Source organism: Streptomyces sp. NPDC004609, assembly GCF_042873655.1.
GTDB lineage: Bacteria > Actinomycetota > Actinomycetes > Streptomycetales > Streptomycetaceae > Streptomyces.
Genome location: NZ_JBIALS010000006.1, coordinates 194,018 through 250,344 on the forward strand (window position 1 = coordinate 194,018; position 56,327 = coordinate 250,344).

The 56,327-nt window shown below is 70.4% G+C and carries 52 protein-coding genes and 1 pseudogene (2 of these 53 running past the window's edge); 14 read left to right on the forward strand and 39 right to left on the reverse strand.

Translation table 11 applies throughout. The features are described from left to right. The 14 genes in view from nuoN to ACFYT4_RS08555 are tightly spaced (at most 16 nt apart) and all read right to left on the reverse strand, a layout consistent with a single transcriptional unit that may run on beyond the window. Positions 1-224 carry the beginning of an NADH-quinone oxidoreductase subunit NuoN gene (gene nuoN, locus ACFYT4_RS08490; protein WP_389266577.1) on the reverse strand. It extends 1,426 nt beyond the left edge of the window, so only the first 224 of its 1,650 coding nucleotides appear in the window; its start codon is at positions 222-224; the stop codon falls past the left edge of the window. Beyond that, on the reverse strand, positions 221-1,792 hold the full coding sequence (locus ACFYT4_RS08495) for an NADH-quinone oxidoreductase subunit M (protein WP_389266579.1): 1,572 nt from the start codon (positions 1,790-1,792) through the stop codon (positions 221-223). Before ACFYT4_RS08495 ends, nuoN begins: the two co-directional genes overlap by 4 nt. Positions 1,793-1,797: 5 nt before the next feature. Continuing rightward, the gene (nuoL, locus tag ACFYT4_RS08500) at positions 1,798-3,693 is read right to left on the reverse strand and encodes an NADH-quinone oxidoreductase subunit L (protein WP_389266580.1); all 1,896 of its coding nucleotides are present in this window, start codon (positions 3,691-3,693) and stop codon (positions 1,798-1,800) included. Between the two features lie 11 nt (positions 3,694-3,704). Then, a complete protein-coding gene (gene nuoK / locus ACFYT4_RS08505) occupies positions 3,705-4,004 on the reverse strand; it encodes an NADH-quinone oxidoreductase subunit NuoK (protein ID WP_389266582.1) in 300 nt (99 codons plus the stop codon). After that, the gene (locus tag ACFYT4_RS08510; protein ID WP_389266583.1) at positions 4,001-4,876 is read right to left on the reverse strand and encodes an NADH-quinone oxidoreductase subunit J; all 876 of its coding nucleotides are present in this window, start codon (positions 4,874-4,876) and stop codon (positions 4,001-4,003) included. Before ACFYT4_RS08510 ends, nuoK begins: the two co-directional genes overlap by 4 nt. Then, positions 4,873-5,466, reverse strand: coding sequence for an NADH-quinone oxidoreductase subunit NuoI (nuoI, locus tag ACFYT4_RS08515; RefSeq protein WP_389266585.1), 594 nt, complete (start codon positions 5,464-5,466; stop codon positions 4,873-4,875). The genes ACFYT4_RS08510 and nuoI overlap by 4 nt, the downstream gene beginning before the upstream one ends. Then, positions 5,459-6,868 carry an NADH-quinone oxidoreductase subunit NuoH gene (gene nuoH / locus ACFYT4_RS08520; RefSeq protein ID WP_389266586.1) on the reverse strand — a complete coding sequence of 470 codons (1,410 nt, stop codon included), beginning with the start codon at positions 6,866-6,868 and terminating at the stop codon, positions 5,459-5,461. The genes nuoI and nuoH overlap by 8 nt, the downstream gene beginning before the upstream one ends. Beyond that, on the reverse strand, positions 6,865-9,372 hold the full coding sequence (locus tag ACFYT4_RS08525; protein WP_389266588.1) for an NADH-quinone oxidoreductase subunit G: 2,508 nt from the start codon (positions 9,370-9,372) through the stop codon (positions 6,865-6,867). The genes nuoH and ACFYT4_RS08525 overlap by 4 nt, the downstream gene beginning before the upstream one ends. After that, a complete protein-coding gene (nuoF, locus tag ACFYT4_RS08530) occupies positions 9,369-10,745 on the reverse strand; it encodes an NADH-quinone oxidoreductase subunit NuoF (RefSeq protein WP_389266590.1) in 1,377 nt (458 codons plus the stop codon). The genes ACFYT4_RS08525 and nuoF overlap by 4 nt, the downstream gene beginning before the upstream one ends. Beyond that, positions 10,745-11,608 (reverse strand): NADH-quinone oxidoreductase subunit NuoE, encoded by an 864-nt coding sequence (gene nuoE / locus ACFYT4_RS08535; protein WP_389266591.1) that lies wholly within the window; start codon positions 11,606-11,608, stop codon positions 10,745-10,747. The genes nuoF and nuoE overlap by 1 nt, the downstream gene beginning before the upstream one ends. After that, on the reverse strand, positions 11,605-12,981 hold the full coding sequence (locus tag ACFYT4_RS08540) for an NADH-quinone oxidoreductase subunit D (RefSeq protein WP_389266593.1): 1,377 nt from the start codon (positions 12,979-12,981) through the stop codon (positions 11,605-11,607). The genes nuoE and ACFYT4_RS08540 overlap by 4 nt, the downstream gene beginning before the upstream one ends. After that, positions 12,978-13,706 carry an NADH-quinone oxidoreductase subunit C gene (locus ACFYT4_RS08545; protein ID WP_389266594.1) on the reverse strand — a complete coding sequence of 243 codons (729 nt, stop codon included), beginning with the start codon at positions 13,704-13,706 and terminating at the stop codon, positions 12,978-12,980. The genes ACFYT4_RS08540 and ACFYT4_RS08545 overlap by 4 nt, the downstream gene beginning before the upstream one ends. Beyond that, the gene (locus ACFYT4_RS08550; RefSeq protein WP_003998928.1) at positions 13,703-14,257 is read right to left on the reverse strand and encodes an NADH-quinone oxidoreductase subunit B family protein; all 555 of its coding nucleotides are present in this window, start codon (positions 14,255-14,257) and stop codon (positions 13,703-13,705) included. The genes ACFYT4_RS08545 and ACFYT4_RS08550 overlap by 4 nt, the downstream gene beginning before the upstream one ends. 16 nt (positions 14,258-14,273) lie before the next feature. After that, positions 14,274-14,633, reverse strand: a complete 360-nt coding sequence (locus ACFYT4_RS08555; RefSeq protein ID WP_003956195.1) for an NADH-quinone oxidoreductase subunit A — start codon at positions 14,631-14,633, stop codon at positions 14,274-14,276. 1,579 nt (positions 14,634-16,212) lie between these two features. On the opposite strand from ACFYT4_RS08555, the gene ACFYT4_RS08560 reads away from it, so the two are divergent. Then, entirely contained in the window at positions 16,213-17,034 is an 822-nt protein-coding gene (locus ACFYT4_RS08560; protein ID WP_389266597.1) for a C40 family peptidase, read from the forward strand. Between the two features lie 140 nt (positions 17,035-17,174). Here the strand turns inward: ACFYT4_RS08560 and ACFYT4_RS08565 are convergent, their stop codons facing one another. Then, positions 17,175-17,477 carry a hypothetical protein gene (locus tag ACFYT4_RS08565; protein ID WP_389266598.1) on the reverse strand — a complete coding sequence of 101 codons (303 nt, stop codon included), beginning with the start codon at positions 17,475-17,477 and terminating at the stop codon, positions 17,175-17,177. Between the two features lie 467 nt (positions 17,478-17,944). Between ACFYT4_RS08565 and ACFYT4_RS08570 the strand changes: the two genes are divergently transcribed. Then, a complete protein-coding gene (locus ACFYT4_RS08570) occupies positions 17,945-18,988 on the forward strand; it encodes an SGNH/GDSL hydrolase family protein (RefSeq protein WP_389266599.1) in 1,044 nt (347 codons plus the stop codon). Between the two features lie 85 nt (positions 18,989-19,073). On the opposite strand, the gene ACFYT4_RS08575 is transcribed toward ACFYT4_RS08570, so the two are convergent. Then, positions 19,074-20,093 (reverse strand): hypothetical protein, encoded by a 1,020-nt coding sequence (locus tag ACFYT4_RS08575; RefSeq protein ID WP_389266600.1) that lies wholly within the window; start codon positions 20,091-20,093, stop codon positions 19,074-19,076. Positions 20,094-20,383: 290 nt separating this feature from the next. Between ACFYT4_RS08575 and ACFYT4_RS08580 the strand changes: the two genes are divergently transcribed. Continuing rightward, on the forward strand, positions 20,384-21,025 hold the full coding sequence (locus ACFYT4_RS08580; protein WP_389266602.1) for a DUF5753 domain-containing protein: 642 nt from the start codon (positions 20,384-20,386) through the stop codon (positions 21,023-21,025). 88 nt (positions 21,026-21,113) lie between these two features. Here the strand turns inward: ACFYT4_RS08580 and ACFYT4_RS08585 are convergent, their stop codons facing one another. Beyond that, on the reverse strand, positions 21,114-21,710 hold the full coding sequence (locus ACFYT4_RS08585) for a hypothetical protein (protein ID WP_389266603.1): 597 nt from the start codon (positions 21,708-21,710) through the stop codon (positions 21,114-21,116). A 158-nt stretch (positions 21,711-21,868) separates the two neighbouring features. On the opposite strand from ACFYT4_RS08585, the gene ACFYT4_RS08590 reads away from it, so the two are divergent. Continuing rightward, entirely contained in the window at positions 21,869-22,318 is a 450-nt protein-coding gene (locus tag ACFYT4_RS08590) for a DNA-binding protein (protein WP_389266605.1), read from the forward strand. A gap of 64 nt (positions 22,319-22,382) precedes the next feature. Here the strand turns inward: ACFYT4_RS08590 and ACFYT4_RS08595 are convergent. Next, positions 22,383-23,678: pseudogene (locus tag ACFYT4_RS08595) on the reverse strand (geranylgeranyl reductase family protein); the annotation flags it as partial. A gap of 93 nt (positions 23,679-23,771) precedes the next feature. On the opposite strand from ACFYT4_RS08595, the gene ACFYT4_RS08600 reads away from it, so the two are divergent. Then, complete coding sequence (locus ACFYT4_RS08600; RefSeq protein WP_389266607.1) at positions 23,772-24,338, forward strand: GNAT family N-acetyltransferase; 567 nt, start codon at positions 23,772-23,774, stop codon at positions 24,336-24,338. Between the two features lie 294 nt (positions 24,339-24,632). Here ACFYT4_RS08600 and ACFYT4_RS08605 read toward each other — a convergent pair whose 3' ends face one another. The 5 genes from ACFYT4_RS08605 to ACFYT4_RS08625 form a co-directional block, all read right to left on the reverse strand. Then, a complete protein-coding gene (locus tag ACFYT4_RS08605; protein WP_389266609.1) occupies positions 24,633-25,328 on the reverse strand; it encodes a demethylmenaquinone methyltransferase in 696 nt (231 codons plus the stop codon). 57 nt (positions 25,329-25,385) lie between these two features. Next, entirely contained in the window at positions 25,386-26,027 is a 642-nt protein-coding gene (locus ACFYT4_RS08610; RefSeq protein ID WP_389266611.1) for a hypothetical protein, read from the reverse strand. A 106-nt stretch (positions 26,028-26,133) separates the two neighbouring features. Beyond that, a complete protein-coding gene (mqnC, locus tag ACFYT4_RS08615) occupies positions 26,134-27,333 on the reverse strand; it encodes a cyclic dehypoxanthinyl futalosine synthase (protein ID WP_389266612.1) in 1,200 nt (399 codons plus the stop codon). 194 nt (positions 27,334-27,527) lie between these two features. After that, a complete protein-coding gene (locus ACFYT4_RS08620; protein ID WP_389266614.1) occupies positions 27,528-29,282 on the reverse strand; it encodes a protein kinase in 1,755 nt (584 codons plus the stop codon). 71 nt (positions 29,283-29,353) lie between these two features. Beyond that, entirely contained in the window at positions 29,354-30,235 is an 882-nt protein-coding gene (locus tag ACFYT4_RS08625) for a menaquinone biosynthetic enzyme MqnA/MqnD family protein (RefSeq protein WP_389266790.1), read from the reverse strand. Positions 30,236-30,638: 403 nt separating this feature from the next. On the opposite strand from ACFYT4_RS08625, the gene ACFYT4_RS08630 reads away from it, so the two are divergent. Then, on the forward strand, positions 30,639-30,842 hold the full coding sequence (locus tag ACFYT4_RS08630) for a cold-shock protein (protein WP_003967102.1): 204 nt from the start codon (positions 30,639-30,641) through the stop codon (positions 30,840-30,842). A 297-nt stretch (positions 30,843-31,139) separates the two neighbouring features. Here ACFYT4_RS08630 and ACFYT4_RS08635 read toward each other — a convergent pair whose 3' ends face one another. Beyond that, a complete protein-coding gene (locus ACFYT4_RS08635) occupies positions 31,140-32,465 on the reverse strand; it encodes a M1 family metallopeptidase (RefSeq protein ID WP_389266616.1) in 1,326 nt (441 codons plus the stop codon). 192 nt (positions 32,466-32,657) lie between these two features. Beyond that, complete coding sequence (locus ACFYT4_RS08640) at positions 32,658-36,827, reverse strand: Pls/PosA family non-ribosomal peptide synthetase (RefSeq protein WP_389266618.1); 4,170 nt, start codon at positions 36,825-36,827, stop codon at positions 32,658-32,660. 819 nt (positions 36,828-37,646) lie between these two features. On the opposite strand from ACFYT4_RS08640, the gene ACFYT4_RS08645 reads away from it, so the two are divergent. After that, positions 37,647-38,177, forward strand: a complete 531-nt coding sequence (locus ACFYT4_RS08645) for a GNAT family N-acetyltransferase (protein ID WP_389266620.1) — start codon at positions 37,647-37,649, stop codon at positions 38,175-38,177. 210 nt (positions 38,178-38,387) lie between these two features. Here ACFYT4_RS08645 and ACFYT4_RS08650 read toward each other — a convergent pair whose 3' ends face one another. The 7 genes from ACFYT4_RS08650 to ACFYT4_RS08680 all read right to left on the reverse strand — a co-directional run bounded on the left by ACFYT4_RS08650 (position 38,388) and on the right by ACFYT4_RS08680 (position 45,073). Next, positions 38,388-39,044, reverse strand: coding sequence for a TetR/AcrR family transcriptional regulator (locus ACFYT4_RS08650; protein ID WP_389266622.1), 657 nt, complete (start codon positions 39,042-39,044; stop codon positions 38,388-38,390). A gap of 170 nt (positions 39,045-39,214) precedes the next feature. Then, positions 39,215-40,549 carry a dicarboxylate/amino acid:cation symporter gene (locus ACFYT4_RS08655; RefSeq protein WP_389266624.1) on the reverse strand — a complete coding sequence of 445 codons (1,335 nt, stop codon included), beginning with the start codon at positions 40,547-40,549 and terminating at the stop codon, positions 39,215-39,217. A 958-nt stretch (positions 40,550-41,507) separates the two neighbouring features. After that, positions 41,508-41,810, reverse strand: coding sequence for a DUF4229 domain-containing protein (locus ACFYT4_RS08660; RefSeq protein WP_389266627.1), 303 nt, complete (start codon positions 41,808-41,810; stop codon positions 41,508-41,510). 94 nt (positions 41,811-41,904) lie between these two features. Beyond that, positions 41,905-42,429 carry a GNAT family N-acetyltransferase gene (locus tag ACFYT4_RS08665; protein ID WP_389266629.1) on the reverse strand — a complete coding sequence of 175 codons (525 nt, stop codon included), beginning with the start codon at positions 42,427-42,429 and terminating at the stop codon, positions 41,905-41,907. Further along, positions 42,429-43,592, reverse strand: a complete 1,164-nt coding sequence (gene mqnE, locus ACFYT4_RS08670; protein WP_389266630.1) for an aminofutalosine synthase MqnE — start codon at positions 43,590-43,592, stop codon at positions 42,429-42,431. The genes ACFYT4_RS08665 and mqnE overlap by 1 nt, the downstream gene beginning before the upstream one ends. An 87-nt stretch (positions 43,593-43,679) precedes the next feature. Continuing rightward, positions 43,680-44,135 carry an Lrp/AsnC family transcriptional regulator gene (locus ACFYT4_RS08675; RefSeq protein WP_389266792.1) on the reverse strand — a complete coding sequence of 152 codons (456 nt, stop codon included), beginning with the start codon at positions 44,133-44,135 and terminating at the stop codon, positions 43,680-43,682. A 263-nt stretch (positions 44,136-44,398) separates the two neighbouring features. Then, entirely contained in the window at positions 44,399-45,073 is a 675-nt protein-coding gene (locus ACFYT4_RS08680; RefSeq protein ID WP_389266632.1) for a UbiX family flavin prenyltransferase, read from the reverse strand. Positions 45,074-45,189: 116 nt separating this feature from the next. On the opposite strand from ACFYT4_RS08680, the gene ACFYT4_RS08685 reads away from it, so the two are divergent. Then, on the forward strand, positions 45,190-45,807 hold the full coding sequence (locus ACFYT4_RS08685) for a rhomboid family intramembrane serine protease (RefSeq protein WP_389266634.1): 618 nt from the start codon (positions 45,190-45,192) through the stop codon (positions 45,805-45,807). 104 nt (positions 45,808-45,911) lie between these two features. Here ACFYT4_RS08685 and ACFYT4_RS08690 read toward each other — a convergent pair whose 3' ends face one another. From ACFYT4_RS08690 to ACFYT4_RS08705, 4 genes are all read right to left on the reverse strand, one after another. Further along, entirely contained in the window at positions 45,912-46,163 is a 252-nt protein-coding gene (locus ACFYT4_RS08690) for a type II toxin-antitoxin system RelE/ParE family toxin (RefSeq protein WP_389266635.1), read from the reverse strand. Next, positions 46,160-46,432: a type II toxin-antitoxin system Phd/YefM family antitoxin gene (locus ACFYT4_RS08695; protein WP_389266637.1), complete on the reverse strand. Its 273-nt coding sequence runs from the start codon at positions 46,430-46,432 to the stop codon at positions 46,160-46,162. Before ACFYT4_RS08695 ends, ACFYT4_RS08690 begins: the two co-directional genes overlap by 4 nt. 67 nt (positions 46,433-46,499) lie before the next feature. Continuing rightward, positions 46,500-47,420: a menaquinone biosynthesis prenyltransferase MqnP gene (gene mqnP / locus ACFYT4_RS08700; RefSeq protein ID WP_389266640.1), complete on the reverse strand. Its 921-nt coding sequence runs from the start codon at positions 47,418-47,420 to the stop codon at positions 46,500-46,502. A 109-nt stretch (positions 47,421-47,529) separates the two neighbouring features. After that, positions 47,530-48,981, reverse strand: a complete 1,452-nt coding sequence (locus tag ACFYT4_RS08705) for a menaquinone biosynthesis decarboxylase (RefSeq protein ID WP_389266643.1) — start codon at positions 48,979-48,981, stop codon at positions 47,530-47,532. A gap of 90 nt (positions 48,982-49,071) precedes the next feature. On the opposite strand from ACFYT4_RS08705, the gene ACFYT4_RS08710 reads away from it, so the two are divergent. Continuing rightward, on the forward strand, positions 49,072-49,449 hold the full coding sequence (locus ACFYT4_RS08710; protein ID WP_389266645.1) for a PLD nuclease N-terminal domain-containing protein: 378 nt from the start codon (positions 49,072-49,074) through the stop codon (positions 49,447-49,449). Positions 49,450-49,454: 5 nt separating this feature from the next. Continuing rightward, a complete protein-coding gene (locus tag ACFYT4_RS08715) occupies positions 49,455-50,426 on the forward strand; it encodes a LysR family transcriptional regulator (protein WP_389266647.1) in 972 nt (323 codons plus the stop codon). Here ACFYT4_RS08715 and ACFYT4_RS08720 read toward each other — a convergent pair. Further along, complete coding sequence (locus tag ACFYT4_RS08720; protein WP_389266649.1) at positions 50,423-51,358, reverse strand: DMT family transporter; 936 nt, start codon at positions 51,356-51,358, stop codon at positions 50,423-50,425. The genes ACFYT4_RS08715 and ACFYT4_RS08720 overlap by 4 nt on opposite strands. A 445-nt stretch (positions 51,359-51,803) precedes the next feature. Between ACFYT4_RS08720 and ACFYT4_RS08725 the strand changes: the two genes are divergently transcribed. The 3 genes from ACFYT4_RS08725 to ACFYT4_RS08735 all read left to right on the forward strand — a co-directional run bounded on the left by ACFYT4_RS08725 (position 51,804) and on the right by ACFYT4_RS08735 (position 53,753). Continuing rightward, positions 51,804-52,088, forward strand: coding sequence for a hypothetical protein (locus tag ACFYT4_RS08725; RefSeq protein WP_389266651.1), 285 nt, complete (start codon positions 51,804-51,806; stop codon positions 52,086-52,088). A gap of 436 nt (positions 52,089-52,524) precedes the next feature. Beyond that, the gene (locus tag ACFYT4_RS08730) at positions 52,525-53,085 is read left to right on the forward strand and encodes a hypothetical protein (RefSeq protein WP_389266653.1); all 561 of its coding nucleotides are present in this window, start codon (positions 52,525-52,527) and stop codon (positions 53,083-53,085) included. A 125-nt stretch (positions 53,086-53,210) separates the two neighbouring features. Next, positions 53,211-53,753: a tetratricopeptide repeat protein gene (locus ACFYT4_RS08735; protein WP_389266655.1), complete on the forward strand. Its 543-nt coding sequence runs from the start codon at positions 53,211-53,213 to the stop codon at positions 53,751-53,753. Positions 53,754-53,988: 235 nt separating this feature from the next. Here ACFYT4_RS08735 and ACFYT4_RS08740 read toward each other — a convergent pair whose 3' ends face one another. Continuing rightward, positions 53,989-54,810: an SDR family NAD(P)-dependent oxidoreductase gene (locus ACFYT4_RS08740; RefSeq protein ID WP_389266657.1), complete on the reverse strand. Its 822-nt coding sequence runs from the start codon at positions 54,808-54,810 to the stop codon at positions 53,989-53,991. Between the two features lie 116 nt (positions 54,811-54,926). Between ACFYT4_RS08740 and ACFYT4_RS08745 the strand changes: the two genes are divergently transcribed. Then, positions 54,927-55,526, forward strand: a complete 600-nt coding sequence (locus ACFYT4_RS08745) for a TetR/AcrR family transcriptional regulator (RefSeq protein ID WP_389266659.1) — start codon at positions 54,927-54,929, stop codon at positions 55,524-55,526. Positions 55,527-55,691: 165 nt separating this feature from the next. On the opposite strand, the gene tgmC is transcribed toward ACFYT4_RS08745, so the two are convergent. Beyond that, positions 55,692-56,327: the 3' portion of an ATP-grasp peptide maturase system methyltransferase gene (gene tgmC, locus ACFYT4_RS08750; RefSeq protein WP_389266661.1), read on the reverse strand. 522 nt of this gene lie beyond the right edge of the window; 636 of the gene's 1,158 nt are visible here — the last part of the coding sequence; its start codon lies off the right edge, out of view; it ends in the stop codon at positions 55,692-55,694.

Sequence of the window (56,327 nt, forward strand, 5' to 3'; positions counted from 1 at the left end):
ACGACGGTGGCGAACGCGGCGACGAGCGCGAGCGTGGCCAGGAACACCTGGGCGTAATACCGGGCCCTGCGCGGGAGGAACGCCTCCAGCAGCAGGCCCACCACGGCCGCGCCCACGACGATCAGGATCGGTGCGAGCTGGCCGTACTCGATGTCGGGGGCCTTGATCCGGGAGACCGGATCGGCCGCCGTTGTCCACAGGCTGTGGACAGCTGTAGCGCTCACTTGGCCGCCTCCACCTCGGGCCGGGGGTCCTTCTGTTGTACGTCGGACATCGTGTGCTCCACGGCGGGATTGACGATGTCCGTCAGCGGCTTCGGGAAGACGCCGAGGAAGAGCAGCAGCGCGATCAGCGGGGCGATGACCGCCAGCTCACGCGCCTTGAGGTCGGGCATGCCCCGCACCTCGGCCTTGACCGGGCCGGTCATCGTCCGCTGGTAGAGGACGAGGGTGTACAGCGCGGCCAGCACGATGCCGGAGGTCGCGATGATCCCGGCCACCGGATAGCGCGCGAACGTGCCCACCAGGACCAGGAATTCACTGACGAACGGTGCGAGCCCCGGCAGCGAGAGCGTCGCCAGGCCGCCGATGAGGAAGGTGCCCGCGAGAACGGGGGCGACCTTCTGCACTCCGCCGTAGTCCGCGATGAGCCGCGAGCCGCGCCGGGAGATCAGGAAGCCGGCCACCAGCATCAGCGCGGCGGTCGAGATCCCGTGGTTGACCATGTAGAGCGTCGCGCCCGACTGGCCCTGGGAGGTCATCGCGAAGATGCCCAGGACGATGAAGCCGAAGTGCGAGATCGACGCGTAGGCCACCAGGCGCTTGATGTCGCGCTGGCCGACCGCGAGCAGCGCGCCGTACACGATGCTGACCAGGGCGAGCACCACGATCACCGGGGTGGCCCACTTCGACGCCTCCGGGAAGAGCTGGAGGCAGAAGCGCAGCATCGCGAAGGTGCCGACCTTGTCGACGACCGCGGTGATCAGGACGGCGACCGGTGCGGTGGCCTCCCCCATCGCGTTCGGCAGCCAGGTGTGCAGGGGCCACAGCGGCGCCTTGATCGCGAAGGCGAAGAAGAAGCCGAGGAACAGCAGCCGCTCGGTGTTGGTCGCCATGTCGAGCTGGCCGCTCGCGCGGGCCTCGGCGATCTCGGAGAGCGAGAAGCTGCCCGCGACCACATAGAGTCCGATGACGGCGGCCAGCATGATCAGCCCGCCGACCAGGTTGTAGAGGAGGAACTTGACGGCCGCGTACGACCGCTGGGCCGCCGCGTTCTCGTCGCTGCCCGCGTGGGCACGGTCCCCGAAGCCGCCGATGAGGAAGTACATCGGGATGAGCATGGCTTCGAAGAGGATGTAGAAGAGGAAGACGTCGGTGGCCTCGAAGGAGAGGATCACCATCGCCTCGACCATGAGGATCAGCGCGAAGAAGCCCTGAGTGGGCCGCCACCGCGAGTTGCTGTCCTCCAGGGGGTCGGCGTCGTTCCAGCCGGCCATGATGATGAACGGGATGAGCAGCGCGGTCAGCGCGATCAGCACGACCCCGATGCCGTCCACGCCCAGTTCGTACCGGACGCCGAAGTCCTTGATCCAGGAGTGGGACTCGGTGAGCTGGTAGCGGTCACCGCCCGGCTCGAACCGGACGAGCACGATCGCGGCCAGCACCAGGGTGGCGAGCGAGAACAGCAGCGCCAGCCACTTCGCTGCCGTCCTGCGCGCGGCGGGCACGGCGGCGGTGACGATCGCACCGGCCGCCGGGAGGACCGCCGTCGCCGTAAGGAGCGGGAAGGACATAGCAGTTACACCGCCCTCATCAGCAGGGTCGCGGCGATCAGCACCGCCGTACCTCCGAACATCGAGACGGCGTACGAGCGGACGTAGCCGTTCTGCAGTTTGCGCATCCGGCCGGAGAGACCGCCGAAGGTGGCGGCCGTGCCGTTGACCACGCCGTCGACCAGGGTGTGGTCGACATAGACGAGCGAGCGGGTCAGGTGCTCACCGCCGCGGACCAGGACCACATGGTTGAAGTCGTCCTGGAGGAGGTCGCGGCGGGCGGCCCGGGTGAGCAGCGAGCCGCGCGGGGCGGTGACCGGGACGGGCCTGCGCCCGTACATCAGCCAGGCGATGGCGACGCCGATCACCAGGACGACGACGGTCGCGGTGGTGACGGTCATCGCGCTGACGGGCGGGTGCCCGTGCTCGTAACCGGTGACGGGCTTCAGCCAGTTGAGGAAGCGGTCGCCGATGCCGAAGAAGGCTCCGGCGAAGACCGATCCGAACGCCAGGATGATCATGGGGATCGTCATGGACCTCGGGGACTCGTGCGGATGCGGCTCATGGCCCTCCGCGTCCGGCTGCCACCGCTGCTCGCCGAAGAACGTCAGCAGCATCACCCGGGTCATGTAGAACGCGGTGATCGCCGCGCCCAGCAGGGTGACCCCGCCGAGGATCCAGCCCTCGGTGCCGCCCTTGGCGAACGCGGCCTCGATGATCAGGTCCTTGGAGAAGAAGCCGGACAGACCGGGGAAGCCGATGATCGCGAGATAGCCGAGGCCGAAGGTGACGAAGGTGACCGGCATGTACTTCCGCAGGCCGCCGTACCGGCGCATGTCGACCTCGTCGTTCATGCCGTGCATGACCGAGCCGGCGCCGAGGAAGAGCCCGGCCTTGAAGAAGCCGTGGGTCACCAGGTGCATGATCGCGAAGACGTAACCGATCGGGCCGAGCCCGGCCGCCAGGATCATGTAGCCGATCTGCGACATCGTCGAACCGGCCAGTGCCTTCTTGATGTCGTCCTTGGCACAACCGACGATCGCACCGAAGAGCAGCGTGACCGCGCCGACGACCACGACCACCGTCTGCGCGTTCGGAGCGGCGTTGAAGATCTCGCCGGAGCGGACGATCAGATAGACACCGGCGGTCACCATCGTGGCCGCGTGGATCAGGGCCGAGACCGGGGTCGGGCCCTCCATCGCGTCCCCGAGCCAGGACTGCAGCGGCACCTGGGCGGACTTGCCGCAGGCGGCGAGCAGCAGCATCAGGCCGATGGCGGTGAGCTTGCCCTCGCTGGTCTCCCCGGCGGACTCCAGGACCGGCCCGAAGGCGAAGGTCCCGAAGGTGGTGAACATCAGCATGATCGCGATCGACAGGCCGATGTCACCGACGCGGTTGACGAGGAACGCCTTCTTCGCCGCGGTGGCCGCGCTGGGCTTGTGCTGCCAGAAACCGATGAGGAGGTACGAGGCGAGGCCGACGCCCTCCCAGCCGAAGTACAGCAGCAGATAATTGTCGGCGATGACCAGGAGGAGCATCGCCGCGAGGAACAGGTTCAGATAGCCGAAGAAGCGGCGGCGCCGCTCGTCGTGCTCCATGTACCCGATGGAGTAGATGTGGATCAGGGTGCCCACACCGGTGATCAGCAGAACGAAGGTCATCGACAGCTGGTCGAGCTGGAAGGCGATGTCCGCCTGGAAGCCCTCGACGGGAATCCAGCTGAACAGCCTCTGGTGCAGCATGCGGTCGTCGGCGGACTTGCCGAGCATGTCCGCGAACAGCACCACGCCGATCAGGAAGGACGCGGCGGCGAGCACCGTGCCCAGCAGATGGCCGGTGCGGTCGAGCCGCCTCCCGCCGCAGAGCAGCACCGCCGCTCCGAGCAGGGGCGCCCCTACGAGCAGCGCAATCAGGTTCTCCACGATTCAGCCCCTCACAGCTTCATCAGGCTGGCGTCGTCGACCGAGGCCGAGTGGCGGGAACGGAACAGGGACACGATGATCGCGAGCCCGACCACGACTTCCGCGGCGGCGACGACCATCGTGAAGAAGGCGATGATCTGGCCGTCGAGATTGCCGTGCATCCGGGAGAAGGCGACGAACGCGAGATTGCAGGCGTTGAGCATCAGCTCGATGCACATGAAGACGACGATCGTGTTCCGCCGGATCAGGACCCCGGCCGCGCCGATGGTGAACAACAGGGCGGCGAGATAGAGGTAGTTGACCGGATTCACCGTGTGGCCTCCTCTTCGTCCCGGTCCCGGCGGGAGTCGCCGTGGCCCCCCGCGTCGCTGTCGTGGTCACGCCCGAGGCGCTCCTCCGAGCGCCGCTCCAGCGCCTTGAGGTCCTCCATCGCCTGGGTCGACACATCGCGGATCTGGCCGCGCTCGCGCAGCGTCCTGCTGACGGTCAGGTCGGACGGGGTGCCGTCCGGCAGCAGACCGGCGATGTCCACCGCGTTGTGCCGGGCGTAGACACCGGGGGCGGGCAGCGGCGGCAGGTGCTTGCCTTCCCGCACGCGCTCCTCGGCCAGCTCCCGCTGGGTCTTGGCGCGCTCGGTGCGCTCCCGGTGGGTGAGCACCATCGCGCCGACGGCCGCGGTGATCAGCAGCGCGCCGGCGATCTCGAAGGCGAAGACGTACTTGGTGAAGATGAGGGCGGCGAGGCCCTCCACATTGCCGCCGTGGGCGCTGTTGGCCGCGCCCAGCCCGTTGAAGTTCTTCAGTGAGGCGTTGCCGATGCCGGCGATCAGCAGGACGCCGAAGCCGAGACCGCACAGGGCGGCGAGCCAACGCTGGCCCTTCAGCGTCTCTTTGAGCGAGTCGGCGGCGGTGACACCGACCAGCATGACGACGAAGAGGAACAGCATCATGATCGCGCCGGTGTAGACGACGATCTGGACGATGCCGAGGAAGTACGCGCCGTTGGCGAGGTAGAAGACCGCCAGGACGATCATGGTCCCGGCGAGGCAGAGCGCGCTGTGGACGGCCCGCCGCATCAGGATCGTGCCGAACGCCCCGAGCACCGCCACGGTGCCGAGCACCCAGAACTGGAACGCCTCTCCCGTCGAGGTGGTGGTCGCGGCGAGGGCGTCGAGGCCGGTCATGCGTCCACCTCCTCGTCCTTCTCCTCCTTGGAGGCGGCGGCCTGCTGGACCGTGCCGGGCGCGGCCTCGGTGACCAGGCCCCGGTAGTAGTCCGTCTCGTCCATGCCCGGGAAGATCGCGTGCGGCGAGTCGACCATGCCCTCGTCCAGACCGGCGAGCAGCTGCTCCTTGGTGTAGATGAGGTTCTCGCGGGAGCTGTCGGCCAGCTCGAAGTCGTTCGTCATCGTCAGCGCGCGCGTGGGGCACGCCTCGATGCACAGTCCGCACAGGATGCAGCGGGCGTAGTTGATCTGGTAGACCCTGCCGTACCGCTCGCCCGGGGAGTAGCGCTCCTCTTCGGTGTTGTCCGCGCCCTCCACGTAGATCGCGTCGGCGGGGCAGGCCCAGGCGCACAGCTCGCAGCCGACGCACTTCTCCAGGCCGTCGGGGTGGCGGTTGAGCTGATGCCGGCCGTGGAAGCGCGGCGCCGTCACCTTCTGCTGCTCCGGGTACTGCTCGGTCAGCCGCTTCTTGAACATGGCCTTGAAGGTCACGCCGAAGCCGGCGACCGGATTCTGGAACTTGCTCTCTGATTTTTCGGACTCAGACACCGTCAGCCTCCTTTCCGTCACGAGACTGTCCGTCAGCGGGACCGTCACTCACAGTATTGACCCCGCCACTGACAATGAGTTCGCGTTCTCGGCGCGGACGCCTTCGCGGCACGGGCGGCAGCGTCTGTCCGGGCAGCGGCGGCACCGGGTATCCGCCCGCCATCGGGTCGAAGGCCGGGGGCGCGCCCTTGGCCGCCGCGGCCTTCTTCTCCCTGCCGCCGCGGAAGATGTCCGCGACGAAGGAGAGCAGCAGTACGGCGATGATCGCGCCGCCGACGTACAGCAGGATGTCCTGGAAGTCGTAGTTCTCGTTCCGCAGCGCCCGTACGGTCGCCACCAGCATCAGCCAGACCACCGAGACCGGGATGAGGACCTTCCAGCCGAGCTTCATCAGCTGGTCGTAGCGGACCCTGGGCAGGGTGCCGCGCAGCCAGATGAAGAAGAACAGCAGCAGCTGGACCTTGAGGACGAACCAGAGCATCGGCCACCAGCCGTGGTTCGCGCCCTCCCAGAACGTGGAGATCGGGTACGGGGCCCGCCAGCCGCCCAGGAAGAGGGTGACCGAGACGGCGGAGACGGTGACCATGTTGACGTACTCCGCCAGCATGAACATCGCGAACTTGATCGAGCTGTACTCGGTGTTGAAGCCGCCGACGAGGTCGCCCTCGGACTCGGGCATGTCGAACGGCGCCCGGTTGGTCTCGCCGACCATCGTGACGATGTAGATGATGAAGGAGACCGGCAGCAGGATGACGAACCAGCGGTCCGCCTGCGCCTCCACGATCGCCGAGGTCGACATCGACCCGGAGTAGAGGAAGACGGAGGCGAAGGCCGCGCCCATCGCGATCTCGTACGAGATCATCTGCGCGCAGGAGCGCAGTCCGCCGAGCAGGGGGTAGGTCGAGCCGGAGGACCAGCCCGCCAGCACGATGCCGTAGATGCCGACGGAGGCGATCGCGAGGACGTACAGCATCGCGATCGGCAGGTCGGTCAGCTGCATCGTGGTGCGCTGGCCGAAGATCGAGACCTCGTTGCCCGAGGGGCCGAAGGGGATGACCGCGATCGCCATGAAGGCGGGGATCGCCGCGATGATCGGGGCGAGGACGTAGACCACCTTGTCCGCGCGCTTGACGATCACGTCTTCCTTCAGCATGAGCTTCATGCCGTCGGCGAGCGACTGGAGCATGCCCCAGGGCCCGTGCCGGTTGGGGCCGATGCGCAGCTGCATCCAGGCGACGACCTTGCGCTCCCAGACGATGGAGAACAGCACGGTCAGCATCAGGAAGGCGAAGCAGAACACGGCCTTGATGACGATGAGCCACCAGGGGTCGCGCCCGAACATCGAGAGGTCCTCGGCCGCGAGGACCTGGTCCCCCAGCCGGGCCTGTGCCTGGGCGATCATGAGCGCACCTCCGGCGCTTCCGTTGCGGCCTCAGCGGAGGCCGGACCGATACGGACCAGCCGGCCGGGAAGCGCTCCGGTGTCCGAAGCGACGCCGCCGCCGGTCGAGTTCAGCGGCAGCCACACCACCCGGTCGGGCATCTCGGTCACCTGGAGCGGCAGCCGTACCGTGCCCGCGGGGCCCGTGACGGCGAGTTCGTCGCCGTCCTTGACGCCGGTCTCGGCCGCGGTGGCCGCCGACAGCCGGGCGACGGCCGCGTGGCGGGTGCCCGCCAGCGCCGTGTCGCCCTGCTGGAGCAGGCCCTGGTCGAGCAGGAGCCGGTGTCCGGCGAGCACCGCCTCGCCCTCGCCCGCACGGGGCAGGGGCCGCGCCGACTCCATCGGCTCGTCCGCCCGGGATCCGGACCAGGCACCGAGCCGGTCCAGTTCCCCGCGCACCGACTTGAGGTCCGGCAGCCCGAAGGGGATGTCCATCTCGTCCGCGATCATGTGCAGCACCCGCGCGTCCGCCGGGGCGAGCTTGCGCGTCATCTGCTCCGGCTTCAGCGCGGCCTCGAACGGCCTCGCCCTGCCCTCCCAGTTGAGGAAGGTGCCGGACTTCTCGGCGACGGCCGCGACCGGGAAGACGACGTCCGCGCGGTCGGTGACCTCACTGGGCCGCAGCTCCAGGGAGACCAGGAAGCCGACCGCGTCCAGTGCCTCACGCGCGCGTGCCGGGTCGGGAAGGTCCGCGACCTCGACGCCGGCGACGACCAGCGCGCCGAGTTCGCCGGTGGCGGCGGACTCGACGATCTGGCCGGTGTCCCGTCCGTAACGGTGCGGGAGTTCGCGTACGCGCCACACCGCGGCGGTCTCCTCGCGGGCCCGCGGATCGGTGGCCGGGCGTCCGCCGGGCAGCAGCGAGGGGATCGCGCCCGCCTCGACGGCACCGCGTTCACCGGCCCTGCGCGGGATCCACACCAGCTTCGCGCCGGTCGCGGTCGCGGTCCGTACGGCGGCGGTGAGCCCGCCGGGGACCGCCGCGAGCCGCTCACCGACGATGATCACGGCACCGTCGGCGCGCAGGGCCTCGGCGGCCGTGGCACCGTCGCCGTCGAGCCCGACGTTGCCGCTGAGCGCGTCCAGCCACTCCGTCTCGGTGCCGGGCGCGGCGGGGAGCAGGGTGCCGCCCGCCTTCGTCAGACCGCGGGTGGCGTGGGTGGCCAGGGCGTAGGTGCGCTGGCCGTGCTTGCGGTTGGCCTTGCGCAGCCGCAGGAAGACGCCGGGGGCCTCCTCCTCGGACTCGAACCCGACGAGCAGGACCGCCGGCGCCTTCTCCAGGAGTGTGTACGTCAGGCCCGTGCCGTCCAGGTCCCGTCCGCGTCCCGCGACCCTGGCGGCCAGGAAGTCGGCCTCCTCGGAGGAGTGGACCCGGGCGCGGAAGTCGACGTCGTTGGTGTCGAGGGCGACCCGCGCGAACTTGGCGTACGCGTACGCGTCCTCGACGGTGAGCCTGCCGCCCGCCAGGACGGCGGCCCGGCCGCGGGCCGCGCTCAGCCCGTCGGCCGCGGCGGCGAGCGCCTCGGGCCAGCTCGCGGGCTGGAGGACGCCCTCCGCGTCCCGGACGAGCGGCGTGGTCAGCCGGTCCGGACGCTGGGCGTAGCGGAAGCCGAACCGCCCCTTGTCGCAGATCCACTCCTCGTTGACCTCGGGGTCGTCGGCCGCGAGCCGCCGCATGACCTTGCCGCGGCGGTGGTCGGTGCGGGTCGCGCAGCCGCTGGAGCAGTGTTCGCACACACTCGGGGAGGACACCAGGTCGAAGGGCCGGGAGCGGAATCGGTACGCCGCCGAGGTGAGCGCGCCCACCGGGCAGATCTGGATGGTGTTCCCGGAGAAGTACGACTCGAAGGGGTCGCCCTGGCCGGTGCCGACCTGCTGGAGTGCGCCGCGTTCGAGGAGTTCGATCATCGGGTCGCCCGCGACCTGGTTGGAGAAGCGGGTGCAGCGGGCGCAGAGGACACACCGCTCGCGGTCGAGCAGCACCTGGGTGGAGATGGGTACCGGCTTCTCGAACGTCCGCTTCTTGCCCTCGAAGCGCGAGTCGGTGTCCCCGTGGGACATGGCCTGGTTCTGGAGCGGGCACTCGCCGCCCTTGTCGCAGACCGGGCAGTCCAGCGGATGGTTGATCAGCAGCAGCTCCATCACGCCCTTCTGCGCCTTCTCGGCGGCGGGCGAGGTGAGCTGCGACTTGACGACCATGCCGTCGGTGCAGGTGATGGTGCAGGACGCCATCGGCTTGCGCTGGCCCTCGACCTCGACGATGCACTGGCGGCAGGCGCCGACGGGGTCGAGGAGGGGGTGGTCGCAGAACCGCGGGATCTCGATGCCGAGGAGCTCGGCGGCCCGGATGACGAGCGTCCCCTTGGGCACGCTGATCTCGATGCCGTCGATGGTCACCGATACGAGGTCCTCGGGCGGAACAGCCGCCTCCCCGCCCCCGGAGGGAGCGCTGGTGGTCACTGTCATGCGTTCACCTCCGTGGAGTGGGGGCGGCGGTCGGCCCAGAGGGTCGACTTCGCCGGATCGAAGGGGCAGCCGTGGCCGGTCATGTGCTGCTCGTACTCCTCGCGGAAGTACTGGAGCGAGGAGAAGATCGGGGCGGCGGCGCCGTCGCCGAGCGCGCAGAACGACTTGCCGTTGATGTTGTCGGCGATGTCGCCCAGCTTGTCGAGGTCGGACATGACGCCCTTGCCGTCCTCGATGTCGCGCAGCAACTGGACGAGCCAGTACGTCCCTTCGCGGCAGGGCGTGCACTTGCCGCAGGACTCATGGGCGTAGAACTCGGTCCACCGGGTCACGGCCCGCACGACGCAGGTCGTCTCGTCGAAGCACTGGAGCGCCTTCGTGCCGAGCATGGAGCCGGCCGAGGCGACGCCCTCGTAGTCGAGGGGGACGTCGAGGTGCTCGTCGGTCAGCAGCGGGGTGGAGGAGCCGCCGGGCGTCCAGAACTTGAGCCGGTGGCCGGGCCGCATGCCGCCGCTCATGTCGAGCAGCTGGCGCAGGGTGATGCCGAGCGGGCCCTCGTACTGGCCGGGGTTGGCGACATGGCCGCTCAGCGAGTAGAGCGTGAAGCCCGCGGACTTCTCGCTGCCCATCGACTTGAACCAGTCTTTTCCGCGGTTGAGGATCGCGGGAACCGAAGCGATGGATTCGACGTTGTTCACCACAGTGGGGCACGCGTACAGACCGGCGACCGCGGGGAAGGGAGGTCGCAGCCGGGGCTGGCCGCGCCGTCCTTCCAGTGAGTCCAGCAGCGCGGTCTCCTCACCACAGATGTACGCGCCGGCGCCCGCGTGCACGGTGATGTCGAGGTCGAGTCCGCTGCCGAGAACGTTCTTGCCGAGGTATCCCGCTTCGTACGCCTCACGCACTGCCTCGTGCAGTCGCCGCAGTACGGGCACGACCTCACCGCGGAGATAGATGAAGGCGTGATTCGACCGGATCGCGTAGCAGGCGATGATCATCCCCTCGATGAGGGAATGCGGGTTCGCGAACATGAGCGGGATGTCCTTGCAGGTCCCCGGCTCTGATTCGTCGGCGTTGACAACAAGATAGTGAGGCTTGCCGTCTCCCTGCGGGATGAACTGCCACTTCATCCCCGTGGGGAAGCCCGCGCCGCCCCGGCCTCGCAGACCGGATTCCTTGACATAGGCGATCACGTCGTCCGGCGACATGGACAGGGCCTTGCGCAGCCCCTCGTACCCCTCGTGCCGGCGGTACGTCTCCAGGGTCCAGGACCCGGGCTCGTCCCAGAACGCGGAAAGGACCGGAGCGAGCAGCTTCTCGGGATCTCCCCCGGTTCCGGGCCGGGGGTCCCCGTATTCGGTGGACAAGGTCATCACTCCCCCTCCTCGGTGACCGGACCGGACGGGTGCGCCGGGTCGGAGGCCGAAGTCGGCTGCGTGGAAGTCGGCGTCCCGGAGGGACCCGTCGTGGGGTGGTCGGACGACGGCGCGTCCTCGGGGGCCGCACCGCGCGGGGAGACCACCCTGCCGGGCGGCACCCCCTCGCCCTTGGCGAGGCGCAGTCCGATCAGGGAGGCGGGTCCGGCACCGCCGGTGGCCTCGACCGCGCCGGGGCGCTCGTCGGGGAAGCCGGCGAGGATCCGCGAGGTCTCCTTGAAGGTGCACAGGGGCGCGCCGCGGGTCGGCTCCACCCGCAGTCCGGCGCGCAGGTCGTCGACGAGCTGCTTGGCGGACTCGGGCGTCTGGTTGTCGAAGAACTCCCAGTTGACCATCACGACGGGCGCGAAGTCGCAGGCCGCGTTGCACTCGATGTGCTCCAGCGTGACCGCGCCGTCCTCGGTGGTCTCGTTGTTGCCGATCCCGAGGTGCTCCTTCAGCTCCTCGAAGATCGCGTCGCCGCCCATGACCGCGCAGAGCGTGTTGGTGCAGACCCCGACCTGGTAGTCGCCGGAGGGCTTGCGCCGGTACATGCTGTAGAAGGTGGCGACCGCGGTGACCTCGGCGGTCGTCAGATCGAGCATGTCCGCGCAGAACTGCATGCCCGTACGGGAGACATGGCCCTCCTCGGACTGCACGAGGTGCAGCAGCGGCAGCAGTGCCGAGCGCGAGCCGGGGTAGCGCGAGATCAGCTCCTTGGCGTCCGTCTCCAGCCTGGCGCGCACATCGGCCGGGTAGTCGGGAGCGGGGAGCTGGGGCATCCCGAGCTGCACCTGCGGATCGGGTGACTGGGCCGTCATCGGTCGACGCCTCCCATCACGGGGTCGATGGACGCGACGGCGACGATGACGTCGGCGACCTGGCCGCCCTCGCACATCGCCGCCATGGACTGAAGGTTGGTGAAGGACGGATCACGGAAGTGGACCCGGAAGGGGCGGGTGCCGCCGTCGGAGACGACATGGGCGCCCAGTTCACCCTTGGGGGACTCGACGGCCGCGTACACCTGACCCGGCGGCACGCGGAATCCCTCGGTCACCAGCTTGAAGTGGTGGATCAGGGCCTCCATGGAGGTGCCCATGATCTTCTTGATGTGGTCGAGGGAGTTGCCGAGTCCGTCCGGGCCGAGCGCGAGCTGCGCGGGCCAGGCGATCTTCTTGTCCGCGACCATGACCGGGCCGGGCTCCAGCCGCTCGACGCACTGCTCGATGATCCGCAGCGACTGCCGCATCTCCTCCAGGCGGATGAGGAAGCGGCCGTACGAGTCGCAGGTGTCCGCGGTCGGGACGTCGAACTCGTAGTTCTCGTATCCGCAGTACGGATCGGTCTTGCGCAGATCGTGGGCGAGTCCGGCGGAACGCAGGATCGGGCCGGTGGCACCGAGGGCCATGCAGCCGGTCAGATCGAGATAACCGACGTCCTGCATACGGGCCTTGAAGATCGGGTTGCCGGTGGCGAGCTTGTCGTACTCCGGCAGGTTCTTCTTCATGGTCTTCACGAACTCGCGGAGCTGGTCCACGGTGCCCGGCGGCAGATCCTGCGCGAGCCCGCCGGGGCGGATGTACGCGTGGTTCATGCGCAGGCCCGTGACCAGCTCGAACAGGTCCAGGACCAGCTCACGGTCGCGGAAGCCGTAGATCATGATCGTGGTGGCGCCCAGCTCCATACCGCCGGTGGCGATGCACACCAGGTGGGAGGAGATCCGGTTCAGCTCCATCAGCAGCACCCGGATCACCGACGCCCGGTCCGGGATCTGGTCCTCGATGCCGAGGAGCTTCTCCACGCCCAGGCAGTACGCCGCCTCGTTGTAGAACGGCGTGAGGTAGTCCATGCGCGTCACGAAGGTGGTGCCCTGGGTCCAGTTCCGGAATTCGAGGTTCTTCTCGATGCCGGTGTGGAGATAGCCGATGCCGCAGCGGGCCTCGGTGACGGTCTCGCCGTCGATCTCCAGGATCAGCCGGAGCACACCGTGGGTGGAGGGGTGCTGCGGTCCCATATTGACGACGATGCGCTCGTCGTCGGCCTTGGCGGCGGTCTGGACGATCTCGTCCCAGTCGCCGCCGGTGACCGTGTAGACCGGTCCCTCGGTGGTCTCGCGGGGATCCGAGACAGGCGCCCCGGACGGACCCGGTGAGGGGTGGGCGCCGGGAGACGGGTGGGCGTGGGAAGTGCTCACGAGTACGACCTCCGCTGGTCAGGAGCCGGGATCTGGGCGCCCTTGTACTCGACGGCGATGCCGCCGAGCGGATAGTCCTTGCGCTGCGGGAAGCCCTGCCAGTCGTCCGGCATCATGATCCGGGTGAGGGCCGGGTGGCCGTCGAAGATCAGGCCGAAGAAGTCGTACGCCTCGCGCTCGTGCCAGTCGTTGGTGGGGTAGACCGCGACCAGCGAGGGGACGTGCGGATCGCTGTCCGGAGCGGACACCTCGATCCGGATCAACCGTCCGTGCGTGAGCGAGCGCAGATGGTAGACGGCGTGCAGCTCGCGGCCCTTGTCCTGCGGGTAGTGCACCGCGCTCACGCCCGTGCACAGCTCGAAGCGCAGGGCGGGATCGTCGCGCAGGGTGCGGGCGACCTGGAGCAGATGCTCGCGGGCGATGTGGAAGGTCAGCTCGTCCCGGTCGACGATCGTCTTCTCGATCGCGTTCTCGGGGACGAGACCCTGCTCCTCCAGCGCGCCCTCCAGCTCGTCGGCGACCTCGTCGAAGTAGCCGCCGTAGGGACGGGTGGCCTCGCCCGGCAGGCGTACGGAGCGGACGAGGCCGCCGTAGCCGGAGGTGTCACCGCCGTTGTTGGCGCCGAACATGCCGCGCTGGACGCGGATCTCCTCGCCGTGCTCACCACGCTGTCCCGGAAGGTTCTGCTCGCTGAGCTCCTTCTCGGGATTCGGCTGATCACTCACCGGAGCAGCCCCTTCATCTCAATGGTCGGCAGTGCCTTGAGCGCTGCTTCCTCCGCCTCGCGGGCCGCCTCCTCGGCGTTCACGCCGAGCTTCGAGGTCTGGATCTTCTGGTGGAGCTTGAGGATCGCGTCCATCAGCATCTCCGGGCGCGGCGGGCAGCCGGGGAGATAGATGTCGACCGGGACGATGTGATCAACACCCTGCACGATGGCGTAGTTGTTGAACATGCCGCCCGACGAGGCGCAGACCCCCATGGAGATCACCCACTTGGGGTTCGGCATCTGGTCGTAGACCTGCCGCAGCACCGGCGCCATCTTCTGGCTGACCCGGCCCGCGACGATCATCAGGTCGGCCTGGCGCGGCGAACCGCGGAAGACCTCCATGCCGAAGCGGGCCAGGTCGTAGCGGCCCGCGCCCGTCGTCATCATCTCGATGGCGCAGCAGGCCAGACCGAACGTGGCCGGGAAGACGGATGCCTTGCGCACCCAGCCGGCGGCCTGCTCGACCGTGGTCAGCAGGAAACCGCTCGGCAGCTTCTCTTCGAGTCCCATAGGTGCCCCTCAGCCCCTAGTCCCATTCCAGGCCGCCGCGCCGCCATACATAGGCGTAGGCGACGAAGACGGTGAGCACGAAGAGCAGCATCTCCACGAGCCCGAAAAGCCCGAGGGCGTCGAAGCTGACCGCCCAGGGGTAAAGGAAGACGATCTCGATGTCGAAGACGATGAAGAGCATCGCCGTCAGGTAGTACTTGATGGGGAAGCGACCGCCTCCGGCCGGCGTGGGAGTGGGCTCGATGCCGCACTCGTACGCCTCTAGCTTCGCCCGGTTGTACCTCTTGGGGCCGATTAGCGTGGCCATGACCACGGAGAAGATCGCAAACCCTGCCCCGAGGGCGCCGAGTACAAGGATGGGCGCGTAAGCATTCACCCTCCTCGCTCCTTCCAGTCGTCTCTGACCGTTTGGACCGCACCGGGCATTCCGCCAGCCGCCTCGAAGATCGCGTTCATGTGAGGCAGTTCACAAGCCCGACTGCCCCGCATCCTATGCCTGTCAGTCTGTGATCTGCGACACGGGGTCGACCTTCGGCTTTGTGATCTCCACCACCCGTTGATCGATCAAACGCCTTCCCTGGCAGTGATCTTCGTACGGGACGCGCGCAAGGGATCACCGGCCGTGATCTCCCGCCGCGTTTCCCCTGGTCGTGAGGGGTGATCCTCTATCAAAGAGCGACCCTTCGGGGCAAATTGGCACGGGACCGCTTTGGGTGATAGGTGCCATCGCCTCATTCGAGCGGGGCTGGGGCCGACAGATTCGGAGGGCAGCATTCCGGAGCGCCCGGGCGCCAGCGAGGCGCGGGGCACGCGCGGGAGGGAGCGGACGCGTGCGCGGGTTCACGAACTTCTGTCGGCAAATCCGCGGGCGGGTACGGAGGGAGCGGCGCCCGCCCGGCAGCGCCGGAGCCCACCCGGGGTCGCGGCCGGAACCCACCCCCGGGATCACGGCGGGACGATCCCGGGGCAACCCCTGGGGTCGCACCCCGAACACCCTCGGCATCGCCCCGGGTTGCCCCGAGGGCCGCCGCGCACCACCCCGGGGCCCGCCCGGAGTCGCCGGGGCGTCCGGGCACGGGACAGATAGGGGGCCACGCACAGGGACACGTATGGACACAGGCACCGGTGCCGCCCTCTGGTCGGCGTCGGCGGGCGCGGGCTTCGACAGGTGCGGGCGCGGGCTTCGGCGCGGGTTCGGGCGCGCCTGCGGCCTCCGGCCCGTCCGGGTTGCCGGGTGCCGCCGGGGTACTCCCCTTCGTACGCGGCACCGCCATCGCGGTCCTCTTCTACGGGCCGCGACGATCCGCGACCGGCCGGAGACCGGCCGTCACCGCCGAAGGATCGATCGGCTGAACGCGCGGACGCCCAGCCGGTCCGTACATCCCCCGCACCACAGCCCGCACGCGCCCGAGAACGCATCGGGAACTCACCGGGATGCCGGGGACTCGACTGCCGCCGGTGCCGGGAGTCCGCCCGCCACCCCTCCCCCGGCACCCGCCCACCCAAGGACCGCCGGACGGGATCGGCGGGCGCCAGGGGATCGAAGGAGCCGACGCGGGACCACGGCGGCGAGGAGGCTCGGCAGCCGTGCGGCGAAGAGTGCGACCCCGGCTCCACGGGAGACCGAGTGCCGCGCTCTGGCCACTCGGGTCGGGGTCCAGCGGGGTGGTAACGACCGAAACCCCTCCCACCGATGACAGCCCTGTGACCTGCGTCACACCCAACAGCCCCCAATGAAAGCGGGCTTGGCCAACCGAACGCGAGGGTGGTAGGCGCCAGGCAATTCGGACCTTTCAGCGAAAGATCGTGCTCATGAGCGCGATCACAGGTGTCCGTATTGCCCGTTACGGCGTCAATAAAGGTTCACCGAAAGTGGATTGATAGGTTCCGGTCGTAACTGTGGCGCAACCCACGTTTCTTGATGGGAACTATGTACGACTGATAACGGTGTACTCATGTCCCACACCGCTCACATACCCAGCCACCGGAAGCCCCGTCAGCGGAGCGCCTCCACCGTTGCGCTCCGGGCCGGAGTTGCCGGTGGCGTCCTCAGCACCATCGCAGTGGCCGGTGCGGCCGGGCCGGCGAGCGCCGACCCGGTGACCGAGACCATTGAGATGCCCGCGCTCAATGTGGCCGGTCTCTCCGAGGCCGTCGCGCAGTCCGCCCAGACCACTCAGCAGATCGTCCTGGACCAGGAGTTGCAGGCCCAGGAGGACGCCGCCGCCGAGAAGGCGTCGCAGGCGGCCAAGAAGGCCAAGGCCGAGGCGGTCCGCAAGGCGGAGGCGGCCAAGGCCGAGGCGAAGAAGCGGGCCGCGGACAAGGAGCGTGCCTCCCGTACGGCCGAGCGCACCTCGCTCTCGGCGACCGCCACCAGCACCGCGTCGAAGTCCTCCTCTCCCTCTTCCTCCTCCACCCCGTCCGGCTCCGTCGGGACCGTGATCGCCTTCCTCAAGGCGCAGGTCGGCGACGCCTATGTCCTGGGTGCGACCGGCCCCAACTCGTGGGACTGCTCCAGCCTGGTCCAGGCCGCGTTCCGCCAGGTCGGCATCGACCTCCCCCGGGTCTCGCAGGACCAGTCGACGGCCGGACGCCAGGTCGGTACGTCCAACCTCCAGGTCGGCGACATCCTCTACTGGGGCAGCGCGGGCAGCGCGTGGCACACGGGTGTCTACATCGGCGACGGCAAGTACCTGGACGCGGCCAACCCCCGCAAGGGCGTGGTCATCCAGGATCTGTCGGGCTACCCGGCGACCGGCGCGGTACGGGTGCTCTGAACCCGGCACGGTACGGGTGCTCTGAACCCGGCACGGTACGGGTGCTCTGAAGCCGTACCCGTATGACGTCCGGAGGGCCGTGGCTCCCCTCCCCCCGCTCGGGGGCGGAGCCACGGCCCTTCTCCGTGCGCCGGGCCCGGTCAGATGTCCGGGTTCGACTCCAGGCGGGTCAGGTCCATGTCGTCCAGCAGCGCCTCCACCGTACGGCCGCTCGTATCGGCGTCCTTCTCGATCTCGACCGCCGCCCACCCCGTCAGGCTCATCACCAGCACCCGCAGTCCGTCCGTGCCGTACTCCGCGAGGACCTCGTCGGCGGTCCGGAGGGCCTCCTCGGGAATGCGCTCCTCGGGATACAGGCCGACGACTCTCCGTAGCAGGCTGACCGAAATCCGCGAGATGTCCGGGGCGATGGCGCCCAGGCGTCGGTCCTCGGCATCGTCCAAGGTTCCTCCCCATCCGTTCGGCCACCATGCGGCGGCGGGGTGTGCAGACGAGACAGTTTCCTGTCCCGCCCTGCTCCATGCGAACGGTTTCCCCTTCGTGACAGATGATGAAGGAGCGTACGGGGAGGCGCCGTTGGGGCGGAGTTACGCGAGGGCCCTGCCCTCTCCCCCTGGCTGGGTCAGCCCCGGGAGACGTTCCGCGGCGCCCCGGAAACCCCGGTCCCGTTGGGGCGGGTGCCGGAAGTGCTCCAGGAACTGCTGCCGGTCAACTCTTCCGGCCTGGCCACCCAGGGCGGGGGGGTTGACGTGCGGCGGCGTACGAAAGATCTGATCATTTAGCTCGATCGGGGGCAGTAGAGCCGATTCTCCAAAGGGGCAGACCGACGGCGTGGATGATCTCGGCCGAGGTGCCCTCGCCCGGGGTGACGTTCCAGCGCCGGGCGTTTTCTGCAGATCCTGGAGGATCCATGCGACACCCTGTCTCCCGCCTGCGCACGCGAGCGCTGGCCGTCGGGCTCGTGCTGGCCGCAGCCGCACTTGTGCCCTCTGGTTCCGCGGGCGCGGCTGATCAGTACGAGTGGGCCGCGTTGGGCGACTCGTACACCGCCGGCGGCTTCGTCGGCGACCCGCAGCCCGCACTCGGTGACGCGTCGCGGGACGGCTGCGACCGCACCGCCGACGCCTACCCCGGCGTTGTCGAACGGGAGCTCGCCGAGTTCCCGCCGGGCAAGCCCGTCAACCTGACCAACGTCAGCTGCGGCAACGCCACCATCGCCGACATCGCCAACGTCAAGCAGACACCGATCAGCCCGGTCCAGCCCCCCGCCGACGGCTGGCCCGCGGTGGACCCGCAGACCCAGCGAGCCGGCCTGGGTGACCAGACCGACATCGTCACCATCGGCGTCGGCGGCAACAGCCTGCCCTTCGGCGGCATGCTCCTCAAGTGCCTCGAACAGGGTGTGGCCGGCAAGTCCTGCCGCGACCACTACACCAACCCGCCCGAGGGCGAGGAGAGCATCCAGGACAAGCTCGCCCGGGTCCAGGACGAGTACATCGAGATGCTGGCCCAGGTGCACCAGGCCGCGCCCAACGCCAAGGTGATCACGGTCGGCTACCCGGCCGTCCTGCCGGAGGAAGGCAGCGCCTGCAACCGCCTCTCCCTCACCGAGCTCGGCTCGATCACCCACGCCGACGTCGACTGGCTCCGTGACGACGTCCTCAAGGAGCTGAACACCACGATCAAGAGGGTTACGGACTTCTTCGGCGACCGCTACGTCGACGTCTACTCCTCCAGCGTGGGCCACGACGCCTGCCAGCCCGCGAACACCAAGTGGGTCGAGGGAATCTGCGGCGACGCCGAGGACTACTGGCCCGCCAAGGTCCCCGGCACCCTGCTGAACTGCGGTCTCGTCGGCAAGCGCGCCACCCTGGTCCACCCCAACGCCGCAGGACACGCCAACACCGCCGCCCACGTCGAACGAGCCATCCGCATCGCCCTCCTCGAACGCTGACCAACAGGCCGGAACCCCGGCGCCGCGCGCAAGCGCGGCCCGGGGCATCCCGGCCGGCGATTCCGGCCCCATGAACCGTGATCATTCACCAGTCGAGATCCACTTTCGATAGACGGCCTGACCCGGGGGTCCCGCCGACCGGCACAGCGGGCTCTCCCGTGACCGGCGCGCCGGTGCTCAGCGCCTCGGTGAGCGACGTACGCCATCGCTCGTAGCCGGGCGCCAGCCGCCGCAGACCGGCGACCAGCGCCCGGTCGTCCCCTGCCACCAGCGGCCCCTGGAGTGCGCCGAGGGCCCTGGCCTGGCCGGCCGCGACGGCGGCGGGCTCCCACAGGCCCAGCCGGGCCAGACCGCGGGCCGCGTCGTTCAGCCGGCGGGCCCCGACCCGGATCGCGAAGTCCCCCAGCAGTTCCCGGGTCTGCGGGTCGAGCCCCCGGGAGACCAGCGCGGCGAGGCCCTCGACCGCGGCGGCTCCGCCGAGCGTGCCGGGCGGCACCGGGAGGTCCTCGCGGCCGGACAGCCACCGGACGGCCCCCGGAAGGGAGCGCCGCAGGGCCTCCTCCTCGGTGACGTCCTCCTCCCGGACGAAGTCGGTCCGCATCACGTACGGCGTGTCCGTGTACGTGACCGAGTCCGCCCGCCATGCCTCCAGGAAGGGGGCGACCCCGAGCGTCGCGTACGGATGCCCCTCCGGGTCGTGCAGCAGCACGGTGTCGCCCTCGACCGCGAGCACCACCACATAGTGGTCACCGCCACCGGGCAGCGGAGTGCCGGGCCGGTAGAGCAGCAACCCCAGATCGACCGGCCCGACCAGAACGGGCCCCCGCGCCGCGGCCGTCCGCAGCCGGGCCATGGCCTCATCCGGCGTGCCGCCGGACGTGCGGGTGCAGCGGTAACCCAGCAGTCCGGCGGCGGCGTCCAGTCCCAGCTCCGGATCCCAGCCGTACGGATCGAACATCGGCAGCGTGCCACCGATCAGCTGAACGCCGTACGGAGAGCCGGTCAGGGTCTCCACGACGACGGGCGCGGGCGCGTCGGGCCCGAGGACCATCACCAGGGAATTGGCATAGCAGTAGGGGCCGGATCCGGTGTACGGGGTGGCCATGGCGGGCCTTCTCTCGGTGCGGTGGGGCAGGGCGGCCAGTCCACGACCTCACACGGTGTGAAGGTCAAGCGGCGGCCCCGCCGGTCCCGCCGTGGCTCCACCGAGCCGGGGATACCTCGCGGAGCGACGCTCGGGGCACCGGTGTCAGTCCGCAGATCCCTCCTCGCGCCGGAACCCCTGGAACGCTCCTGGGGCAGAGGTGTTCTCAGGCAGGCAGAGCGGGCTCGAAAGAGAGTCGTCGGAGCGTTCAGCGGCGGCTCGCGACCTTCTATCCCTGTGCTGACGGCGCGTTGCTCGACGCCTTGTGCGCCATCTCGAAGGAACGTCGGGGGCAGCATTGGTTCGACGAGTACCGCGGCGTCCTTTCGCCGGGCTTCCTGGACATGGCCGAACTGGAACATCACGCCACAGCACTGCGTTCCTTGACGAGCGTCACGCCGCCCGGTCTCTTGCAGACAGAAGCTTATTCCCGAGCTTTGTTCCACGGTGCGATTCCAAAACTACCGGGCGAGGAGATCGAGGCCCGCGTCAGCCATCGGCGCCGAAGGGCGGAGGTTCTCGACAGCTCCATGCCGCCGCGCTTTGACGCGATCATCCACGAAGCCGCCCTGCGGATGTGTTTCGGGGGCCGCAAGGTTGCTCACGAACAGCTTGAACACCTGGTCGGCGCTTCAGAAAGACCCGGTGTAACCGTCCGGGTGATTCCGTTTACGAACGAGAGGTTCATCGAGGTCACGCAACCTGTTCTCTATGCGAGCGGACGTGTTCCTCAGCTCGACACCGTCCAGATCGACAGCGCCGTCGGTGGTCGTTTCCTGGACACAGACGCCGACCTGCGCAAGTACGGGTCCCTGCTCGGCATCGCCGAACAGGCGTCGCTCGATCCGGAAAAGTCCCGGCAACTCATCCACCGCATCGCCCGAGAATTGTGAGAGAACCAGAGATGAGCACATCCATAGAGTACGACCTTGCCGCGCTCGGCTTCCTCGGCGGTGATGACGTGCGGCTTGGCGCTGCACTTCATCGTCTGGCCGGGTCCAGGCTGGTCTTCGGGCAGGTCACCGCACCGGCGGTGGGGTCGACCACCTTGATGCCGGTGACGGTCAGCGGGCCCTCGTTGGCGACCGTGAACTTCCCGTCGATACGGTCGCCCGCGTCGGTCCGGCCGTTCTTGTTGACGTCCGTGACCTCGGCGGCCTTGGTGAGACCGATCTTGCCCTTGCCATCCGAGGGCACGGTCACGGTGGACGGCGGGGAGACCGGCGGCTTGCCATTCGGCGGAGTGCCGGTACCGGTCGCGGTGTTCTTGATCGAACCCTTGTCGACATCGGCCTGCGTCACCTTGTACGTAGCCGTACAGGTCACCGACGCACCCGGAGCCATGGACTTGGCACCGATCGGGCAGGCCACCGGGCTCAGCTTGCCGCTACCCGTGAACTCACCCTCATCGACCTTCACATCCTTAAACGTGACGCTACCCGTGTTGGTGACCAGGAAGCTGTAATCGATCTCCTCGCCCACGACCAGCTTGCCCGGCTTCTCCGTCTTCGCGGTCTTGACCACGGTCAGCGCGGGCTCCGACGTCCCCGGAACCGTCACGGTGGACGGCGGAGACACCGGCGGCTCACCCTTGGCGTCAAGAACGGCTTCTCCTCCGTCGTCGCCGAAGCCTTGGAGGAGTGGCTCGCCGCGCAGAAGCTGCGCGAGGTCGTGACCGCTGACCGGAAGGCCTTCGGCCCCGTTTCCGCCGAGGCCAGGCGGCAGGCGGAACAGGAGTGGTAAGCAAGCGCCTCAAGATCAAGGCCAAGAGCGAGGGCACGCTCGTCCTGGATGCCCAGGGGCTTTCACTGCACGCCGATGGCGACGAAGGGATGCGAGCGCGCATCGAGGTCGCTCAGCAGAGCGGACGGCGCGTGGCGCTGTCCGCACTGACACCCCTGGGGGTACGCCGAACCGGGGAGGCAGCCAAGCGGCTCCAGCTCCTGTTGTCCCGATTCGACGTGAAACCGGTCAACGACGCGGTGACGGACGCCGCGGCAAAGCTGCTGGAGGTCTCCGGCCTTGACGGACACGAATGCCTCGTGGACGCACTCGTCGTGGCCACGGCCGCGCTCTGCACACCCCCGGTACTGCTCGTCACGTCCGACAGATCGCACATCCCCGCGCTGTGCAAGGCAGCTGAGGAGCTTCCCGGCTCACCGAGGGTGAAGATCGTCAACGTCTGAGAGCCCGCCCGGTCGCCGTACGCGGGCCGCTCGGCCTCGTGCCGTGCGGCCCCGCGCCGACCGGTCAGGCTCGGGGGGCCACCTTGGAGAGCCCGTTGATGATGCGGTCCATCGCGTCGCCGCCGGTCGGGTCCGTCAGGTTCGCCAGCATCTTCAGCGTGAAGCGCATCAGCATCGGGTGGGTCAGACCGCGCTGAGTCGCGATCTTCATGACCTTCGGGTTGCCGATCAGCTTCACGAACGCGCGGCCGAGCGTGTAGTAGCCGCCGTAGGTGTCCTTGAGGACCCTCGGGTAGCGGTGGAGGGCGAGTTCGCGCTGTGCCGGTGTCGAGCGGGCGAACGCCTGCACGATCACCTCGGCCGCGATCTGGGCCGACTCCATGGCGTAGGCGATGCCTTCGCCGTTGAACGGGTTCACGAGCCCGCCCGCGTCACCGACCAGCATCAGACCGCGGGTGTAGTGCGGCTGGCGGTTGAACGCCATCGGGAGGGCGGCGCCGCGGATCGGGCCGGTCATGTTCTCGTCGGTGTAGCCCCAGTCCTCGGGCATCGAGGCGCACCACGCCTTGAGGACCTCGCGCCAGTCCAGCTCCTTGAAGGAGGCGGAGGTGTTCAGCACGCCCAGGCCGACGTTGGACGTACCGTCGCCCATGCCGAAGATCCAGCCGTAGCCGGGGAGCAGCCGGTCCTCGCCGGGGCCGCGGCGGTCCCACAGCTCCAGCCAGGACTCCAGATAGTCGTCGTCGTGGCGGGGGGAGGTGAAGTACGTCCGCACGGCCACGCCCATCGGACGGTCCTCCCGGCGGTGCAGGCCCATCGCGAGGGAGATGCGCGAGGAGTTGCCGTCGGCGGCGACCACGAGCGGCGCGTGGAAGGTGACCGGGGTCTTCTCCTCGCCGAGCCTGGCCTCCACACCCGTGATCCGGCGGGTCCGCTCGTCGATGACCGGCGCGCCCACATTGCAGCGCTCGTACAGCCGCGCGCCCGCCTTCTGCGCCTGCCGGGCGAGCTGCTCGTCGAAGTCGTCGCGCTTGCGGACCAGTCCGTAGTCCGGGTAGGCGGCGAGCTCCGGCCAGTCGAGCTGGAGCCGTACCCCGCCGCCGATGATCCGCAGGCCCTTGTTCCGGAGCCAGCCGGCCTCTTCGGAGACGTCGATGCCCATGGACACGAGCTGCTTGGTCGCGCGGGGGGTGAGACCGTCGCCGCAGACCTTCTCGCGCGGGAACGCCGTCTTCTCCAGCAGCAGGACGTCGAGTCCGGCCTTGGCCAGGTAGTACGCGGTCGTGGAGCCGGCCGGGCCGGCCCCGACGACGATCACATCCGCTGTGTGTTCGGTGAGGGGCTCGGTCACGGCGGTTCTCCCGACGGCTCGAAGATTGGGGCGTGCTGAACGGCACGGGACAAGGGCAGTCTAGGGGGACGTAACGATCAGCCGACTGAAGGGCTCCCCCTTATGAGCAGGCTCCTGCCCGCCGTACAGCTCCGTGTGCCCACCGACGAGGACGCCTTCGCCTGGCACCGGGTGTTCGACGACCCGGAGGTGATGGAGTTCCAGGGCGGACGCGGGGCGGAGCTGTCGGTGTACGAGGAACTGACCGCTCGCCAGCGGCGGCACGACGCCGAACGCGGCTTCTGTCTGTGGACGGTTCTCGACGAGGAGGGCCGGGTCGTCGGCTTCACGGGCGCGCAGCCGTGGCCGCACGAGGAGTTCGGGCCGTACGGCGAGATCGAGATCGGCTGGCGGCTGGCCCGGCCCGCCTGGGGCAAGGGGTACGCGACGGCGGCGGCCAGGATGACGCTGGACCGGGTACGGGCGGCGGGGGTCGGACGGGTGGTGGCCATGGTCGAGGCCGGGAACGAGCGGTCGCTCGCGGTCGTCGCACGGCTGGGGATGGAACGGACGCAGGTCTTCCGGGTGCCGGGCTCGGAGCGCGAGGGGTACTGCTTCCGTCTGGAGCTGGGCGCGGACACGGACAGCGGCGGCGGTGGCGGCGCGGCCGGAGGCACGTCCGGTATCTGAGCCGAGTCCTGCCCCGGCCCCGGCTCCCTCGTACGGGCACTGCCCCGGCTCCTTGACGCGGGCCCGGCTCAGGTCCGGGTTCCGGGCCGGGTTCTCTCGTACGGGATCTGGCCCGGGCGCCGGTGACGGGTCCCGGGTCACGGGCCCGGTCCGAGGGCCTTCGCCGGGCCGGGACGCCACCGCGCCGTCCGGCAGCCGCCCGGCGCGCCTCCCGCGTACGGGAACGGCCGGTGTCTCCCGGCGCAGGGCGAGTGGACCTGCTTCCCGTGCCCGTCCCGCGTACGGGAACGCCGGTCAGCCTTCCTTCGTCCCCCGGTGCAGCGCCACCACACCGCCCGTCAGATTCCGCCACGCCACCTTCGACCAGCCCGCCTTCTGGAGCTTCGCCGCCAGCGCGGGCTGGTCCGGCCAGGACTGGATGGACTCGGCCAGGTAGACGTACGCGTCCGGGTTGGAGCAGACCGAGCGCGCCAGCGGCGGCAGCGCCCGCATCAGATACTCCTCGTACACCGTCCGGAACGGCGTCCAGGTGGGGTGGGAGAACTCGCAGATCACGACCCGGCCGCCGGGCCTGGTCACCCGGAACAGCTCGCGGAGCGCCCGGTCCGTGTCCTGCACATTGCGCAGGCCGAAGGAGATGGTGACCGCGTCGAAGACTCCGTCGCGGAAGGGGAGCCGGGTGGCGTCACCGGCGGTCAGCGGGAGCCAGGGGTGCCGCTTCTTGCCCTCGTGGAGCATGCCGAGGGAGAAGTCGCAGGGCACGACATAGGCACCGGTCTCGGTGAACGGGAGCGAGGACGTGCCCGTGCCGGCCGCGAGGTCGAGGACCTTCTGGCCCGGGCGGGCGTCGACCGCCTTCGCGACCTGCTTGCGCCACCTCCGGTCCTGGCCCAGCGAGATCACGTCATTGGTGATGTCGTAGTTCTTCGCCACCTTGTCGAACATGGAGGCGACTTCGTGCGGCTGCTTGTCCAGGGAGGCTCGGTTCACGCAGCCCATTCTGCCGCCCGGGCCGGGGGCGGTGCCGGGCAGGGGACAACGGGACCCTCAGCGCCGCCGGTGGACCAGACGGCCGGCGAGTACGGTCGCGACGCAGGTCGCGGCACCCCGTGCGGCGAGGGCCTCCTCGTCCGGGACGTCGAACACGGCGAAGTCCGCGCGGCCGCCCTCTCCCGCGAGAGGTGCCAGGAAGGCGTCGGCCGGGGAGCGTCCGGCGAGCGGGTCCAGCGAGGGCGGACCGGACGGTTCCCCCGGGCGCGGCAGCACTCCCAGGCCCGCGCGGGTGACCGCGTCCAGGACCGAGGGCCGCCGCGGGCTCCCCGCGACGGCGACCGTGCCGTGGGCCAGCATTCGCTGGATGCCCCGGCGGGCGCTCGCGCCCCACCGCACCTCGTCGAGGTCCAGGGCGGCGAGCGCGTCCCCGGTCAGCGGCTCGGTGCCGAGTTCGCGGGCCTCGCGCGGATCGGGGTGGTACGCCTGCTCCAGCAGCTCGGGGCCGTGGGGATTGAGCAGGCCCGGGGTGATGACGCCGGGCCAGCGGCGGACCCGGGCGCCCGGGCGGTCGGCGGCCAGCCGCTCGTACGGGCCGACGGCCTCGATCGCACGGCCACGGACGGCGACGGCCCCGCCCGGGACAGCGGGCAGCCCGCCGCCGGGCAGCAGCAGCGGGGCGGTGTGGATCGTGAGCAAGCCGTTCCGTTTCCGGGCCTCGGTCGGTGGTGCGGGAGCTTCGGCCGGTGTTCCGGAGCCTCAGCCACAGCCGGTGTTCCGGAGCCTCAGCCGTTGTTCCAGAGCCTCAGTTGGCGTTCAGGAGCTTCAGCTCCGGGTGCGCGGTGCCGCCCGCGATCGCCGTGGAGGAGATGTGCGAGGCCACGCGCTCGTCGACCGGGTCGTCCGCCGGGTCCTCGTGCACGACGATGTGCTCGTACGTCGTCGTGCGCTGCGCGGGGACGCGGCCCGCCTTGCGGATCAGATCGATGATCTCCTGCCGGTTCGAGCGGTGCTTGGCGCCCGCCGAGGAGACGACGTTCTCCTCCAGCATGATCGAGCCGAGGTCGTCCGCGCCGTAGTGCAGGGAGAGCTGGCCGATCTCCTTGCCGGTGGTCAGCCAGGAGCCCTGGATATGGGCGACGTTGTCGAGGAAGAGCCGCGCGATCGCGATGATCCGCAGATACTCGAAGATCGTCGCCTGGGTGCGGCCCTTGAGATGGTTGTTCTCGGGCTGGTACGTGTACGGGATGAAGGCCCGGAAGCCTCCCGTCCGGTCCTGGACGTCCCGGATCATGCGCAGATGCTCGATCCGCTCGGCGTTGGTCTCGCCGGTGCCCATCAGCATGGTGGAGGTGGACTCGACGCCCAGGCCGTGCGCGGTCTCCATGATCTCCAGCCAGCGCTCGCCGGACTCCTTGAGCGGGGCGATCGCCTTGCGGGGGCGCTCGGGGAGCAGTTCGGCGCCCGCGCCCGCGAAGGAGTCGAGACCGGCCGCGTGGATCCGGCGGATGGCGTCCTCGACGGTGACACCGGAGATCCGGGCCATGTGCTCGACCTCGGACGCGCCGAGGGAGTGGATCACCAGCTGCGGATAGGCGGCCTTGATGGCGGAGAAGTGCTTCTCGTAGTACTCGACGCCGTAGTCGGGGTGGTGACCGCCCTGGAACATGATCTGGGTGCCGCCCAGCTCCACGGTCTCCGCGCAGCGGCGCAGGATGTCGTCGAGGTCACGGGTCCAGCCCTTGGCGGTGTCCTTCGGCGCGGCGTAGAAGGCGCAGAACTTGCAGGCCGTGACACATACGTTGGTGTAGTTGATGTTGCGTTCGATGATGTACGTCGCGATGTGCTCCGTACCGGCGTAGCGCCTGCGGCGCACGGCGTCGGCGGCGCGGCCCAGCGCGTGCAGGGGGGCCGACCGGTAGAGGTCGAGCGCCTCTTCGGGGGTGATGCGCCCGCCCTCGGCAGCACGGTCCAGCACGGACTGGTGGTCGGCCTTCTCGGTCACCGGGTGTCACCTTTCGGCGGTCGATTCCTGAGCCCGTGCGGATTCGGACACGGATCGTGTACGGGCGGTGTGCGGGCCGGTCCAGCCTACGCCAGGTGCCCCGGCGCCCCTCGGACAGGCCGGACCCCGCCCTTCCGGACGCGCCCCGGGCGCCGTGCCGGAGGCAGCCCCGGTGGTCCGCCCGGCCGGGTGGCTCAGCCGGCCCTCGTCAGGACGGCCTTGGGGTTGCCCGCGCGGGGCTCGTCGGAGAGATACCGCAGACGGGCGCCGTCGAGGCGCAGTTCCACCTTGTGGGTGCCGGAGGTGCAGGTTCCGGACTCGCCGTTGGACTTGCCGTCGGCGACCAGCCGGGCGGCGTTCGCGCCGCGCAGCACCAGATCGTCGACGCAGGTGAGGCCGCCGAGCGCGTTGTACTGGGTGACGGTGCCGATCCGGGCGCCCGTCTTCCCGGCCTTGAGGACGACGACGAACCTCCCGCCCTCGATCTCGCTGCCCGCGATCTCCAGGGTGTAGGGGCCGCTCCAGGTGCCGAGGAACGCCTCGGGGACGTTCTCGGTCCGGCCGCCCGGCGTGGCACCGGGGCCGGTGGTCCCCCGCGGTCCGGTGGAGCTCCGCGCGGTCGCGGAGGGGAGGGGGACGGCCTGGTTGTCCTTGGTGTTGTCAGCGGTCCCCGGCCAGAGGTCGAACAGCAGTGCCGAGCCGAGGGTGGCCGCGACGACGGCGAGGCCGAGAGTGAGCGTCACCGAGCAGGTGACCTTCCGGCGGCGGCCGGAGGCGGTGGGCTCCGGCGGCTCCGGGTGGGGTGCGCTCCCGGCCGTGACCGGGGAACCCGAGACGGTCGCGTCCGGGGCCGCCGGGCCGGACGCGGTCCCGGCAGTGGCGCCGTAGGTCCCGGGGCCGGGGGCCTGGACGGGGACCGGGGCGCCGAATTCACCGGACGGCTTCACCGGCCCGCCGGGCGGGGACGGCTCGACCGGCGGCCCGAACGTGCCGATGGCCGGGCTGCTGAACGGCACCGGCCCCGAGGCCGCCTCGGGCCGCGCGTCCGGGGCGTCCGGCTCCAGATCGAGCAGGGCGACCGCCGCCCGGCTGACCTCCGCCACCAGCGGGCCCGGCAGCCAGCCCGTGCCGACGAGGGCCGCCGCACCGCCGGGTGCCAGGACGCCCGCGATCTCACCGGGCGACGGCCGGGCGGCCGGGTCCTTGGCGAGGCAGCGGGCCACCAGTTCCTTCAGGTCGCCTTTCACCGCGTCCAGTTCGGGTTCCTCGTGGACCACCTTGTAGAGCAGGGTCGCCGACGAGTCGCCCCGGAAGGGGGCCGAACCGGTCGCCGCGTACGCCAGGACGGCGCCCAGCGAGAAGACGTCGGCGGCGCCCGTGACGCCCTTGCCGAGAATGGCCTCCGGGGACATGTAGCCGGGTGAGCCGACGGAGACCCCGGTGGAGGTGAGGGAGGCGGTGCCGTCCGTGGCGCGGGCGATGCCGAAGTCGATCAGGCGCGGCCCGTCGAGGGTGAGCAGCACATTCGACGGCTTGACGTCGCGGTGTACAAGTCCCAGCGTGTGCACGGCCGTCAGCGCCTCGGCGAGCCCGCCGCCCAGCGCGTGGACCGCGGGAGCGGGCAGCGGGCCGTGTCCGGTCACCGCCGCCGAGAGCGGGGGCCCGGCGACATAGCCGGTGGCGACCCAGGGCACGGACGCGTCCGGATCGGCGTCCAGCACGGGCGCGGTCCACTGGCCGCCGACCCGGCGGGCCGCCGCCACCTCGCGCCGGAACCGCTCCCGGAACTCCTCGTCGAGCGCGAAGTGCGGATGGACGACCTTGACCGCGACCGTACGCCCGCCGGCGCTGCGGCCGAGATAGACGCGGCCCATCCCGCCCGCCCCCAGCCGCCCGAGCAGCCGGTACGCACCGATGCTCCGTGGCTCGTCCGGATCCAGCGGCTGCATCCGTCTCCCCCCGTCGAACCCCGGCCCGTACGGCATCTCAGCCTAGAGGAACGAGCCGGTGCGGGGCGGGCCTAACCCACCCCGAGGAGGTCCACGGTGACATCGGCGGCGAAGCCGGACGTCGGACCGGTGCGGCGCGCGAACTCCCGTACGCCCGCGAGCTGGTCGGAGCCGAAACGGAAGTCAAGCGTCCGGAAGTACCGTTCGAGCAGCTCCGCGTCGAACACCTCCCAGCGCGCGGCCTGTTCGGAGACCTTGGCGACCTCCTGGAGCGAAAGATCGCGCGAGGCGAGGAACGCCCGGTGCGCCTCGTCGACCACCCCGGGCTCACGCGCCAGATAGTCCTTGCGGGCCGCCCAGACGGCGAAGACGAACGGCAGCCCCGTCCACTCCTTCCACATCTGTCCCAGATCGTGGACCTGGAGACCGAGTCGGGGGGCCTCGTGGAGCGAGGCGCGCAGGGCCGCGTCGCCGATCAGCACGGCGGCGTCCGCCTCCTGCATCATCACGCCGAGGTCGGGCGGGCAGGTGTAGTAGTCGGGCCTGACCCCGTACCGCTCGGACAGCAGGAGCTGGGCGAGGCGTACCGAGGTGCGCGAGGTGGAGCCGAGGGCGACCCGGGCGCCGTCGAGGTTCTCCAGACCCACCTGCGAGACGATCACACAGGACATCACCGGGCCGTCGCAGCCGACGGCGATGTCGGGGAAGGCGACCAGCCGGTCGGCGTTGCGCAGGAACTCCACGAGACTGATGGGCGCGATGTCGAGTTCGCCGCGCACCAGCCGCTCGCCGAGCTTCTCCGGGGTGTCCTTCGTCAGCTCGAAGTCGAGAAGGGTTCCGGTGCGGGCCAGCCCCCAGTAGAGGGGCAGACAGTTGAGGAACTGGATATGGCCGACGCGGGGCCGGGCGGGGCGCTGTCCGGCCGCCGTCCCGCTGTCGGACGGGGACCGGATTCCGGCCGCCGCCGGGAGGCCGGCTTCGGTGGTTGCTGAGCTTTCTCCGAGACTGTCCACATCGTGAGGCTAGACCCGTGGACGGGTTCCGGACGCGCCGGGGGCGCGCACGGGTCGCATCGCGCCATGGGCCCGACACACCGGGCGCACGCCCTGGACCGGAGTTCCGCGCCCCTCGCGACCTGGGGTTCGTCGGCGAACGGGTGATCCGATCGGGCGTCCGGGTGAAGTGATCATTGCCTCTACCGCTGCGAACACCCTGCGTGCTAGGCTCGACGCAAGTTGCAGTTTGGTTTCCCTTGCAGTACAGAGCCTGCGGAGCATGTGACCCGCAGGCTTTTGTAGTTTTCAGACTTGTTTGCAGGTTCTGGAGCAGGGCAACCCTTTGGCCCAAGGAGGGCTTATGGCTACCGGAACCGTCAAGTGGTTCAACGCTGAAAAGGGCTTCGGCTTCATCGCCCAGGACGGCGGCGGCCCGGATGTCTTCGTCCACTACTCCGCGATCAACGCGTCTGGTTTCCGCTCGCTTGAGGAGAACCAGGTCGTGAACTTCGACGTCACCCAGGGCCCGAAGGGCCCGCAGGCGGAGAACGTCACCCCGGCCTAATCGCCGCGGGTCGACGATCGCGTACGACTTAGCAGTACCCAAGGAGCCCCGTCCGCCAGGAACGGGGCTCCTGCCTTTCCCCCGGCATCACCCGATCGTGTGTTCCTCCGGAACCACCGCATTCGGGAGGGACGGGGAATACGCCCAAGAAAGCGGAGAAAGCCGCAGAAGGGCGCAGGAAGGCGCAGGAAGGCACGGGAAGCGCAGGAATACGGAGAAGTCCGGGAGGAGTCCCGGAGAACCTCCCGCGCAGTGCGAAGGACCCGCGAAAAGCCCCCGAAGTTCCTGAGCGCGCGCTCAGGAACGATGTCGGGGCAGCTCCGGAAGCCTGGTCTCGTACAGCCACATCGTGAACAGCTTGTCCAGGGGCCGGGACGAGTGGCGGCGGGCGAGCGCGATGAACTCCTCGGTCGTCACCACACCGTGCCGGTGGGTCCCGGTCCACTCCCGCAGCAGCGCCACGAACGCCGGATGCCCGATCTCCGTCCGCAGCGCGTGCAGGGTGAGGGCGCCCCGCTCGTAGACCCGGTCGTCGAAGAGCCGGCGCAGCCCGGGGTCGGCGATCCGCATGTCCTGCGGCATCAGCGCGAGCCTGGCCCGGGACCTGGCCGCCATCGCGGCCGTGGGGGGCCCGCCGGCGAGCGGGGACCACAGCCACTCCGCGTACTTCGCGAAGCCCTCGTTCAGCCAGATGTGGCGCCAGTCGGCCACGGTGAGGCTGTTGCCGAACCACTGGTGGGCCAGCTCGTGCGCGATGAGCCGCTCGCTGCCGCGCCGCCCGTCCACATGGTTGGTGCCGAAGACGGACAGGCCCTGCGCCTCCACGGGCACATCCAGCTCCTCGTCGACCACCACGACCGCGTAGTCGTCGAAGGGGTAGGGGCCGAAAAGCTCCTGGAAGGCGGCCATCATCAGCGGCTGACGGGCGAAGTCGTGTTCGAACCGCCCCCCGAGCAGCGCGGCGGGCACCGCGGCGGGCTGTGGCACGGCCCCCGCGGCCTCCTCCCCCTCGACCGGCACGTCCACCAGCTCGTACGGGCCGATCTGCACCGTCGCCAGATAGGTAGCCATCGGCGCGGGCTGCTCGTACACCCAGGTCGTCGTGGAGGCGCTGATCGTCCGGGAGACGAGCCGGCCGTTCGCGACCACGGTGTACGGGGAGGGCGCGGTCACCGCGATCCGGTAGGCGGCCTTGTCGCCGGGGCGGTCGTTGCAGGGGAACCAGGAGCGCGCGCCGTGCGGCTGCGAGGCCACCAGCGCGCCCTCCTCCAGCTGCTCCCAGCCCAGCTCGCCCCAGTCACGGGTACGCACGGGATGCGGCACGCCGGTGTAGCGGACCTCCATCGTGAAGGCGGCCCCCGCCCGGATCGGCTTCACCGGCTTGATGCGGAGCTTGTCGGCGCGGTGGGTGTAGCGGGCGGGGCGGCGGCCGTCGACGAGCACCTTGGTGAGGCGGAACCGCCCGAGGTCGAGAAGGATCTCGGGCAGGGTCCGCGCGGCGACGGCCCGGATCCTGGCGCGGCCCGCGAGCCGGCCGGTGTGCGGGATGTAGTCCAGCTCCAGGTCGTACTCCCCGGTGCTGTAACCACTGTCGCCGTGCTGCGGAAAATACGAATCCGTCACCCTGATGCGTCCTTACCCGACCCGTGCCTGCGAAACCGTACGCGCGGAACCCGTGCCCGCGGGCTCCTGCCGCCGGAACCGTAGACAGGGAACCTGTACGCGTGGAACCGGTGTGCGCGGAACCCGTACGCACCGGGCCGGACCCGTACGCCCGGATCCCGCACCCGCGAAGCCGTACTCACGGAGCCGTGCTCACGAAGCCCGTGATGCCCGTGATGCCCGGCGGCGGGCCGGGCGGCCCGGACGGACCGCCGCACCCGGACCCTGCCACGCGGCGATCGGATTGCCCAGCCAGCGGGTGTCCGCGGGCACCCGCTCCCCGCGCATCACCAGCGACGCCGGACCCGCCACGGCCCGGTCGCCGATCACCGCGCCGGGCAGCGCGATGCCGTGCGGGCCGAGCGTGGCGCCCGCCCCGAGAACGACATTGTCCATCCGCATGATCCGGTCGTGGAAGAGGTGCGTCTGCACCACACAGCCACGGTTCACGCTCGCGCCCCGGCCGACGGTCACGAGGTCGGCCTCCGGCAGCCAGTACGTCTCGCACCAGGCACCGCGCCCGATGCGCGCGCCCAGGCCGCGCAGCCACAGATTCATCAGCGGGGTGCCCGGGACCGCGCCGACCAGCCACGGCACGGCCAGCACCTCGACGAAGGTGTCCGCCAGTTCGTTGCGCCAGACGAAAGCCGACCACAGCGGGTGCTCGACCGCCCGGAACCGGCCGACGAGCACCCATTTGACCGCGAGGGCCGTCAGGGCGGCGGCCAGCCCGCCCACGAGCAGCAGCACCCCGCCGAGCAGCACCGCCACCGGATAGCCGAAACGATCCGCCAGGGCCGCGAAGGCCATGATCCCCAGCACGGCCAGCGCCACACTGCACATCACCGGCACGATCCGGCAGATCTCGACCGCCGCACGCGCCCATTTCAGCCGCGCGGGCGGGTCGAACGTACGGCTCTGGTCGCCCTCCTCCGCCGAGCGCGGCAGCCTCATCGGCGGCATCCCCAGCCAGGAGCTGCCCGCCTTCGCCCGCTTCGGCGTCGCCGACAGCACCCCGACCAGACCGCGCTTGGGCACCCGCCGGCCCGCGGCCGTCATCCCGGAGTTCCCGAGGAACGCGCGTTTGCCGACCCGGGTCTCGGCGATCCGCAGCCGCCCGCCGCCCAGCTCGTACGACGCCACCATGGTGTCGTCGGCCAGGAAGGCGCCGTCACCGACCGACGTCATCGCGGGCAGCGCGAGCACGGTCGACGCCTCGACGCCCCGGCCGACCCTCATCCCGAGCGCCCGCAGCCACACGGGCGTCAGGAGGCTCGCGTACAGCGGGAACAGATGCACCCGCGCCATGTCCATCAGACGCTCGCTCGCCCACGCCTGCCAGGCGATCCGCCCGGCGACGGGGTGGCTGCCCTCGCGCAGCCCGACGCTCAGCGCCCGTACGCCCACGAGGATCAGCAGCGCGTACGTCACCAGGGCGGTGACCGTCGCGAGCGGCACCGCGGCGAGCGGGCCGGGCCCGAGGGTCAGCACCAGCAGCGCGGGCAGGGCCGCGATCGCGGGCAGCAGGCCCAGGAAGAGGGAGGCCACCGCGTAGAGGGCCGTCCAGCGGCGGCGGCGCGGCGGGCGGGGGCCCGCGCCCTTGCGGACCTTGCCGTCGCGGGTGGCGGGCACGCCCGACCAGCGCTCACCGGCCGGTACGGACCCGGTGACGCCCGACCCGGGCGCGATCTCCGACCGCTTCCCGATCCGCGCGCCCGGGAACAGCGTGCTGCGGGCACCGACGACGGCGTCCGCGCCGACGCGCAGGGCTCCGATGTGGAGCCGGTCACCGTCCAGCCAGTGCCCGGACAGATCCACCTCGGGCTCGACGGCCGCGCCCCGGCCGAGCCGGAGCATGCCGGTGACGGGCGGCAGGGCGTGCAGATCGACGTCCTCACCGACGCGTACGCCCAGGGCGCGGGCGTAGTACGTCAGCCAGGAGCCGGCGAGGCTCGTCGCCCCGCTCAGCTCAGCCAGCCGCTCGGCCGTCCACAGCCGCAGATGGGTTCCGCCGCCGCGCGTGTAGGTGCCGGGGCGGACCCGGCGCAGCAGCAGGCGCGCGCCGCCCGCCGCGATGACGATCTTCCCGGGCGGGCTGACGACCAGCAGCCAGCCGAGCGCGACCCACCACCAGGAGACGCCCGGCCCGAGCCCGAGGATGTTCGCGACGGCCGCCGCGACGACGCTCCACCGCAGCCCGGCGACCGTCAGCAGCGGCGCCATGAGCACAAGCTGCGCCAGCTGCGCCCGTACCGGCACGGGCCGTACCTCGCGGGGCTTCCGGCCCTTCGCGGCCGTGGTCTCCAGCGTCCGGGCGAGCGCACCGAGGGTCGGGTTCTGGTAGATGTCCCCGACGGACCCGGTGCCGTAGTGCTCCCTGATCCGGGACACGAGCCGGGCGGCGGACAGGCTGCCGCCGCCGTTCGCGAAGAAGTCCGCGCCGGGCCCGGAGACGGGCACCCCGAGCAGTTCGGTCCACTGCCCGGCGAGCCAGGTCTCGCTCTCCGTGAGCGGTACGGTCTCCTCCGCCGCGCCGGTGCCGGTGTTCGGCAGTGGCCAGGGCAGCGCGTCCCGGTCGACCTTTCCGGACGTCCGGGTCGGCAGCTCCGCCACGACCGCGAGCAGCGGCACCAGGGCGGCGGGCAGTTCCTTGCGGAGCCGGGCGAGGGAGTCGGCGTGGTCGAACTCCCGGGGCCGGGGAGCGGGCGCGGGCCGTTCGAGCCCGTGGTCCGGCGCGGCGGCGGGTTCCGGGGGCGGCGGGGTGTCGTCCGGGACGACGTAGCCGACCAGGATCTGGGTACCGGCGGCCGTCGTACGGACCGCCGAGGCCGCGCCCGCGACGCCCGGGAGGGCCTGGAGCGCGGCGTCGATCTCACCGAGTTCGATCCGGCGTCCGCCCAGCTTGATCTGCTCGTCCGCGCGTCCGACGAACAGCAGGCCCTCCTCCTCGGCGCACACCAGATCACCGCTGCGATAGGCACGCGTCCAGCCGAGGGACGGAAGCGGGGCGTACTTCTCCGCGTCCTTGGCGGGGTCGAGATAGCGGGCGAGACCGGCGCCGCCGATGACCAGCTCGCCGGTTCCGCCCATGGGCACGATCTCACCGCGGGAGTCCACGACGGCCAGCTCCCAGCCGTCGAGCGGCAGCCCGATGCGTACGGGCCCCCGGCCGGTCAGCGGAGCCGCGCAGGCGACGACCGTGGCCTCGGTGGGGCCGTAGGTGTTCCAGACCTCACGTCCGGGGACGGCCATGCGTTCGGCCAGCTCGGGCGGGCATGCCTCACCGCCGAAGATCAGGAGGCGTACGTCGTCGAGCGCGCGGGCTGGCCAGAGCGCCGCGAGCGTGGGGACCGTCGACACGACGGTGATGCGCTGCTCGACGAGCCAGGGGCCGAGGTCGAGTCCGGTACGGACGAGGGAGCGGGGCGCGGGCACCAGGCAGGCACCGTGGCGCCACGCCAGCCACATCTCCTCGCAGGACGCGTCGAAGGCCACGGAGAGCCCGGCGAGCACCCGGTCGCCGGGGCCCAGCGGCGCGTCCCGCAGGAACAGCCGCGCCTCGGCGTCCACGAAGGCGGCCGCGCTGCGGTGGGTGACGGCGACGCCCTTGGGCCTGCCGGTGGAGCCGGAGGTGAAGATGATCCACGCGTCGTCGCCGGGGAGGGGCCGGCGGTACGCGGGCTCGTCCGGGGCGGGTACGGCCGGGTGGGCTCCCCGGGGGGCCGCCGGTGCGCTCGGATCCGGTGTGTCCGGGTCCTGTGCGACCGGGTCCTGTGCGACCGGGTGGGCATCGGTCGGTGTGGGCGGATTCAGTGCGTCCGGGTCGGTACCGCCCGGGGCCGGTGCGGGCGGGTCGGCGGCGCGCGGACCGGCCGGGCCGTCGGCGGCGCACCGCGTGATCGCCCGGCCCTCGCCGATCACCGCGTGAACCGCTGCCTCCGTGAAGACCAGCTCCGCCCGCTCGTCGGGGTCCTCGGCGTCGACCGGGACGTAAGCCGCTCCCGCCGCCAGGACCGCGAGGATCGACACGTACAGATCGGCCGTGCCGGAGGGGACCCGTACGCCGACCCGGTCACCTGCGCCGGCACCGGCGGCGGTGAGCCGCCGCCGCAGTGCCTCGACCTCGTCGAGGAGGGCGCGGTACGTGAGAGGGGTGACGCCGTCGTCCACGGCGAGTGCGTCCGGGTGACGGCGGGCCGTTTCGTCGAGGATGTCGAGCAGAGTGCGGGTGGGGGCCGCGGGCCTCGCGGAGAAGTACGCGAGGGACGCCGCGCCGTCGAGCAGCGGGTCGAGCAGGGCGGCGGGTACCGGGGCGACGGTCATACAGGGCACCCGTCGTCGGCGGACAGGACCCTGCGCGCGGGCTCACCCCGGTCGGTTCGAGGCTGGTGCGTACGCATCTCTCACTCTCCATCCGTCGTGTGGAGTGCGCTGCGAATCCCCGTTCCGCGCACGGCAAACGAGGAGTTTATCCAGCGATGACCCGACTCGCCTGTTGTGAGAGCGCGACCATGGCGTAAGGACCACCCTTGCTCCATGCCCCTGGCGAGACGCATCGTCCCAGCTCGCCACGGCGAGCCGGGCCCCGCCCCGGCGGCCCGTCCGGCGCGGGCACCGCCTCCGGATTGTGGCGAAAGGCACGCCTTGCGGCCCCGACCGGGCGCGGAGCGGTGGCCGTGCCGGGGTGCCACGGGGCGGAGCGGGGGCGTTCCGCCCCGTGGAACAGCGCGACCGCTCGGGCCGACCGGACACGATCACACGCGGCACGGGCCGGGCGCGTCGAGCCCGGAAAGCCGTCCAGGCTCATGAACTCGCTGATCACGATGCGCACGGGACTCGCTCCTTCTGCTCGCTGCTCGGATATCTCCTCAAGACTGCCGCGCCGTCCGGATGTCATCGCGGAATCACCGCACCGAACCCCGCGTCGCCACGCGGATCACCCGGGCCCGCCTCCTGCGGTTCCTTCAGGGGCTGGGGCCGTACATGGCGTACTCCTCGGACCCGGGGCCCGGAACGACCCCGGGCGCGTCCTCGGGGCAGACATACCCGGAAGCAGTTCCACCGCGACCTGATCACTCTTGCGCCGGACGCGAGCACCGCCCGAGAGTGGGGAGACCGCCACCGATCCGAAGGGAGGCGACTGTGAGCGCCGCCGAGCTGGACGTCCGCCACTACACCCACGATGACCTGCCCGAGATCCGGCAGACCGTCATCGACGTGCACGCCGAGGCCCAGGGCGACGACCGGGACAACGAGTTCGCCAAGAAGTTCCCCTGGTTCGTGGATCACTGGGGCGGCCACCCGGAGTACGCCTGCGTGATCGCGTACGACGGTGACGACGCCGTGGGCTTCGCGTACGGAGCCCCGTCGACGCCCCAACGGGAGTGGTGGCGCGAGCACCTCGACCGCGCTCCGGAGAAAGACCGGACGTTCTCCTACTCGGAGCTGGCCGTCAGCACGAAGTGGCGGAAGCAGGGCGTGGCGGAGCTGCTGTCCCGAGCCCTCCTGGAGGGCCGGAACGAGGACCTCGCCGTCCTCCTGGTCGACATCGACCACCCCCGGGTCCAGTCGCTGTACGAGTCCTGGGGCTTCCACAAGGTAGGGGAACGACAGCCGTTCGCGGACTCTCCGGTGTACGCCGTGATGCTCGCCGAGCTACCCCTGACCTGGTAGCGCACTGGTAGAGCACCCGAGCACGGCCGCGCTCACCCGTGGTGAGGCCGGTCCGCGGGGGGGGCATCGCCCCGCAGTGCCCACCTCACGGAAGCGTGTGTGCCGTTCAGGTTCCACCGCCGGACAGAGCGCACGGGACAGGAGGACGGGGCCGGTACGCAGGTGATACCCGAACTCGCCGTCAGCGGGGCCGTGGCGGCGGGGACCCGCTCAGCGAGGGGGCCAGCGCGCGCCCGTCATCAGATCGCCGAGGCCCACCCAGGAGAAGTTCATCAGCGTGGCGGCGGTCTCCTTCGCCGAGACCGCGCCCGTGTCGTTCATCCACTCCGCCAGCGACTCCGCCGCCCCCACCAGTGCCTGTGCCAGCGCGGCCACGTCCCGCCCTGCCAGCTCGGGCTCCCGCCGCACCGCGCCCGCCTCCTGCGCGGCGGCGGCGATCAGCGAGGCCACGTAGTCGACGATCTCGTTCCGCATCGCCCCCGCCTCCCGGGCGAACGGCTCCCCGTGGGTCCGGGCCTGCCGGTGCAGTACGGCCCAGCCGTCCGGGTTCTCCGCGGTGTGCGTGAAGAACGCCGTGAGCCCGGCCCACAGCTGCCGGTCGGCGGACAGCCCCGGCTCGGTCGCCTCCTGTACGGAGGCCAGCAGCGCCGCCGCCTCCCGCCGGATGCACGCGGTGAACAACTCCTCCTTGGAGTTCAGATACAGATACACGAGGGGCTTGGACACCCCGGCGAGTTCGGCTATCTCGTCCATCGACGCCGCGCGGTACCCACGCTGCCCGAAGGTCCGCACGGCGGCGTCCATCATCTGCCGCTCCCGGACGGCGCGCGGCATCCGTTTGCTCCTCGCGCCCTTCACGGCACCCATGCCAAAGACCCCTCCGCCCCGAGCTGGTGAAGATCCACCCCTACTGCTCGGTAAGCCTACGGGTCGCCACAAGGTCCACAACGCGCCAAGGCCCCCGCCTCCGCACCTGCGGAAAGCGGGGGCCTGTGGGCTCCCGGGCCCTTCACAGGGCCGTGATCACGGGGTCGGCGTCAGGCGGCGACGGCGACCTCGCGGCCGGAGTCGATCTCGTCGACCGGCGAAGAAGTGGCCGAGTTGTACACGTCGTGGTCCAGGATCTTCTCCTTCGCGGAGACGATCACGGGGATCAGGGCCTGGCCCGCGACGTTCGTGGCGGTCCGGATCATGTCCAGGATCGGGTCGATCGCCATCAGCAGACCCACGCCCTCCAGCGGGAGGCCCAGCGTGGAGAGGGTCAGGGTGAGCATGACCGTCGCACCGGTCAGGCCCGCCGTGGCCGCCGAGCCGACGACCGAGACGAAGGCGATCAGCAGATAGTCCTGGATGCCGAGCTGGACGTCGAAGATCTGGGCGATGAAGATCGCCGCGAGGGCCGGGTAGATCGCGGCGCAGCCGTCCATCTTGGTGGTCGCGCCGAACGGGACGGCGAAGGACGCGTACTCCTTCGGCACACCGAGCCGCTCGGTGACCTTCTGCGTGACCGGCATCGTGCCGACGGAGGAGCGGGAGACGAAGGCGAGCTGGATCGCGGGCCAGGCGCCCTTGAAGAACTGGAGCGGGTTGACCTTGGCGACCGTCGCGAGCAGCAGCGGGTAGACACCGAACAGCACCAGGGCGCAGCCGATGTAGACGTCGGCGGTGAAGGTCGCGTACTTGCCGATCAGGTCCCAGCCGTAGTCGGCGATGGCGTAGCCGATGAGCCCGATGGTGCCGACCGGCGCGAGGCGGATGACCCACCACAGGGCCTTCTGGAGCAGTTCGAGCACGGCCTCGCTGAGGGTGAGGACCGGCTTGGCCTTCTCGCCGAGCGCGAGGGCCGCGATTCCGGCGACCGCGGAGATGAAGACGATCTGGAGGACGTTCAGCTCGGTGAAGGGCGTGATGACGTCCGTCGGGATGATGCCGGTGAGGAAGTCGATCCAGCTGCCCTGGTTCTCGGGGAGCTTGCCGTCCTTCGGGGTGAGCCCGGTGCCCGAGCCCGGGTTGGTGAGCAGGCCGATCGTGATGCCGATGGCGACCGCGATCAGCGAGGTGATCATGAACCAGAGGAGGGTGCGGGAGGCCAGCCGGGCGGCGTTGTTGACCTTCCGCAGATTGGTGATGGACACCAGGATCGCGAAGAAGACGAGGGGTGCGACAGCCAGCTTCAGCAGCCGGATGAAGATGTCGCCGACCTGCTCAAGGGTGTCCTTGAGCCAGCCGATGTCCTGGCCCCGGGCGAGCCAGCCGAGGAGGACACCGAGCACCAGACCGGCGACGATCTGGGCCCAGAAGGGGACCTTCGGTATGCGGAAGCCGGAACCCGAGGGCTTTCCGGCAGCGGGGGACGTCGTGTTCGCGGACACGGACACACTCCAGTGATGACGAAGGGGGGAGAAGAGCGGGGTGGCGGCGCCCGTGCGCGAGTAGGGGCGATTCCGCTTGGTGATGCCGGGGTCAGACCGAGCGGCAACAGACCGCCGACATACAGCGGCAGAGATCGACATGCAGGCGCGCCACGAGCGGGGGGCTCGCGGCATCGTGGTGGCGCACTGCTGTCTTCATCATGCATACGTTAACACTTGAACTTTGAGGTTCTCAAAGGCCCCCTTGGGGTCCGGGTGGGATGAGGCCCGTTGTCGACGCGACGGGGCCAAAACGTTTCCCCAGGCCCCCGGGGCCGCCGGGCACCCCGGACCCGGAACGCCGCCGGGGCGCAGGCGGCCTCGGGGGTGCCCGGACGGCCCCCAGGGCCGCCCCTGGAACACGGCCGCGCCCCCGGCGGGAGCGGTCCGCTCTCGCCGGGGGCGTGTGAGATATCCGATATACGGGGATACGCGGGCCTCGGGCAGGCCGTGTGCGTCCCTGGCCTCGTGGGGCCGGCGCCCGGGTCCATGCGCGGCCGGGGAAAGGACCCGTACGGCCCCCGCGCACCACTCTGATGGCAGAAGGCCCGTAGGGGACCAGCCGCCAGGACCGGCCGCACGGCTCTGCGGACCGACCGCGCCGGACCGGCCGGTCGGGAACGGGACGGTGCCTCGGCCACCCCGCGTGTGTGCCCCGGCGCACCCGGGCACACACCGACGGGCCCGCGTACGCAACCCTCCCGGGCACCCGCCGGAGCGGTCGCGGGGATGTCGCGAGTGATGACGAGCGCCAGCCCCTCCGGCGCACCCGCCCGAGCGGTCGCCCGCCGGTCACGGAGCTCATCCGGGCCGGAAACCCGTCGGGCCCGTCGGGGGTCACAGGCTCGCGGGCTCATCCCGCCGGAGGGAACTCATCCGGGCGGGGCTCCGGGCCGGTGGGCCCGTCCGGGTCGTGGACTCAGGCCGTGCTGTCCTGGACGCCGTCCTCCTGCGTCCGGTTGGCCTCCAGGCGTGCCTTCGCCCGGTCGACCTTGTCGACGATCTGCTCGGACATCGCGTCGCGCTGCCTGCGCAGCAGCACGAAGCTGAGGGGCGCGGACAGCACCAGCGCGAGCAGCACGACCCAGACGAAGTTGGAGTCGCCGAGCCCCTTCGGCAGGATGCCGAACTGGACGAGGACGGCCACCACGACGAAGCAGCCGGCGAAGACGGCGAGTCGCATACCGGTGTACTTGATCGCGGCGCTCGACTTGGCTGACACGGCAGGGCCCTTCTCTCTTCCGGCGCGCACGCGGAGGCGGCTGCCTCCGCGGACGCGGATGTCCTCGAACCAGTGAAGCACGGACGGAAATCGATCAGTACAGCGGCAGGAGCATGGTGATGTCGTCGCGGTCGTCACCGTCGGCGACCCGGATCGCGCCGGGCACCCGTCCGACCTCCTTGTAGCCGCAGGAGGCGTAGAACCGCTCGATGCCCGTGCCGCCCCGGCAGCCGAGCCGGATCGCCTCGATGCCCTCGAATCCACGGGCCGCCGCGGCGACCGCGGCCATCAGCTCACGGCCGTGGCCACCGCCCTGGAGACGGGGGTGGACCATCACGGTGTAGAGCCAGACCCAGTGGGTCATCAGCCGGTGGGAGTTGAAGGAGAAGAAGGCGGTGGCCGCGACCTCGCCGTCCGCGTCACGGCCGACGAGCAGCCGGGCGGAGCCGTCGGCCATGGCGGCGAAGTGGCGGACCAGTTCGGGGCGTATGTCGTCGGCGGTGACGGGCGGGACGAAGCCGACCGCCCCGCCCGCGTTGGTGACATCGGTCCAGAGCCGGACGATGCCGTCGCGCAGGGCGGGGCCGACGGACGGGTCGAGCGTGTGGCGCAGTGCCATCAGACGCGCATGGGCTGCGGGGACTCGCGGCGGTCGGCCTCCGGGCCCGGGTACTCGCGGATGATCTCGTACCGGGTGTTCCGCTCGACCGGGCGGAACCCGGCGTCCCGGATCAGCTCCAGCAGATCGTCGCGGGTCAGCTTGTTGGGCGTGCCGTAGTTGTCCGCGTCGTGGGTGATCTTGTACTCGACGACCGAGCCGTCCATGTCGTCGGCGCCGTGCTGGAGGGCGAGCTGCGCGGTCTGCACTCCGTGCATCACCCAGAAGACCTTGACGTGCGGGACGTTGTCGAAGAGGAGCCGGGAGACCGCGAAGGTCTTCAGCGCCTCGGCGCCGGTGGCCATGGTGGTACGGGCCTGGAGCCGGTTGCGGACCTTGCCGTCCTTCATGTCCACGAAGTCGTGCTGGTAGCGGAGCGGGATGAAGACCTGGAAGCCGCCGGTCTCGTCCTGGAGTTCACGCAGCCGCAGGACGTGGTCGACGCGGTGGCGGGGCTCCTCGATGTGCCCGTACAGCATGGTGCACGGGGTCTTGAGGCCCTTGCCGTGCGCGAGGCGGTGGATGCGCGACCAGTCCTCCCAGTGGGTCTTGTGGTCGACGATGTGCTGGCGGATCTCCCAGTCGAAGATCTCCGCGCCGCCGCCGGTGAGGGATTCGAGCCCGGCCTCGATGAGCTCGTCGAGGATGTCGGAGGCGGACATCCCGGAGATGGTCTCGAAGTGGTGGATCTCGGTGGCGGTGAACGCCTTGAGGGAGACGTCGGGGAGTGCTTCCTTCAGCGCCGAGAGCGACCGGGGGTAGTAGCGCCAGGGCAGATTGGGGTGGAGCCCGTTGACGATGTGCAGTTCGGTGAGGTTCTCGTTCTCCATCGCCTTGGCGAGGCGGACGGCCTCCTCGATGCGCATGGTGTACGCGTCCTTCTCGCCCGGCTTGCGCTGGAACGAGCAGTACGCGCACGACGCGGTGCACACATTGGTCATATTGAGGTGGCGGTTGACGTTGAAGTGGACGACGTCGCCGTTCTTGCGGGTACGCACCTCGTGGGCGAGGCCGCCGAGCCAGGCCAGGTCGTCCGATGCGTAGAGCGCGATCCCGTCCTCACGGGTCAGCCGCTCACCGGCTCCGACCTTCTCCTCCAGCTCGCGCTTGAGCCCAGCGTCCATGCGCCCGCCTCCCATAATCTCCGTCAATCGGGCCTTCCCACCGTACTCCCTGGCGTCCGGCGGCCTGGGGTACCCCCTGACCGGCCCTCACACCTGCTCGGGCAGGTCCCCGACCCGGTTCTCCCACTTGGTGGAGAGCACGATCGTCGTCCTCGTACGGGAGACGCCGCGGGTGCCGCTCAGCCGGCGGATCGTCTTCTCCAGACCGTCGACGTCGCTCGCCCGGATCTTGAGCATGTAGGAGTCGTCGCCCGCGATGAACCAGCAGTCCTCGATCTCGGCGAGGTCCCGCAGCCGGCGGGCGACGTCCTCGTGGTCGGCGGCGTCGGAGAGCGAGATGCCGATGAGGGCGGTCACGCCTAGGCCGAGGGAGGCCGCGTCGACGGTGGCGCGGTAGCCGGTGATGACACCCGCGGCCTCCAGCCGGTTGATCCGGTCGGTGACGCTCGGCCCGGAGAGGCCGACGAGCCGTCCCAGCTCGGCGTAGGAGGCCCTGCCGTTCTCCCGGAGGGCCTGGATGAGCTGCCTGTCCACCGCGTCCATATGCCTGGAGCCTTCCATATTCAGCAATCCAGCGAAGTATTAGATTGAATCTAAGGCATGCAGAGCAAAATTCCTGCGAATCTTGCACAGTTCAAGAGATGATCTTTTCGGGACACCCGGCCGGGTACCGGCGGGCGCAGGGCCGGGAGCGGCAGGACTCGCAGCAGCGGAGCCGCCGGCCGGAGCGGATACGCGCGGGGCCGGGGACACCGGTACGGGGACCGGCGCGGACACGGCAGCGGTGGAGACCATCGCCGGCCGTACTACGCGCCGCGGGAGGCGCCCAGCTCCCCCTCCCAGCGGCGGTAGAGCCCGTGCGGCACCCCCGCCGCGTCCAGCACCCGCCCGGCGACGAAGTCCACCAGGTCCTGGATGTGCGTCGCGCCCGCGTAGAACGCAGGGGACGCGGGCAGCACCACGGCGCCCGCCTCGTCGAGGGCCACCAGGTGCTTCAGCGTCTGCCCGTTCAGCGGGGTCTCCCGCACGGCGACGACCAGCGGCCGCCGCTCCTTGAGCGTCACGCTCGCCGCGCGCTGGAGCAGGTCCTTGGAGAGCCCGAGCGCCACCCCCGCGACGGACGCGGTGGACGCGGGCACGATCAGCATCCCCTTGACGGGGTACGACCCCGAGGACGGCCCGGCGGCCAGATCTCCGGCCGCCCAGTGCCGTACACCCCCGACGTCCACCCGGAACGTGCCGGGCTTGCCGTCCGCCCCGCGCGCGAGCCACTCCCGCAGATCCTCCCGCCAGTGCGCGTCCCGGAAGGCGATCCCGGTCTCGTCGAGCAGGGTCAGACGCGATGCCCGCGAGACCACGAGATCGACGCTCTCCCCCGCGTCGAGCAGACCGCGCAGCACGGCGGCGGCATAGGGCGTGCCGGACGCCCCGGAGACACCGACGATCCACGGGCGGCGGGGGTTCTCTGCTGCTTGCTCCACACAGGGGAGCCTATCCGGCGGCGCGTACCAGGAACTGAACACGGTGTACCGGACGTTTTCCGGTGAGAATGCCGGGACTCTGCCAGGCGCTGAAGTGATCAGGATCGGGGGGTGTGATGGCGGGTACAGGCGTCACCGGGCGGCGCACGGCGGACCGTGCGAAGGCCGCCGCAGGGCTGATGGTGGGCTGGGTGGCCCTGCTGTGGGTGCTGGAGGCCATCGATGTGGCGAGCGGCCACGCCCTGGACGCGTACGGGGTGATCCCCCGCGAGGTGTCCGAGCTGCCCGACATCGTCCCCTCGGCCTTCATGCACTTCGGCTTCGGCCATGTCGCCGCCAACAGCGTCCCCCTGCTGGTGTTCGGTTTCCTGGCCGCGCTCGGCGGTATCCGGCGCTTCCTGGCCGTGTCCCTGATGATCGTCGTGGTGGACGGGCTGGGCGTCTGGCTCGTCTCGCCGGGCAACACCAACACCGCCGGGGCGTCGGGCCTGATATTCGGCCTCTTCGGCTATCTGGTCATCCGCGGCTTCGTCGACCGCAAGCTCGTCGAGGTCGGCGTCGGTCTGCTGATAGGCGCGGTCTGGGGCAGCAGCATCCTGCTGGGCCTCTCCCCCGCCAACACCGGCGTGAGCTGGCAGGGCCATCTGTTCGGCCTGATCGCGGGCATCGCCGCGGCGTTCGTCTTCCGCCGCCGCAGGACGCCCGCCGTCGTGTACGGCGGCGCTGTGGGGTGAGCGGCTTCGCCGGGTGAGCCGAGGGGCGCACGGTCCAGCGACCGTGCCGACCGGTCCCTTGTTCCCAGCCGTACGCCGAACCGACCGGAGTCAGGCGCCGGGGCTCAGCCCGCCCGGCCGACCTTGACCACGTAGACCGTGACGGTTCTGTCGTCGGGGCGGTACAGCACCCGCCAGGTCCCGACCCGCAGCCGGTAGTACCCCGACCCGCCCAGCGGTCGGGCCTCCGGGGGCCGTGGTTCGTCGGCGAGCCCGCTGATGGCGGCGACACACGCCTTCGCCCCGATCGGGTCGATCAGGCGAAGCGCCCGGAACTCCTGAGTCGCGGCCGGCTCCCAGAGCAGGGTGTGAGTCACTGGCCGGCCTGCCGGTCCTCGGCTTCCAGCTGGGCCATGAACGCGTCATGACCGACCGGGGGCTCGCTCCGCTCGGCCTCCCGCCGCCGCGCCTCCGCCACATCGGCTTCGTCCCGCAGCCGCTCCAGTTCCTCAAGTTCCTCCACCGGGACCAGAGCCGCGGCGGGCTTTCCGTACTCACTGATGAGGATCTGCTCATGGCCATGCCGCACCCGGCCGACCAGTTGGCCAAGCTGATTGCGCGCTTCCACCAAGGCATAGGTCTCCATGCGCAGAACTGTACACACCCGCGGGTCCGTACACTCCTGATTCAGGAAATCGCCCCCTGGGTCCGGCCTACACCGTCAGGCCCCGCACCAGCAGATCCAGCAGAGCGCACACGAAGAGGGTGATGCCGATAAAACCGTTGACGGTGAAGAACGCCCTGTTCAGCCGGGACAGATCGTGCGGCCGGACGATCGTGTGCTCGTAGAGGAACGCCCCCGCCACGATCACCAGCCCCAGCCAGAAGAACGCCCCCGCGTCCGTCGCCAGCGCGTACCAGACGAGGAGTCCGGTCGTGACGGCGTGGCACACGCGCGCCCCGTGGAGCGCGGCCGGTACGCCGAAGCGCGCCGGGAAGGACATAACGCCCTCCGCGCGGTCCGCCTGGACGTCCTGGGTGGCGAAGATCAGGTCGAAGCCGCCGATCCAGATGCCGACCGCGAGCCCCAGGATCACCGCGTCCCACGACCAGGTCCCGGTGACCGCGAGCCAGGCGCCGATGGGGCCCATGGCCTGGGCGAGGCCGAGGATGGCGTGCGGGAAGTTGGTGAACCGCTTGCCGTACGGATAGACCACCATCGGGATCACCGCGATCGGCGCGAGCGCCAGACAGAGCGGGTTGAGCAGGGCCGCCGCGCCCAGAAAGACGACGAGGGCGACCAGCGCGCCCGTCCACGCGGACCGCACGCTCACCGCGCCGGTGACCAGTTCCCTGTTCGCCGTACGGGGGTTACGGGCGTCGATCTCCCGGTCGATGATCCGGTTGCAGGCCATCGCGAAGGTCCGCAGCCCCACCATCGCGACGGTGACGAGCAGCAGCCTGACCCAGTGGATGTTCCCGTCGAGCAGGAACATCGCGGTGAGGGAGGCGATGTACGCGAACGGCAGCGCGAAGACCGAGTGCTCGATCATCACGAGCCGCAGAAACGCCTTGGCCCCGCCCCTCGGCCGCGCGGGGCCGGGGACGGGCACTCCCTGAGCGGCCGATGTCATACGGAGTCCTTCCGCGACGCGCCCCTGCGGGCGGCGGGTGCGGCGCCGCACCCGGGGCGGCGGGTGCCCGGCTCCGGGCGGGCGGCCCGCACGGGCGGGGGCGCGGCGCTCACAGCCCGTACTCCTTCCAGCGGCGGTCCACCAGTGCGGACGTGTCCGGGTCCGACTCGACCATGTCCGGCCAGCCGCCGTCACGGGTGTAGCCCTCCCCGGGCCACTTCGCCGTCGCGTCGATGCCCGCCTTGCCACCCCAGAACTGCTGGTAGGACGCGTGGTCGAGATGGTCGACCGGGCCCTCGGTCAGGGTCAGGTCGCGGGCGTAGTCGGTATTGCCGAGCGCACGCCAGGCGACCTCGTGCAGATCGTGGACGTCACAGTCGGAGTCGACCACGACGATCAGCTTCGTCAGGGACATCATGTGCGCGCCCCAGATCGCCGACATCACCTTCTGCGCGTGCTTCGGGTACTTCTTGTCGATCGAGACGATGGCGCAGTTGTGGAAGCCGCCCGACTCGGGCAGGTGGTAGTCCACGATGTCCGGCACGATGATCTTCAGCAGCGGCAGGAAGAACCGCTCCGTCGCCCGGCCCAGCGGCCCGTCCTCCGTCGGCGGGCGGCCGACGACGATGGACTGGAGCAGCGGCCGCTTCCGCATCGTCACACAGTCGATCGTCAGCGCCGGGAACGGCTCCTGCGGGGTGTAGAAGCCGGTGTGGTCGCCGAACGGGCCCTCCGGGAGCATGTTCCCCGGCTCCAGCCAGCCCTCCAGCACGACCTCCGCCTGCGCGGGCACCTGGAGCGGGACCGTCTTGCAGTCGACCATCTCGATCCGCCTGCCCTGGACGAAACCGGCGAACAGATACTCGTCGATGTCGCCGGGCAGCGGCGCGGTGGACGCGTACGTCACCGACGGCGGAGCGCCGAACGCGATCGCGACCGGCAGCCGCTCACCGCGCTTCGCCGCCACCTGGTAGTGGTTGCGGCTGTCCTTGTGGATCTGCCAGTGCATGCCGATGGTGTTCCGGTCGTGCCGCTGGAGCCGGTACAGGCCGAGGTTCCGCACCCCCGTCTCCGGGTGCTTGGTGTGCGTCAGCCCCAGATTGAAGAAGGAGCCGCCGTCCTTGGGCCAGGTGAACAGCGCGGGCAACCGGTCCAGATCGACGTCGTCGCCGCGCAGGACGACCTCCTGCACCGGCGCGTCCTTCACCTTCTTCGGCGGTACGTGGACCATCGAGCCGAGCTTGCCGAACGCCTCGCGCACCCCGACGAAGCCGTGCGGCAGCTCCGGCTTCAGCAGCCCGCCGATCTTGTCGCTGATCTCTTCGTAGGACTTCAGCCCGAGCGCCTTGAGGAGCCGGCGGTCCGTGCCGAACACGTTCATCGCCAGGGGCATGGACGAGCCGCGCACGTTCTCGAAGAGCAGCGCGGGCCCGCCCGCCTTGTTCACCCGGTCGACGATCTCCCCGACCTCCAGATGCGGGTCGACCTCGGCCTTGACGCGCTTGAGGTCTCCCTCGCGTTCCAGGGCCCTGAGCAGGGAACGAAGATCGTCGTATGCCATGCGCCCCAGTATCGGCTACCGGTTACCCTGGCGGCGTCACCGGGGGGCGTCCGCGCCCCCCGCCGTCTCGCCCTGGGGGACCGTAAGACCATGCTCAGGTATCTACCCTTCCTGCTGGTCCTGGCACTGTGGATCTACGCCTTCATCGATGTCCTGAACACCCCGGAGAACGAGGTCAGGCATCTGCCGAAGGTCGTGTGGGTCATCATCGTGCTGCTCTTCGGCGAGGTGCTGATCGGCCCGATCGCGTGGTTCGCCGCGGGCCGGCCCCGCAAGGCCGTGGCGGGCGGACCGGCCGAGGGCCGGAGCGGCAGCGGATGGGTCGCCCCCGACGACAACCCCGACTTCCTGAAGTCCCTCAAGGAGGAGAACAAGAAGGACGAGTCCCTCCTCAAGGACTGGGAGGCCGACCTGCGCCGCCGCGAGGACGAGCTGAAGCGGCGCGAGAGCGGCGACGAGGAGAAGTAGAGACGGTGGAGCTCCGGCTGCTGGTCACCTTCGAGAAGGTCGCCTCCGTGCTCAGTTTCACGAAGGCCGCGGCGGAGCTGAAGTACGCGCAGTCCAGCGTGACCGCCCAGATCCGCTCGCTGGAGCGCTCGGTCGGCACGGAGCTGTTCGACCGGCTCGGCAGCCGGATCAGGCTCACCGAGGCGGGTGAGCGGCTGCTGCCGTACGCCCGCCGGATCATCGACCTCCACGAAGAGGCACGGGCCGCCGTCGCCGAGGCGGACGAGCCCGCGGGCACGATCGACATCGGCACGATGGAGTCGCTGACCTCCTACCGGCTGCCCGCCCTGCTGGAACTGTTCCACCACCGCTATCCGCGCGTACGGCTCTCGCTGCGCCCCACCCTCGGCGACGAGACCCGCCGGGCCCTGCGCCAGGGCACGTACGACATCGGGTTTCTGATGGAGCCCGAGCGCAGCCACCCGGGGCTGCGGTCCGAGGTGCTCACGCCCGAGCCGCTGGTGCTGGTGAGCGCGCCCCGGCATCCGCTGGCGGCCGCGGGGCCGGGGCCGCTGACGACCGCCGCGCTGTCGGGTGTCCAGCTCGTGGGGACCGAACCGGGCTGCCCGTACCGCGATCTGTTCGAGCGGGAGCTGCTGGAGGTGACCGGCGCTCCCCCGCCGTTCACGGAGTTCGGCACGCTGGAGGCGACCAAGCGGGGGGTCGCCGCGGGGCTCGGCGTCTCCCTCCTGCCGAAGATGGCCGTCCGGGAGGAGCTGGCGTCCGGGGCGCTGGTGGAGCTGCCCTGGGAGCCTCCGTTCCGGCTGTACACCCAGGTGGCGTGGCGGGAGGGGAAGCGGCTGCCCCGGCACGTACGGCTGTTCATCGACGAGACGATGAGGCTGGTGCGGGAGCAGAGCCTCCGGGACGCCCGTCCGGACCCCGGCCCTCCGACTCCGCGGGAGTCTCCTCGGCCGCGTCCCCGGCCGGCTCCTTAGCGGGCCTCCTCGACCGGCTCCTCAACCGACTCAGCCAGCTCCTCAACGGGCTTCTCGGCCGGGGCCGGGCTCGCCGGGCGCGGTGCCCCGCCCCGGGTGACCTTCAGGCCGGCCGCGACGATCAGCGGCAGCCCGAGCGCCTGGACGACCCCGATGTGATGCCCGTACACCGCCCAGTCCGCGACCATCGCGACGGCCGGATAGGTGAACACCAGCACCGCGATCTTCGCGGTCGGCAGCTTCTGGTACGACGCGTACATCAGCACGTACATCAGCCCGGTGTGGATAAACCCAAGCCCCACCAGCCACACCCACCCCGCGCCGAGCCCCCTGGTCCCGGCGAGGTCGGTGAACGGCAGCAGGAGCGGGATGCCGACCAGCACCTGAACGAGGGCGATCAGGTGGGGCCTTACGCCGGTGACCCTCTTGGTGATCAGGGTGGACGCGGCGTAGAACAGCGCGGCGAGCAGCGCGAGCCCGATGCCCGCCGGGGACCCCGCGTCCCCCGGCCGCACCCCGGATACCAGCACCAGCCCGGCGAAGGCGGCGGCGAGCCACCCCAGCTGCGATCCGGTCAGCCGCTCCCGCAGCACCACCGCCCCCAGCAGGACCAGGAAGAAGGGCTGGGTGTGGTAGACGACCGTCGCGAGGGAAATGGAGCTGGACTCGTACGCCTCGAACAGGAAGACCCAGTTGAAGACGATGAACACACCGCCGAGCGCCGCGAGGACGAGCTTGGCGGGGGTGAGGCCGTGGTCCTTGAAGTAGCCGCGCGCCGCCGCGTATCCGGCGAGGGCGATCGCGCCGAAGACGCAGCGGAAGAACACGACGTTGGACGGACTCGCGGTCGATTCGACGACGAAGACCCCCAGCGTCCCGGAGAGGACCATGGCGAGCGTGAGCTGGACGGTTCCCGTGCGTTCGGCGGTCATGCCCCGACGGTAGGAGCGGCCCGGAGCGCGCGGCGAGGAGCCGCTGGGGCGTCCTGCCGATGGGCCCATCGGTGGCGCCGATGGGTGGCGCCGATGGGTGGCGCCGATGGGTGGCGCCGATGGGTGGCGCCGACCGGCTGTGTGAGGGAGGACGTGCCTTCAGAACAGTGGGTGACCGGGCGACACCACCTGCCGGAACGGTTCCCACGAATCGCCCAGTACCACGCTCGGCCATGACCGTCATGCACCGTTCCCTGCTTGCACCGTTCAATGAACGACGTGGCGGACGTGCGCAAGGCCGTTCAGCCGGGCCGGAAGCCGCCGTTCGGATCATCTGAAGCAGACCTTCAGGTGATTGCCGGACGCCTCATGACCCAGGTAGCCATCTCCGGGGTACGACGTCTCAGGAGAAGACGAACCCACCATCCCCGTGAGGAGCTCGGCGATGTACGCAGCAGTCCGGCGGTACGAAGGAGTGAGGGATCCGGCCGCGGTGGGACGCCTCGTGAACGAGGACTTCGTGCCGCTCATGCGCCAGGTCTCCGGCTTCGTGGCCTACTACTGGGTCAATGCCGGGGACGGGGTGATGATCTCGACCAGCGTCTTCCAGGACCGGGCCGGTGCCGACGAATCGGTCTCGAAGGCGGCCGACTTCGTGCGGGACAACCTCGCGTCACTGCTCCCCAACCCTCCCCAGGTCACGGCCGGGGAGGTCCTGGCATCCGCGTGACGGCCTGAGCCCCGGCCCGGTCGCGACGGGGGCGCAGCCGGACCGGCCGCACGGCGCCGATGGGGCGCGGGACGCGGTCGGGTGGGGCGACCGGTCATGGTCCGGAGGTCCGGCTGCCTCTGAGAGTGCCGACGAACCGCGCCGATGCCATGGGAGATCCCTGCACAGCGACCGGGCATTTCTGCACGCGGGCCGTACAAACCCGCCTGGCCGCCCGACGACGGCTCCGGCACGCTCATCACGGCCTTCCATCCACTCATGGTCCGGCTGCGGGCCGCCATGAGTCACGGGGTGAACAGGTGCAGCCCCGCGCACCGGTCCACGCACCGGCCTTCCGGCCGTGGCGGGCTGCCGTACGCCCTCTGTTCAGCGCCTTGTCGGCGTTCGTAAAATCGTTCCCCGCCGCGGGGCCGGGCGGCATAGGAACGGGGGGCGCATGCGGGCTGATGGCATCCTGTGGGACGCGAACACTTCATCCAGCGGCCGGTTCTGGCGTCGCTGGCTGAAGAACGGCGTTGTCACAGCCTGCTGGGCCGGTTTCGCCCTGCTGGTCACCTCCCCGGCCGCCGGCACCGGCGGCTCCTTGTTCCGGGTCGTCCTCGGCCTGACGGCGATCCTCTTCGTGATCTGGGCCATCGTGTTCGTACGCGACTACAGAGCGCTGATCCACGTGCAGATCGTCGGTGGCGAGGACAAGCGGCAGCTACGGATGACGACGGTCACGGGCCGCGTCCTCACCTTCGCGGCGGAGGACGTGACGAGGGTCGACCTGGTCTTCACTTCCTGGGCGCCGGATCCGGATTCGATCGACATCGGTGGTGGCTCGGTCCGTATGAAGCTTCAGCTCCGTCGCGGCAACGCGCGCCGTCGCCGTCGTGGCCGGTGGGGCGGCTACGACCGTGACGAGGGAGACCACATCACCGCGGCGTGGAAGCGCGCCTGCCCCGCCGCCACCGTGACGGACAGCTACCGAACGAGGCCGATGGGGACCGGCTGACGAGCGGATACGGGTCGGCCTCTGTGACCGGCACGGTTTCGCGGACGGGTGGAGGCACCGGTGCCGGCCGCGCCTGCCCGGAGACGTCGTGGACGGGAATGTACGTTCGTGCGAGGCTGCCGCGCATGTCTCAGAAGATCGATATGAACGACTGGGAGCGCCGCAGCGCCCGGGCATGGGCCGACATCGACGGGTATGACGCGCGAGGTGAGGCGGGCGAGGCCGACTTCCGCGCACGGATCGGCGAGCTCGCCGACGAATTGCCGCAGGAGAACCCGATCGCTCCCTTCGAGCGCGCCTGTGCCTGGGACTCCACCGGGCACTCCGACAAGGCCGTTCCGCTCTACCAGGAGGCGCTGGAGCGCGGCCTGGCGGGCATGCGGCGGCGGCGCGCGGTCATCCAGATGTCCAGCTCGCTGCGGAACATCGGCCGGGTGCAGGAGTCGGTGGCCCTCCTCACGGCGGAGGCCGAGAATCACGACCCGGACGCCGCGGTGCTCGCTGACGCTGTCTCCGCCACTCTGGCCCTGTGCCTGGTCGACGTCGGCCGGGAGCGCGAGGCGGTCTCGATCGCCGTGCGCGCCCTGGCCCCGCACCTGCCGCGCTACCAGCGCTCGATGGCGAACTACGCGCGGCTGCTGGTGGAACCGGAACCGGCAGATGAGTGACGCTACGGGCTCGTCGGCGCGCGTGACATGAGGCGCCGGAGCCCAGGGACCGGTGGTGACGCCGGATCCGGGCTCCCTCGCGACTGCGACCCTTGCGTGAAAACCGACGAGCTGCTGAAGGAATCGCCCTCCGGCCCGGTTGGGCTCACGTACCTTCAGCCAGACCATGCGCAGCGCACCGATGTGAAAGGTCCAGTCGAGAGTGGGCCGGGCGGCGAGAGCTGCTCGGACCCGGTCAGCCCGGGGCGATACGGCTGAGGTGCTCCCAGGACCGGTACAGATCCGCTTGAGCCTGGTCCATCTCCAAGACGTGATCGAAGGACTGGCTGCCGACGATCAGCCGTCGGGGCGGCTCCGGCAGTGCGGCCAGCTCCATGATGACCGGGGCGGCGGTGCCCGGCTCGGGGGCGACGGCGTCGCCCCACATCGCCTCCATCTCGGTGCGCAGGGGCTGATACTGCGGCAGGGGGTCGGTGTTCGTGGTGCCGGCGGTGAACAGGCCGGTGTTGTAGCCGCCCATCTGCACGATGGTGACCTTGATGCCGAACCCTTCGGCCTCCATCGCCAGTGCCTCGCTGACCGAGTCCAGCGCGGCCTTGCCCGCACAGTAGAAGCCGACGGTGGCCATGCCGCCGCCGCTGCCCATGGAGGTGACCTGGAGGAGCCGTCCCCCGCCCTGGGCGCGCAGGTGAGGAAGGACCGCCTGAGCCACCCACACGGCGCCGAAGAAGTTCACATCCATATGCGCCCGGATCTGCTCCTCCGTGGATTCCTCCACCATGCCGTAGAGCATTCCGCCGGCGTTGTTGACGACGACGTCCAGCCTGCCGAACGCGGCTGCCGCCCGCTCCACCCCGTCGAACACGGCCCGGCGGTCGGTGACATCCAACGGAAGCGGGACAAGGTGGTCCGGGTACTTCTCGGTCAGTCCCTCCAGGGGCTCGACATTGCGGGCGACAGCCACTACGCGGTCGCCGCCCGCCAAGGCGGCTTCGGCGAAAGCCCTGCCCAGGCCGCGGGATGCGCCAGTGATGAGCCAGACTCTTGCGTCCGCCATGATGCCTCACCCTCAGTAAACGAAACGGTTCGTATCGATTCGTTATGAGTCTAGGACATCACTCCCGGCTTATCAATACGGATCGTCCCGTTTCTATTGATGGCTAGACTGAACGCATGTCCAACGAGAAGGGGCCGGACCACTCCCGGCGTAAGGAACGGTCCCGGCAGGCAATCCTCGCGGCCGCCCGCGCCCTGGTCGCAGAGGAGGCTTACGAGAAGGTCACGGTCGAAGCCATCGCCGCCCGTGCTGGCGTCGGCAAGCAGACGATCTACCGGCGGTGGCCGTCGAAGAGCGCAGTCGTCTTCGCCGCCGTTCTGGCTCTGAGTGAGGATGCGGACGGGCAGTCGATCGCACTGCCCGACACGGGCGACCTTGAGGCCGACCTCAAGCTCGTCATGCGGGCCACGGTGGAGGAGTTCGCCGACCCGGCCTTCGACAGGCTGATCCGGGCCCTCAACACCGAGATCTCCAACGATGCCGCACTGGCGGCCGAGTACCGTGAGAAGTTGGCCGAGCCACTGGAAGAGGCGAAGAGGGCGCGCTTGCGCAGCGCCCAGGAGGCCGGCCAGCTCGACGCCGACGCCGACCTCGACCTGACCCTCGAAGTGCTCTACTCCCCCCTCTTCCAGCGGTGGCTGCACCGCAGCGGACCGCTGACCGCCGCATACGCCGACTCACTCGTCGACGCGACCCTGAGAGCTTTCGGCCCCTGAACAGGAGCGGGTCCCACGTCGCTCGGGGAGGTCAGAACCACCGTCCTGACGAGCCCGGACAGAAGGCGTGAGCGGAGGGTGCACGGGCAGTTCATGGACGGCCTGGAGCAGAGCGGCGGCCTCGGTGCCGGGCACCCGGGGAGACGTCACGCCCTCGTACAGGCCCTAGACGGGCAGGGTCCAGCTCGGTCCGTCGGGTGTGCGGATCCAGACCCTTTCGGCGTCCGGCGTGATCGTCATACCGAACTCGGACAGGTGCGGTGCGCCTTGGTTCTGCCAGACGGCGATGGCCTCCTCGACGGCGCTCCACAGTTCGAGCGGGCCGCGCTGTGTCACGGTCCATCCACCGCTCCCGTCCGGCCGGGTCCGTGCCTGCGAGCCGGTGGCTACGTCGAGCAGGATCTGTTCGGCTCCGACGCCGAGCCGTTCGGCCGAGGGGGCGGCGAGCTGGGCGACGAACCTGCCGGACCATTCATCCAGCAGCGCGGGGTCGATCCGGCTCGGTCGTTCCGCGCCGGGCAGCAGCTCAACGGGGCCATGGGGCGGCCGGTCGTGGGGCCGGGCCATCATGAACGAGGTGTACCCGGGCAGGAAGCGACCGGACGCCCCGCCCCCGCCGTCGGCGGTGAGGAGTACGAGGCCGTGCCCGAACCCCCATCCTGCGATCGTGACGAGCAGGGTTCCCCCTTCTTTTGCCTGCCGCAGCAGGCCGTAGGGGATGTGCCGCACCGAGCAGAAAGCGATCACGATGTCGTACGGCGCCTCCTCCGGCCGACCGCTCAGCCCGTCACCCGTGATGAG

Bases quoted from the DNA above. Each gene is read 5' to 3' on its own strand.
- ACFYT4_RS08600 (WP_389266607.1), top strand. From the start codon at position 23,772: ATGAGCAGGCTCCTGCCCGCCGTACAGCTCCGTGTGCCCACCGACGAG.
- ACFYT4_RS08725 (WP_389266651.1), top strand. From the start codon at position 51,804: ATGTACGCAGCAGTCCGGCGGTACGAAGGAGTGAGGGATCCGGCCGCG.
- ACFYT4_RS08710 (WP_389266645.1), top strand. From the start codon at position 49,072: ATGCTCAGGTATCTACCCTTCCTGCTGGTCCTGGCACTGTGGATCTAC.
- ACFYT4_RS08510 (WP_389266583.1), bottom strand. From the start codon at position 4,876: ATGACCGGCCTCGACGCCCTCGCCGCGACCACCACCTCGACGGGAGAG.
- ACFYT4_RS08735 (WP_389266655.1), top strand. From the start codon at position 53,211: ATGTCTCAGAAGATCGATATGAACGACTGGGAGCGCCGCAGCGCCCGG.
- nuoH (WP_389266586.1), bottom strand. From the start codon at position 6,868: ATGATCGCCCAGGCACAGGCCCGGCTGGGGGACCAGGTCCTCGCGGCC.
- ACFYT4_RS08650 (WP_389266622.1), bottom strand. From the start codon at position 39,044: ATGGGTGCCGTGAAGGGCGCGAGGAGCAAACGGATGCCGCGCGCCGTC.
- ACFYT4_RS08685 (WP_389266634.1), top strand. From the start codon at position 45,190: ATGGCGGGTACAGGCGTCACCGGGCGGCGCACGGCGGACCGTGCGAAG.
- ACFYT4_RS08570 (WP_389266599.1), top strand. From the start codon at position 17,945: ATGCGACACCCTGTCTCCCGCCTGCGCACGCGAGCGCTGGCCGTCGGG.
- mqnE (WP_389266630.1), bottom strand. From the start codon at position 43,592: ATGGACGCTGGGCTCAAGCGCGAGCTGGAGGAGAAGGTCGGAGCCGGT.
- ACFYT4_RS08575 (WP_389266600.1), bottom strand. From the start codon at position 20,093: ATGGCCACCCCGTACACCGGATCCGGCCCCTACTGCTATGCCAATTCC.
- ACFYT4_RS08640 (WP_389266618.1), bottom strand. From the start codon at position 36,827: ATGACCGTCGCCCCGGTACCCGCCGCCCTGCTCGACCCGCTGCTCGAC.
- ACFYT4_RS08675 (WP_389266792.1), bottom strand. From the start codon at position 44,135: ATGGACGCGGTGGACAGGCAGCTCATCCAGGCCCTCCGGGAGAACGGC.
- ACFYT4_RS08695 (WP_389266637.1), bottom strand. From the start codon at position 46,432: ATGGAGACCTATGCCTTGGTGGAAGCGCGCAATCAGCTTGGCCAACTG.
- ACFYT4_RS08745 (WP_389266659.1), top strand. From the start codon at position 54,927: ATGTCCAACGAGAAGGGGCCGGACCACTCCCGGCGTAAGGAACGGTCC.
- nuoE (WP_389266591.1), bottom strand. From the start codon at position 11,608: ATGACGGCCCAGTCACCCGATCCGCAGGTGCAGCTCGGGATGCCCCAG.
- ACFYT4_RS08730 (WP_389266653.1), top strand. From the start codon at position 52,525: ATGCGGGCTGATGGCATCCTGTGGGACGCGAACACTTCATCCAGCGGC.
- ACFYT4_RS08630 (WP_003967102.1), top strand. From the start codon at position 30,639: ATGGCTACCGGAACCGTCAAGTGGTTCAACGCTGAAAAGGGCTTCGGC.
- ACFYT4_RS08720 (WP_389266649.1), bottom strand. From the start codon at position 51,358: ATGACCGCCGAACGCACGGGAACCGTCCAGCTCACGCTCGCCATGGTC.
- ACFYT4_RS08705 (WP_389266643.1), bottom strand. From the start codon at position 48,981: ATGGCATACGACGATCTTCGTTCCCTGCTCAGGGCCCTGGAACGCGAG.
- ACFYT4_RS08620 (WP_389266614.1), bottom strand. From the start codon at position 29,282: ATGCAGCCGCTGGATCCGGACGAGCCACGGAGCATCGGTGCGTACCGG.
- ACFYT4_RS08495 (WP_389266579.1), bottom strand. From the start codon at position 1,792: ATGTCCTTCCCGCTCCTTACGGCGACGGCGGTCCTCCCGGCGGCCGGT.
- ACFYT4_RS08665 (WP_389266629.1), bottom strand. From the start codon at position 42,429: ATGGCACTGCGCCACACGCTCGACCCGTCCGTCGGCCCCGCCCTGCGC.
- nuoF (WP_389266590.1), bottom strand. From the start codon at position 10,745: ATGACCTTGTCCACCGAATACGGGGACCCCCGGCCCGGAACCGGGGGA.
- ACFYT4_RS08740 (WP_389266657.1), bottom strand. From the start codon at position 54,810: ATGGCGGACGCAAGAGTCTGGCTCATCACTGGCGCATCCCGCGGCCTG.
- ACFYT4_RS08550 (WP_003998928.1), bottom strand. From the start codon at position 14,257: ATGGGACTCGAAGAGAAGCTGCCGAGCGGTTTCCTGCTGACCACGGTC.
- ACFYT4_RS08560 (WP_389266597.1), top strand. From the start codon at position 16,213: ATGTCCCACACCGCTCACATACCCAGCCACCGGAAGCCCCGTCAGCGG.
- ACFYT4_RS08525 (WP_389266588.1), bottom strand. From the start codon at position 9,372: ATGACAGTGACCACCAGCGCTCCCTCCGGGGGCGGGGAGGCGGCTGTT.
- mqnP (WP_389266640.1), bottom strand. From the start codon at position 47,420: ATGACATCGGCCGCTCAGGGAGTGCCCGTCCCCGGCCCCGCGCGGCCG.